Origin of the sequence: Streptomyces sp. NPDC059142 (genome assembly GCF_042755665.1) — a bacterium.
Classification (GTDB): Bacteria; Actinomycetota; Actinomycetes; order Streptomycetales; family Streptomycetaceae; genus Streptomyces.
In genome coordinates this window covers 77,584-134,555 of record NZ_JBHZDA010000004.1, presented here as the reverse complement: position 1 = coordinate 134,555, position 56,972 = coordinate 77,584, and the positions used below count along the sequence as shown (strand labels likewise).

General features: G+C 72.5%; 51 protein-coding genes (1 of these 51 running past the window's edge). 21 read left to right on the top strand and 30 right to left on the bottom strand.

What is annotated here, in order from left to right:
* Positions 1-358: the 3' end of a hypothetical protein gene (locus ACFXPK_RS03545; protein WP_385071196.1), read on the top strand. Its footprint begins 1,013 nt before the window's first position; the window shows 358 of its 1,371 coding nt (coding positions 1,014-1,371); its start codon lies off the left edge, out of view; it ends in the stop codon at positions 356-358.
* Between the two features lie 42 nt (positions 359-400).
* Here the strand turns inward: ACFXPK_RS03545 and ACFXPK_RS03540 are convergent, their stop codons facing one another.
* The 11 genes from ACFXPK_RS03540 to ACFXPK_RS03490 all read right to left on the bottom strand — a co-directional run bounded on the left by ACFXPK_RS03540 (position 401) and on the right by ACFXPK_RS03490 (position 12,442).
* Positions 401-1,798, bottom strand: coding sequence for a hypothetical protein (locus ACFXPK_RS03540; RefSeq protein WP_385071193.1), 1,398 nt, complete (start codon positions 1,796-1,798; stop codon positions 401-403).
* 279 nt (positions 1,799-2,077) lie between these two features.
* Positions 2,078-3,295: an acyl-CoA dehydrogenase family protein gene (locus ACFXPK_RS03535; protein ID WP_385071190.1), complete on the bottom strand. Its 1,218-nt coding sequence runs from the start codon at positions 3,293-3,295 to the stop codon at positions 2,078-2,080.
* Positions 3,296-3,350: 55 nt separating this feature from the next.
* Entirely contained in the window at positions 3,351-3,599 is a 249-nt protein-coding gene (locus ACFXPK_RS03530; protein WP_385001508.1) for a phosphopantetheine-binding protein, read from the bottom strand.
* The gene (locus tag ACFXPK_RS03525) at positions 3,599-4,669 is read right to left on the bottom strand and encodes a beta-ketoacyl-ACP synthase 3 (protein ID WP_385071187.1); all 1,071 of its coding nucleotides are present in this window, start codon (positions 4,667-4,669) and stop codon (positions 3,599-3,601) included. Before ACFXPK_RS03525 ends, ACFXPK_RS03530 begins: the two co-directional genes overlap by 1 nt.
* A 9-nt stretch (positions 4,670-4,678) precedes the next feature.
* Positions 4,679-5,785 (bottom strand): beta-ketoacyl-ACP synthase III, encoded by a 1,107-nt coding sequence (locus ACFXPK_RS03520; protein WP_385001514.1) that lies wholly within the window; start codon positions 5,783-5,785, stop codon positions 4,679-4,681.
* On the bottom strand, positions 5,785-5,934 hold the full coding sequence (locus ACFXPK_RS03515; protein WP_385071184.1) for a hypothetical protein: 150 nt from the start codon (positions 5,932-5,934) through the stop codon (positions 5,785-5,787). Before ACFXPK_RS03515 ends, ACFXPK_RS03520 begins: the two co-directional genes overlap by 1 nt.
* A gap of 53 nt (positions 5,935-5,987) precedes the next feature.
* The gene (locus ACFXPK_RS03510; protein ID WP_385071181.1) at positions 5,988-7,823 is read right to left on the bottom strand and encodes a carbamoyltransferase; all 1,836 of its coding nucleotides are present in this window, start codon (positions 7,821-7,823) and stop codon (positions 5,988-5,990) included.
* Complete coding sequence (locus ACFXPK_RS03505) at positions 7,820-9,997, bottom strand: iron-containing redox enzyme family protein (RefSeq protein ID WP_385071178.1); 2,178 nt, start codon at positions 9,995-9,997, stop codon at positions 7,820-7,822. The genes ACFXPK_RS03510 and ACFXPK_RS03505 overlap by 4 nt, the downstream gene beginning before the upstream one ends.
* Positions 9,998-10,261: 264 nt before the next feature.
* On the bottom strand, positions 10,262-11,305 hold the full coding sequence (locus tag ACFXPK_RS03500; RefSeq protein WP_385071175.1) for an Inducer of phenazine A: 1,044 nt from the start codon (positions 11,303-11,305) through the stop codon (positions 10,262-10,264).
* Entirely contained in the window at positions 11,302-11,577 is a 276-nt protein-coding gene (locus ACFXPK_RS03495; protein ID WP_385071172.1) for an acyl carrier protein, read from the bottom strand. The genes ACFXPK_RS03500 and ACFXPK_RS03495 overlap by 4 nt, the downstream gene beginning before the upstream one ends.
* Positions 11,567-12,442, bottom strand: coding sequence for a class I SAM-dependent methyltransferase (locus ACFXPK_RS03490; protein WP_385001532.1), 876 nt, complete (start codon positions 12,440-12,442; stop codon positions 11,567-11,569). The genes ACFXPK_RS03495 and ACFXPK_RS03490 overlap by 11 nt, the downstream gene beginning before the upstream one ends.
* 780 nt (positions 12,443-13,222) lie before the next feature.
* Between ACFXPK_RS03490 and ACFXPK_RS03485 the strand changes: the two genes are divergently transcribed.
* On the top strand, positions 13,223-13,600 hold the full coding sequence (locus tag ACFXPK_RS03485) for a DUF3592 domain-containing protein (RefSeq protein WP_385071168.1): 378 nt from the start codon (positions 13,223-13,225) through the stop codon (positions 13,598-13,600).
* A gap of 276 nt (positions 13,601-13,876) precedes the next feature.
* Here the strand turns inward: ACFXPK_RS03485 and ACFXPK_RS03480 are convergent, their stop codons facing one another.
* The 6 genes from ACFXPK_RS03480 to ACFXPK_RS03455 all read right to left on the bottom strand — a co-directional run bounded on the left by ACFXPK_RS03480 (position 13,877) and on the right by ACFXPK_RS03455 (position 18,499).
* Entirely contained in the window at positions 13,877-14,380 is a 504-nt protein-coding gene (locus tag ACFXPK_RS03480; RefSeq protein ID WP_385071165.1) for a GNAT family N-acetyltransferase, read from the bottom strand.
* A gap of 45 nt (positions 14,381-14,425) precedes the next feature.
* Positions 14,426-15,517, bottom strand: a complete 1,092-nt coding sequence (locus ACFXPK_RS03475) for a hypothetical protein (RefSeq protein WP_385071162.1) — start codon at positions 15,515-15,517, stop codon at positions 14,426-14,428.
* Positions 15,518-15,660: 143 nt separating this feature from the next.
* The gene (locus ACFXPK_RS03470; RefSeq protein ID WP_385071160.1) at positions 15,661-16,191 is read right to left on the bottom strand and encodes a GNAT family N-acetyltransferase; all 531 of its coding nucleotides are present in this window, start codon (positions 16,189-16,191) and stop codon (positions 15,661-15,663) included.
* A gap of 18 nt (positions 16,192-16,209) precedes the next feature.
* Positions 16,210-17,130 carry a trypsin-like serine peptidase gene (locus ACFXPK_RS03465; protein WP_385071157.1) on the bottom strand — a complete coding sequence of 307 codons (921 nt, stop codon included), beginning with the start codon at positions 17,128-17,130 and terminating at the stop codon, positions 16,210-16,212.
* Between the two features lie 209 nt (positions 17,131-17,339).
* Positions 17,340-17,876: a hypothetical protein gene (locus ACFXPK_RS03460; RefSeq protein WP_385071154.1), complete on the bottom strand. Its 537-nt coding sequence runs from the start codon at positions 17,874-17,876 to the stop codon at positions 17,340-17,342.
* A 131-nt stretch (positions 17,877-18,007) separates the two neighbouring features.
* Entirely contained in the window at positions 18,008-18,499 is a 492-nt protein-coding gene (locus tag ACFXPK_RS03455; protein ID WP_385071151.1) for a MarR family winged helix-turn-helix transcriptional regulator, read from the bottom strand.
* A gap of 121 nt (positions 18,500-18,620) precedes the next feature.
* Here ACFXPK_RS03455 and ACFXPK_RS03450 point away from each other — a divergent pair, with 121 nt between their 5' ends.
* From ACFXPK_RS03450 to ACFXPK_RS03410, 9 genes are all read left to right on the top strand, one after another.
* A complete protein-coding gene (locus tag ACFXPK_RS03450) occupies positions 18,621-20,132 on the top strand; it encodes an MFS transporter (protein ID WP_385071148.1) in 1,512 nt (503 codons plus the stop codon).
* Positions 20,133-20,176: 44 nt separating this feature from the next.
* On the top strand, positions 20,177-21,424 hold the full coding sequence (locus ACFXPK_RS03445; protein ID WP_385005670.1) for a cytochrome P450: 1,248 nt from the start codon (positions 20,177-20,179) through the stop codon (positions 21,422-21,424).
* Positions 21,425-21,467: 43 nt separating this feature from the next.
* Positions 21,468-21,668 carry a ferredoxin gene (locus tag ACFXPK_RS03440; RefSeq protein ID WP_385071146.1) on the top strand — a complete coding sequence of 67 codons (201 nt, stop codon included), beginning with the start codon at positions 21,468-21,470 and terminating at the stop codon, positions 21,666-21,668.
* 107 nt (positions 21,669-21,775) lie between these two features.
* A complete protein-coding gene (locus tag ACFXPK_RS03435) occupies positions 21,776-22,111 on the top strand; it encodes a PadR family transcriptional regulator (protein WP_385071143.1) in 336 nt (111 codons plus the stop codon).
* Positions 22,108-22,995, top strand: a complete 888-nt coding sequence (locus tag ACFXPK_RS03430; protein WP_385071140.1) for a hypothetical protein — start codon at positions 22,108-22,110, stop codon at positions 22,993-22,995. The genes ACFXPK_RS03435 and ACFXPK_RS03430 overlap by 4 nt, the downstream gene beginning before the upstream one ends.
* 192 nt (positions 22,996-23,187) lie before the next feature.
* The gene (locus ACFXPK_RS03425; protein ID WP_385071138.1) at positions 23,188-24,177 is read left to right on the top strand and encodes a DUF4184 family protein; all 990 of its coding nucleotides are present in this window, start codon (positions 23,188-23,190) and stop codon (positions 24,175-24,177) included.
* Entirely contained in the window at positions 24,174-24,632 is a 459-nt protein-coding gene (locus tag ACFXPK_RS03420; protein WP_385005660.1) for an SRPBCC family protein, read from the top strand. Before ACFXPK_RS03425 ends, ACFXPK_RS03420 begins: the two co-directional genes overlap by 4 nt.
* A gap of 90 nt (positions 24,633-24,722) precedes the next feature.
* Positions 24,723-24,893: a hydrophobic protein gene (locus ACFXPK_RS03415; RefSeq protein ID WP_385005658.1), complete on the top strand. Its 171-nt coding sequence runs from the start codon at positions 24,723-24,725 to the stop codon at positions 24,891-24,893.
* A gap of 263 nt (positions 24,894-25,156) precedes the next feature.
* The gene (locus tag ACFXPK_RS03410; RefSeq protein ID WP_385005656.1) at positions 25,157-25,384 is read left to right on the top strand and encodes a DUF5133 domain-containing protein; all 228 of its coding nucleotides are present in this window, start codon (positions 25,157-25,159) and stop codon (positions 25,382-25,384) included.
* Between the two features lie 191 nt (positions 25,385-25,575).
* Here ACFXPK_RS03410 and alc read toward each other — a convergent pair whose 3' ends face one another.
* From alc to ACFXPK_RS03385, 5 genes are all read right to left on the bottom strand, one after another.
* Positions 25,576-26,775: an allantoicase gene (gene alc, locus ACFXPK_RS03405; RefSeq protein WP_385071135.1), complete on the bottom strand. Its 1,200-nt coding sequence runs from the start codon at positions 26,773-26,775 to the stop codon at positions 25,576-25,578.
* A gap of 54 nt (positions 26,776-26,829) precedes the next feature.
* Positions 26,830-28,626: a glyoxylate carboligase gene (gcl, locus tag ACFXPK_RS03400; RefSeq protein WP_385071132.1), complete on the bottom strand. Its 1,797-nt coding sequence runs from the start codon at positions 28,624-28,626 to the stop codon at positions 26,830-26,832.
* Positions 28,627-28,649: 23 nt separating this feature from the next.
* Positions 28,650-29,546 carry a 2-hydroxy-3-oxopropionate reductase gene (locus tag ACFXPK_RS03395; RefSeq protein WP_385071130.1) on the bottom strand — a complete coding sequence of 299 codons (897 nt, stop codon included), beginning with the start codon at positions 29,544-29,546 and terminating at the stop codon, positions 28,650-28,652.
* Between the two features lie 65 nt (positions 29,547-29,611).
* Positions 29,612-30,001, bottom strand: a complete 390-nt coding sequence (locus ACFXPK_RS03390) for a gamma-glutamylcyclotransferase (RefSeq protein ID WP_385071126.1) — start codon at positions 29,999-30,001, stop codon at positions 29,612-29,614.
* A gap of 150 nt (positions 30,002-30,151) precedes the next feature.
* Positions 30,152-31,540, bottom strand: coding sequence for an NAD-dependent malic enzyme (locus tag ACFXPK_RS03385; RefSeq protein WP_385071123.1), 1,389 nt, complete (start codon positions 31,538-31,540; stop codon positions 30,152-30,154).
* 468 nt (positions 31,541-32,008) lie between these two features.
* On the opposite strand from ACFXPK_RS03385, the gene ACFXPK_RS03380 reads away from it, so the two are divergent.
* From ACFXPK_RS03380 to ACFXPK_RS03370, 3 genes are all read left to right on the top strand, one after another.
* Entirely contained in the window at positions 32,009-32,209 is a 201-nt protein-coding gene (locus tag ACFXPK_RS03380) for a DUF3311 domain-containing protein (RefSeq protein WP_329825586.1), read from the top strand.
* Positions 32,206-33,696 carry a sodium:solute symporter gene (locus tag ACFXPK_RS03375; RefSeq protein ID WP_385071120.1) on the top strand — a complete coding sequence of 497 codons (1,491 nt, stop codon included), beginning with the start codon at positions 32,206-32,208 and terminating at the stop codon, positions 33,694-33,696. The genes ACFXPK_RS03380 and ACFXPK_RS03375 overlap by 4 nt, the downstream gene beginning before the upstream one ends.
* Positions 33,697-33,856: 160 nt before the next feature.
* Positions 33,857-34,246, top strand: a complete 390-nt coding sequence (locus ACFXPK_RS03370) for a hypothetical protein (RefSeq protein ID WP_385007198.1) — start codon at positions 33,857-33,859, stop codon at positions 34,244-34,246.
* A gap of 183 nt (positions 34,247-34,429) precedes the next feature.
* Here ACFXPK_RS03370 and ACFXPK_RS03365 read toward each other — a convergent pair whose 3' ends face one another.
* Positions 34,430-35,164, bottom strand: a complete 735-nt coding sequence (locus ACFXPK_RS03365) for a 1,4-alpha-glucan branching protein (RefSeq protein WP_385071116.1) — start codon at positions 35,162-35,164, stop codon at positions 34,430-34,432.
* A 373-nt stretch (positions 35,165-35,537) separates the two neighbouring features.
* On the opposite strand from ACFXPK_RS03365, the gene ACFXPK_RS03360 reads away from it, so the two are divergent.
* The 3 genes from ACFXPK_RS03360 to ACFXPK_RS03350 all read left to right on the top strand — a co-directional run bounded on the left by ACFXPK_RS03360 (position 35,538) and on the right by ACFXPK_RS03350 (position 40,430).
* Entirely contained in the window at positions 35,538-37,082 is a 1,545-nt protein-coding gene (locus tag ACFXPK_RS03360) for a DUF4331 domain-containing protein (protein ID WP_384999271.1), read from the top strand.
* A 160-nt stretch (positions 37,083-37,242) separates the two neighbouring features.
* Entirely contained in the window at positions 37,243-38,673 is a 1,431-nt protein-coding gene (locus tag ACFXPK_RS03355) for a tetratricopeptide repeat protein (RefSeq protein ID WP_385071114.1), read from the top strand.
* Positions 38,670-40,430, top strand: a complete 1,761-nt coding sequence (locus ACFXPK_RS03350; RefSeq protein WP_385071111.1) for a nickel transporter — start codon at positions 38,670-38,672, stop codon at positions 40,428-40,430. Before ACFXPK_RS03355 ends, ACFXPK_RS03350 begins: the two co-directional genes overlap by 4 nt.
* Before the next feature lie 36 nt (positions 40,431-40,466).
* Here ACFXPK_RS03350 and rbsD read toward each other — a convergent pair whose 3' ends face one another.
* The 6 genes from rbsD to ACFXPK_RS03320 all read right to left on the bottom strand — a co-directional run bounded on the left by rbsD (position 40,467) and on the right by ACFXPK_RS03320 (position 48,912).
* The gene (gene rbsD / locus ACFXPK_RS03345; RefSeq protein ID WP_385071108.1) at positions 40,467-40,853 is read right to left on the bottom strand and encodes a D-ribose pyranase; all 387 of its coding nucleotides are present in this window, start codon (positions 40,851-40,853) and stop codon (positions 40,467-40,469) included.
* The gene (locus tag ACFXPK_RS03340; RefSeq protein ID WP_385071105.1) at positions 40,850-41,872 is read right to left on the bottom strand and encodes a ribokinase; all 1,023 of its coding nucleotides are present in this window, start codon (positions 41,870-41,872) and stop codon (positions 40,850-40,852) included. The genes rbsD and ACFXPK_RS03340 overlap by 4 nt, the downstream gene beginning before the upstream one ends.
* A gap of 71 nt (positions 41,873-41,943) precedes the next feature.
* On the bottom strand, positions 41,944-43,917 hold the full coding sequence (locus ACFXPK_RS03335) for a substrate-binding domain-containing protein (protein WP_385071102.1): 1,974 nt from the start codon (positions 43,915-43,917) through the stop codon (positions 41,944-41,946).
* Entirely contained in the window at positions 43,907-45,553 is a 1,647-nt protein-coding gene (locus tag ACFXPK_RS03330) for a sugar ABC transporter ATP-binding protein (RefSeq protein WP_385071099.1), read from the bottom strand. The genes ACFXPK_RS03335 and ACFXPK_RS03330 overlap by 11 nt, the downstream gene beginning before the upstream one ends.
* Positions 45,550-46,686, bottom strand: coding sequence for a LacI family DNA-binding transcriptional regulator (locus ACFXPK_RS03325; protein ID WP_385071096.1), 1,137 nt, complete (start codon positions 46,684-46,686; stop codon positions 45,550-45,552). Before ACFXPK_RS03325 ends, ACFXPK_RS03330 begins: the two co-directional genes overlap by 4 nt.
* A 168-nt stretch (positions 46,687-46,854) precedes the next feature.
* The gene (locus ACFXPK_RS03320) at positions 46,855-48,912 is read right to left on the bottom strand and encodes a beta-N-acetylglucosaminidase domain-containing protein (protein WP_385071094.1); all 2,058 of its coding nucleotides are present in this window, start codon (positions 48,910-48,912) and stop codon (positions 46,855-46,857) included.
* 142 nt (positions 48,913-49,054) lie between these two features.
* Here ACFXPK_RS03320 and ACFXPK_RS03315 point away from each other — a divergent pair, with 142 nt between their 5' ends.
* Entirely contained in the window at positions 49,055-53,818 is a 4,764-nt protein-coding gene (locus ACFXPK_RS03315; RefSeq protein WP_385071092.1) for a HEAT repeat domain-containing protein, read from the top strand.
* A 41-nt stretch (positions 53,819-53,859) separates the two neighbouring features.
* Here ACFXPK_RS03315 and ACFXPK_RS03310 read toward each other — a convergent pair whose 3' ends face one another.
* Entirely contained in the window at positions 53,860-55,266 is a 1,407-nt protein-coding gene (locus ACFXPK_RS03310) for a CoA transferase (protein WP_385071090.1), read from the bottom strand.
* Positions 55,267-55,362: 96 nt separating this feature from the next.
* Here ACFXPK_RS03310 and ACFXPK_RS03305 point away from each other — a divergent pair, with 96 nt between their 5' ends.
* From ACFXPK_RS03305 to ACFXPK_RS03295, 3 genes are all read left to right on the top strand, one after another.
* Positions 55,363-56,538 carry an NAD(P)/FAD-dependent oxidoreductase gene (locus tag ACFXPK_RS03305; protein WP_384999303.1) on the top strand — a complete coding sequence of 392 codons (1,176 nt, stop codon included), beginning with the start codon at positions 55,363-55,365 and terminating at the stop codon, positions 56,536-56,538.
* Positions 56,535-56,834, top strand: coding sequence for a (2Fe-2S)-binding protein (locus tag ACFXPK_RS03300; RefSeq protein WP_385071087.1), 300 nt, complete (start codon positions 56,535-56,537; stop codon positions 56,832-56,834). Before ACFXPK_RS03305 ends, ACFXPK_RS03300 begins: the two co-directional genes overlap by 4 nt.
* The coding region (locus tag ACFXPK_RS03295) for a hypothetical protein (protein WP_385071208.1) at positions 56,815-56,972 on the top strand (158 nt) is incomplete at its 3' end. The genes ACFXPK_RS03300 and ACFXPK_RS03295, both read left to right, overlap by 20 nt.

Below are 56,972 nucleotides of genomic sequence, written 5' to 3'. Positions count from 1 at the left end.
GAACAACGGCCCGGCCTGGCTCGGCAACCTCGGCTCCGGCGACCCGGTCGCCGTGGCCCGGCTGATCGTGCCCGAGGGCGCCACGGTCACCGGCGTGCCGGACGGCTGCTCCGCGCGCACCCTCGACGGTGGCTACCACCCGAGGCAGACGGGCGCCCCGCGCTACGACTGCGACCTCCCGTACTGGGTGCTGGAGGACACCCGGCGCACGTTCGCGTTCTCCGTGCGCGTCGACACCGTGGTGCCCGGCGCGACCGGGGCCGTGAGCATCCACCCCGCCTACGGTGAGTTCGGCCAGTACCCCTTCACCTTCGACCCGGACCTCACGAACAACACGGCGGTCCTCGCCGTCAACTGACCCGCCGGGACGTGGAGCGAGCCCTCTGCCCGTGAGAGGCCGTCAGCGCGCGGGTCCGGTCCGGCGGCCCTTCGAGGGGGCCGGGCCCGCACGGGTGACGGAGCGTGCGCGGCGGAGGACCGCCGCGGCGTTGCTCTGGTTGCGGTACCGGTACAAGGACCTGCTCAGATACATCAGGGCATCGTCCGCCGGGACCAGGTGCAGGCTCGGGTAATGGTCGAGGAAGACGTTCCAGTGGACGCACGACTCCTCCAGCCGGTGCAGGGGCAGCAGCGTCGCGGCGAGCCGGGCGTGGGTCAGGGCGCCGGCTCGGCGCCGGTCGTCGCCGCGGGCCGCGGCGGAGGAGGCGAGGGACCGCGCGGCCTGTTCCGGTTCCCCGAGGGCCAGCAGGGCCTGACCGCGCTGATAGTCGAGCCCGGCCCGGGGATACGAGTCGAAGGGGCCGGCCTGCCGCGTCGCACGGCCGTGCTGGCTCTCCGCGGCCGCGAGGTCGCCGACCGCGCTGCGGCGCTGCCGTGTGTGGGCGTGGGTGACCGCCCGCTGGCTCAGCAGGAAGGAGAGCGTGGCCGGGTCGGCGGACGGTCCTGCGGCGTCCACCGCGGTGTCGGCGAGCTGCGACGCCTTCTCGTGGAACCCCAGATGGAGGGCCTGGAGACTCATGGCGCGCAGGGTGATCGCGTACGTACGGCGGTCCCCGGCCTCCGAGGCGAGGTCGAGCGCCGTGGTGAAGTAGCCCTGGGCCAGGCCCGGGTATCCGGCGTCCATGGTCATACGGGCCAGGACATGGGTGAGTTGGGCGGCCGATACGAACAACTCCCGCCGCAGCGAGGGTTCGGCGGGGGCGGCCAGCAGCCGGCCGGTGTCGTCGGCGAGGTAGGAGGCCAGCGCGGAGCGGGCGTGCGCGCCGCCGTGCCGCTCCATGAGGTCCGTGAACACCTGGCACATCTCCCGCAGGGCCTGGACCTCTTCGGCGGAGACCCGGCCGCTCGCGGACCGGGGGCGCCGGGGAGCCGGCCTTCCGGGATTCCAGGCGGGCGAGTCTATGGCGCTCAGGCTGTAGGCGGAGACGGTGAGTTGGGAACGGCGGGCCGGGTCGGTGTCGGTACGGGCCAGGATGGTCAGCCGGTCGGCGGCGTCCTCCGTCGCGGCGGTGGACGGGAGCGACACCTCGTCCGTGGTGTGCCCGGGGCTGGTGAGGCCGGTCTCCCCGGCGGTGACCAGACGCTCGACACGGCGGCTGAAGGCCGACGCGACCAGATCGGGGACGGGCGGCCGGGGGCGGGAGCCGGTCAGCCAGTGCGCGATCGAGGTGCGGTCGTACCGGAGGGTCATGCCCTGGGCCTTTCCCAGCGCGTTGACGGATCTGGCCAGATCCGCGGCGCTCCACTCGGCTTCGGTGAGCAACTGGGCGAGTTCGCGGTTGGGTTGGCGACGTACCACGGCCGGGTCTCCTCGACATGAGGTGCACGTCGCCGTGGCCGGCGTGGCTCCGGTGCGTGCGCGCAGCGATCGCTGAAGCAGGTTCGAGGATGTGCCGGCGGGCACCGGAAGAATCCGTCCCGCTTGTTCCCCTTGCCATCATCCCGTCGCTGACATCCGCCGGAAAGCCCGTGATACAGGGATTTTCCTTCGATTTGGGGCTCGGAACCGCCGTCGTCACGCGGCACCGGCCCGGCCCGGTGCCGTATCAGGACACGAAGACCCTGGCCGCCGGGCCGGTCAGCCCGTGACCCAGCGGTCGTAGAGCCGGTGGTCGGGGCGGAAACCGGCGGCCACCAGTTCCCACATCATCTCGTCGCTGCCGCCGCCGAGTCGGTTCACCTTGAGGTCCCGCCACAGACGCTCCATCGGGTTCTGGTCCTCGACGTAGCCGCGTCCCCCGAAGATGTGCGCGCACTCGCTCGTCACCCGCTCCCCGAGGCGGGCCACGGTCACCTTCAGGGCGGCCATCTCGGACAGCGACGCCGCGCCCCCGGCGGAGATCTCCGCCACCGTGGCGTACAGCCCCCTGCGTGCGACGAGGATCCGGGCGCGGAGGTCCGCGACGCGCAGCCGGAGCGCCTGGTGGCGGTAGAGGGGGGAGCCGAACTGCTTCCTGCGCTTCAGATGCGTGATGGCCAGGACCGACGCGAGGTCCAGCGCCCCCAGCACCTGGGCCGCCAGGGCGAGCCGCTCGTACATGAGCCCCTGGCCCACGGCGGCCAGCCCGGACCCCGGCGGCACCAGCACGGCGTCGTCGGTGACGCGGGCGTCGACACGGAGCCGTACGGTCTCCAGACTCCGCATCCCGGTGGTCGTCCAGCGCTTCACGGGGGTCAGACCGCTGCGGGGCACGATCACGATCGCCGGACCCTGATCGCCGCGGCACAGCACGAGCGCGAAGTCGGCCGCCGCGCCGGGCGAGACGAACCACTTGTCGCCGCGGACCCGCCAGTGATCCCCCTCCCTGGTCAGTTCCGTCTCCACGGCGGACAGATCGGAGCCGACGCGCTGTTCGGACGTCGCGACGCAGCACACGCTCTCGCCCGCCAGCGCCAGACCGAGCACCGCCTCGGCGTACGGGCCGGTGCCGAAGCCGCGCAGAAGGGATGTCGCGGCCTCCAGATGGAGGCCCACCCCGATACCGATCCCGCCGAGCCCGGCCCGTCCCAACTCCTCCGACAGGACGACCGACCGGCCGAGATCGCCGTGTATGCCGCCGGACCACCGTTCGTGGAAGAGTCCGGCGGATCCGAAGGCGGCGACCGCCTCGCGGGGGAAGCGCCTTTCCCGTTCGGCGGCCGGAAGCAGCGGGGACACCCGGTCGTCGATGAGCGTCCGTACGCGTTCCCTGAAATCCGTGACGGGGCGGCTCGCCGTCCCGAAGGCCAACTGAATGCCGAGATCGGTCTGTTCCTCGGCCGCGAGGGGCATGGGGGTGTTCGAAACGATGGTCATGATCGTCTTCCTGTCGGGGTACGCGCTGACGGAACCGACTGTCGCCACGGGGCCTTCACGGGGTCAGCGGCGGCGCCCCACCTGCCATGACCAGGAGTTGGGACAGGGTCGTGCCGGGCGGTGTCTCGGCGTCGTCGAGGCTGATGCCCCAGTCGTCCTGGAGGGTCATCGTCAGCTCGACCACGGCCAGCGAGTCCAGGTCCAGATCGGACAGGCTCGCCTCCGGGCGTATCCCGGCGGGGTCGACATGGAACTTGTGCACGAGCCGGTCGGTCAGATGTTCGTAACGGGTGTCGGTCGTCATCAGGGTGCCTCGTCCGTGTCGTGGTGGGTGTGCGGGGCGTACGAGCGGGGGCGGGCCTCGGGGAAGCGCAGGGTGTGAGCACCCCAGGCGAGACCTCCGCCGAAGCCGGTGATCAGGGTGCGCGCCCCGGGGGCGACGCGCCGGCGCGCCGCGGTGTCGGCGAGCGCCAGCGGAATGGAGGCGGCGGCGGTGTTGCCCAGGTCCCGCAGATTTCCGTGCCGCCTGGAGGACGGGATGCCGAGGCGGTCGCCGACGGCGTCGATGATGCGCTGGTTGGCCTGATGGCTGATGAAGGACTCCACGTCGTCCGGGCCCCAGCCCGTGCCGCGCAGCACGTCGCGCGCCGAGTCGGTCATACGGCGGACCGCGTGGGCGTACACCGCCCGCCCGTTCATCCGGAAGTAGTCGTCGTGCGGCCCGGTGCCGGCGGCGCCGCGGGGCCGCCGCGAGCCGCCCGCCGGGACCTGGATGAGGCCGGCGTGGCCGCCGTCGCTGCCGAGGTCCTGCGCGAGCAGCGCACCGGGCTCCTCGGACGTCCCGGCCCGTACGAGGACGGCACCGGCCCCGTCGCCGAACAGGATCGCGGTGTCGCGGTCGTGCGGGTCGATCAGGGTGGTGCTGTACGTCTCCGAGCCGATGACCAGCGGGCGGACATAGAGACCGGCTGTCACCAGAGCCTGCGCGCAGGCCGTCGCGTACACGAATCCGGCGCACGCGGCGGACAGGTCCAGGGCCGGTACCCCGGACAGTCCGAGGCGGTGGGCGACCTCGGGGGCGGTCGCCGGACAGCGGTGGTCGGGTGTGGTCGTGGCGAGCAGGACGATGTCCGGGCGGACCGGGGCCCCCGCCAGCTCCGCCGCCGAGTCCAGCGCCGCGCGCCCCGCGGCCTCGGCCAGATCGCCGGTACTGGTACGGGAGTCGGCGAGGCGCCGGGCGGCGATCCCCGTACGCTCAAGGATCCACCGCTCGTCCGAGTCGAGGTCGTTCTCCGCGATGAGACGGCTGTTGGAGACGGAACGGGCGGGAAGGCTGGTGCCCAGACCGCACAGCACGGCGGCAGGCGTCGGCATGACAACTCCTCACGAAAGGGGGAAGGGTTCGGGCACGCCCGGCAGCTCCGGCCACACGAACGTGGTGGCCGCCCAGGTCAGCCCGGCGCCGAACGCGGTGGCCAGGACCCGGTCACCGGGCTTGAGCCGGCCGTCGGCCGAGTCCTGGGACAGCAGGATCGGGATGGACGCGGCGGACGTGTTCCCCACATGACCGATGTTGTTCGCCATCCGGCCGGGGGGAACGCCGAGTTTGCGGCCGACCGCGGCCAGGATGTGCGCGTTGGCCTGATGGGCCACGACCCGGTCCACGTCCGCGAGGTCCCAGCCGCTCGCCTCGGCGGCGCCGCGTGACACGGCGGCCATACGCGCCACAGCCCGGCGGAACACATCGGGCCCCGACATCGAGAGATACCGGTCCTCGTCGTCCGCGCCCGCGCCGTCGGCCGACAGCGGCTGCCGGGACCCGCCCGCGGCCACTTCGATCAGGTCGGCGCAGGAGCCGTCACTGCCGAGGACCACCGGTCCTACGGCGCCCGGCTCGTCCGGGTCACCGGCCCGCACCACCGCGGCCCCGGCGCCGTCGGCGAAGATGGCCGAGGTGGCCGGGTCCCGGGGATCGACCAGGGACGTCATCGTCTCCGCCCCGACCACCAGGACCCGCCGCGCGGTGCGCGCCGCGATCAGACCGCCGGCGACCGCGAGCCCGTACAGGAAACCGCTGCACGCCGCGCCCACGTCGAACGCCGCGATCTGCGGCTGTCCCAGCCGGGCGGCGACCTCGGGAGCCGTCGGCGGGCAGATCCGGTCCGGGGTCACCGTGGCGACCAGCACCGCGTCGACCCGGTCGGTTCCGGCGGACCGCATCGCGCGTCGGCCCGCCTCCACCGCCATGTCCGAGGTCGCCGTGTCCGGCGCGGCCACATGGCGGCGGACCACACCGGTACGGCTCCTCAGCCACTCCGGGGAGGCGCCCACCCGCCGGCCCAGCGCCTCGTTGGCGAGCACCGTCGGGGGCAGCCAGTGCCCGATGCCGCAGATCACCGGCGCGGGCACCCGGGCCCCGCCGCCGCGGTCGCCGTCACGGCCCGCGCCGGTCCTCGCGGGCGCCGGGCGCCGCGTCGCATCCTCCTTCATCACTCCCTCCCCGGCGGCCGGTGGAAGTGCCAGTAGTGGTCCGCCGAAGGGTCCCAGCCACGGCGCAGCGGATCGCGGAACAGCCGGAACAGCCGGCTCAGCGGTGAGAACACCAGGAAGTACAGCAGCCACAGCGACATCGTGCGCATGGGCGTCGACCTCTCCGTCGAAGGGAACAGTGCGTGCGGGGGAGCGGTCCCGATCAGTCCAGGGGGATCTCCTCACGCCAGTCCGCGGTCTCCCGCCAGGCCGGCTGCCCGTCCTTGCGCAGCAGGTGTCCGCCGAGCGCGAGCAGATCGATGCCGGTGCGCATGAAGCACGCGTACGCCTCCCGCGGTGTGTGCACGATCGGTTCGCCGCGCACGTTGAAGGAGGTGTTGATCAGGACCGGGCAGCCCGTCTGCCGGCGGAAGGCCGTGAGCAGGTCGTGGAAGAGCGGCTGGGAGTCCTCGTCGACGGTCTGCACGCGTGCGGACGAGTCGACATGGGTGACCGCGGGAAGGGTCGACCGGGGCACCCGGAGCAGATCGAGCCCGCTCACCTCGGCGGCGCCGGGCGCCGCCACCCGCTGCTCCGGCGCGATCCCGGCCACCAGGAGCATGTACGGGCTGTCCTGGCGCAGGTCGAAGTAGTCCCCCGCGTCGGAGGCGAGCACGGCGGGAGCGAACGGGCGGAAGGACTCCCTGAATTTGATCTTGAGGTTCATGGTGGACTGCATGTCCGGGTCCCGCGGATCACCGAGGATCGAGCGCGAGCCCAGCGCGCGCGGGCCGAACTCCATCCGGCCCTGGAACCAGCCCACCACCTTCCCGTCCGCCAGGGCGGCGGCCACCTCCTTCACGAGCGCGTCCCGGCCGGGGCGGCTGTAGGGGATGGCGTGGCGGTCGAGATACGCGCCGATCTCCTCGTCGTCGAAGGCAGGACCGAGCAGCGCGCCCGACATGGCGTCGGCTCCGCTCCCCGGGTGGGCGCGCGGCGCGCCGCGCCGGGCGGCGGCGGACAGGGCCGCGCCCAGTGCGCCGCCGGCGTCCCCCGCGGCCGGCTGGACCCACATGCTGTCGAAGGTCCCCGCGCGGGAGATCTTCCCGTTGGCCACGCAGTTGAGGGCGACGCCACCGGCGAGGCAGAGGTTCCGCTCGCCGGTGAGGTCCCGGCTGGTCCTGGCCAGCCTGAGCAGCACCTGCTCCACGACCTCCTGGACGGACGCGGCGAGGTCGAACTCGCGCCGGGTGAGCGGCTGCTCCGGCAGCCTGCGCTCCCCGCCGAACAGCTTCTCGAAGCCGCGGCCGGTCATCGTCCGCCCGTGCAGATAGGCGAAGTTGCGCAGGTTCAGCCGGAACGACCCGTCCGGTTTGATGTCGATGAGTTCGTTCCGGATGACATCGGCGTAGCGCGGTGTCCCGTACGGGGCGAGGCCCATCAGCTTGTACTCGCCCGAGTCCACCTTGAAACCGCAGAAGTAGGTGAACGCCGAGTACAGCAGGCCCAGCGAGTGCGGGAACCGGATCTCCGCCCGCTTGCTCAGGTCGGTGCCCCGTCCGTGCCAGATGGTCGTGGTGGCCCAGTCGCCGACCCCGTCCACGGAGAGCACGGCCGCGGACGCGTAGGGGCTGGGCAGGAACGCGGACGCCGCGTGCGACGCGTGGTGCTCCTGGCACTCGACATCCGGTACGGGGCCCGTGTCGAGCGCGGCCAGCCGCTCGCGCACCGTGCGGGCGGCGCGCAGCCGCCATGTGGACCACTCGGGCAGCCGGTCCCGGAAGACCGGGTACCCGTACGGTGCCGTACCCACGAAGGTCGCCATGACCCGCCGGAACTTCTGCACCGGATCCTCGTAGTACGCGACCGCCGAGACGTCGCCGAGACCGGCGCCCGCCTCGCGCAGGCAGAAGCGGACCGCGTGGGCGGGGAAGGACGGATCGTGCCTGCGGCGGGTGAAGCGCTCCTCCTGCGCCGCGGCCACCGGCACGCCGTCGGCCACCAGGGCGGCGGCGCTGTCGTGGTAGAACGCCGAGATGCCCAGGATCAGGTCGGTCATGACGCACCCGCCTCGCCGAGGCGCCGCAGGCCCGGCCCGCGCGCCCGCAGAGCGGCCCACCGGGCCCCCCACCCGTCCGGCGGGTCCAGTGACCGGTACCCGGTGCGGACCCGCTGCCAGGCGGCGGTTCGCGCCTCGGTCCCATGTGTCTTCAGGACCGAGGCCATGAAGGCGTCGACCGCGTCGGCGGCCCACGCGGAGTGGCCGGTGGCGACATTGTCGATGGTGTTGTGGATGTCGACGAAGCGGGTGCTGAAGCCGTACTTCCGCAGCGCCGTGTGCGCCCTCCGGTATCCCCCTCCCACACCGGACAGCTCCATGGCCAGATTGAGGCCGAGAACCTCGGGCAGGAACGACTGCGGATACCGTCCGATGCAGAGCCAGTACACCGGCAGGGCGAAGGAACGCTCCTCGAACCCCGGCCACCGGGCGAACTCCTCCGAGGCCGTCGGCGGCAGCTCGACGCCCATTCCGGCGAGCACCTGACGGTAGATCAGGGGATGGTTCAGGCCCGGAACACCGTTGCCCAGCTCGTCCCAGTACGTTTCGAACAGGAAGTACCCGTGCTCCGACGACGCCAGCTCGTAGTCGGTGAACCCCTGGAGCCAGGCACCGTCGATCAGGGTCAGCGGCGCGAGCTGCACGGTCGAGTCGATCAGCTCCTCCCGGGTCGGCAGCGGGGTGTCGCGGCTCGACTCCCAGTCGCTGTTGTGCCGGTCGTGCTGGGTCAGCAGCCAGGGACGCAGCCCCTCCGCCGGCCACACCGGGGGCAGCGCCCGCGGGTCCCGGTCGATGCCGTGGCGCGCGCGGGCGAGCCAGGCACGCAGATAGTCGGTGGAGTACCGCCGCAGCGCGGGGGTCTGCGGTCGGTGCTGCAACAGGCGGTAGGCGGACCGGAGATCCGTCGGGGCCCGCCCCGCTGCGGTGAGCGGCTCCCCCCGGGGCCGCAGCGTCGGCGGCATCGGACAGGACGGGGCGGGGGCCGCCGACGGCCCGGCCGAGGACGGGTCGCCCTCGGCCGGGAGGGAGTCGATCCAGCGGCGTATCACCGTCAGGTCCTCCGGTGAGAAGACCCGGAACATCGGCCCCCGCTGGAGCACCAGCCCGTTGACGAGGCGGCTCGCCCCCGAACGGCCGGGCCGTACCAGATCGCTCGCGGCCAGCGCGTTCAGGAACTCCGCCGGGTCACGGCGGCACTCCCGCAGCCAGCCGGACAGGGAGCGCCCGGCGAGGCGGTAGCGGTGGTGGTACGCGGAGCCCTCCCGGGCCCGCGCCCTTAGCAGTTCGGCCATCGCGTACGCGGGGTCCCGGGCGCACCTGAGGTCCGCGTACAGGTCGTCGCTCCAGCGCCGCAGCGCGCCCCAGGCCCAGGAGAACCCCTCGGCCATCCGCTCGGACCGCCGCCCGCCGGAGTCCAGACAGGCGCGGACCGTGTCCCAGCGGTGGCCGGCTCCGGCGGTCTCCTCCGCGGCGGCCGCAGGCTGCGGCGCGTGGGCGGTGCCGGGGGAGGGCGGCCCCACCGTCACGAGGGGCGGCAGGGTACCCACCGCGCGCAGACAGAGATCGGCGCCGAGGATCTCCGGCAGGAAGCCGTCGGGAAGACGGCTCATGGCCAGCAGCATCGCGGGGAGGTAGAAGTCCCGGTCGGCGATCCTGCGGTCGAGGGCGAGGCGCGACGCGGGCACCGCGTACTCGGCGAGCCCCGCCTCCCGCAGCACCGACACATAGGCGCTGCCACGGGACGCGCGAGGGCGTCCCACTCCGACGTCGGAGGCGTACAGCTCCAGGAGGGCCAGCGCGGAAGGATCGTCGGCGCTGCCCGGCGAGGTCGTCCACTGCAACCACGCCCCGTCCTGCGCGGCGAGCGGGGCGCAGGCCAGCGCGGCCCGCCCGGACAGGACGGCGGCCGTCCCCTCCTCCCCGCCCCGCAGCGCGCGGAACCGCCGCCGCTCCCCGTCCGCCCAGGCCGTGACGCGGGACCGCAGCGCGTCCAGGTCCTCCGCCGCGCCTGCCCGGCCCCCGAGCCTGCCGATCTCCGTCCGTATCCCCTGCGACCAGGAGGCGTCGGGGAAGACCCCTTCAGGGTCGGCGGCCCGGTGGTAGAGCGACCGGTACGCGGAGTCGTCCGCCGGCGCCGACGTGTCCTGGGGTGTCTCCGCCACATGAGCGGACATCCGTCTCCTCCTTCGGTGAAGTGCCCGGTCGCCTGTCGGCCGGGGCCCGGCGTCCGTGCGCACGGCTCGGAACATCGGTCGGAACTTCGGTCGGAACTTCGGTCAGAACATCGGGTAGATCGAGCCGTCCTGCTGTTTCTTCGTCTTCCGCCGGCGCAGACCGGCGATGACCCTGCGGATCAACCGCACAGGAAACACACCTCCTTTCGGCAAGGGGATCGAGAAGGGGGAAGGGGGGCGGGGAAGCGGGGGAGGACTCCGGTCTCAGGAGAGGGAGAACTGCTCCGACAGGATCCGGGCGAAGAGGTCGCTGCCCTCGTCCGTGAAGTGCCCGCGGTCGACGAAGAGCCAGTCCTTGGGGCCGGCGGCCTCCGCGATGAGCGGGGCGATCTCCAGGAACCGCACGTCCTGCTTCCGGCACACCTCACGCAGCGCCCGCGCGTACTGCCGCCCGGCGTCCAGGGTGGCGATCTCGCCGAACATCTCGTCCAGGGGGACACCGAAGCCGGAGAGCCTGTCGAGTTCGGCGAAGAGGGTGGCCTCCTCCTCGGCCGGTTCCTGCCTGACCCAGGGCGCCAGGGGCGTCAGCACGTACGAGACGCGGGCACCGGTGGCGGTGGCCAGTTGACGCCATCCGTCCACGTGCCGTTCCGTGAGGGCGGTCGCGTGGGAGATCAGCTCCGAGAGCTTCGGTACCTCGGCCGGCTCCGTGGGCTGCTGCACCGGCCCCTGGGTACGGGCGGCGCGGCCCCACAGCTTCCGGCCCGGCCTGCGGTGGCCGGCCCGTAACTGCTCCATGTGCTCGAAGTACTCGTTGCAGTAGAAGAACGCCCCGTGCTCCCCGTGCTGCCAGGCGGGGAGCCTGCTGAGCAGGAGGTTGTTGACGCCGGAGAGGATGACGATCTCCTCGACCCTGGGCAGCAGATGACGGTACAACAGCATCAGGATCAGCTCCTGAACCGAGTTGTAGCTCCGGCCGCTGAAGTTGAGCCACGGGGTGGACGGCGCGTACCGCGACCACAGGTAGGACGGAATCGTCGTCGCGTCGCTCGTCGCACCGATTCCGAGCGCCACGGAACTGCCCACGAAAAGGCGGACCGGCCCCTGCGCCACCTCTCCGTCGAGCGCCGCGCGGCCGGAGGGGCCATGGGTGAAACGGAACCCGAACCGGTCGGTGTTCAGCACGTCCGAGCGGTAGTCCGCGTGATTGAAGTACATCAGATACGGCAGGTAGCGGGTGTGCCCGCGGTTGTCGAAGTCGTCGTACTGCTTCATCTGTGGTGTCAGCTCGTAGCGTTGGAGTTTCACCGCGGCCCCGATTCCGCCAGGGCGCGCACATACGTGTCGACCAGGTCGTCGACCGTCCTCTGGGCCGCTTCTTCCCCGGGGCCCTCCTTGAAGGGGTCGACCCCCAGCTCGTCCTCCAATTCGATCGCCACGCGCGCGAAGACGAGGGAACTCACTCCCAGCCCCGTGAGGGTGGAATCGCCGGAGAGCCGGGGAGCCGTCTCCCCTTCCTCTTCGAGGACTTCCGTGATCGCTTTGACGGCCACTGCCTCGACCTCGGACCTACTGAGCACGGTTCTCCCCCTTGTCCGAACGGGCCGCAGGGCGCTGCTGGGCGCTCGGCGCCCCTTCCTTGGTGGCGATCGCCCGCACGGCGCCGACGTTGACCTCGGTGACCTGGTTCTCCGCGATCCATTCCTCGCACCGCTGCTTGACCCGGGCCTGGGCGGTGGGGCTCAGCTCCGTCTCCAGCCTGTGCAGCCCGCTGCCGTGCACCACCGGCCACCAGGCCGCCGGCGTGGCCAGGGGCATCGGGGTGTCCCGGGTGGTGACCACGGCGTCCGGCACGCCCGCCTCGTCCAGCAGGGAGCGCATGACGTCGGGGTCCTCGGTACGGATCCACGGCAGATACGTGCCCATCCCGGGCTGTTCGGTCCGGCACGCATCGAAGAAGACGGGCAGGACCGGTTCGAAGAGCCGACGGCCGATGGTGGTGATCGCCAGCTTTCCGCCGGGCCGCACGTACGACCAGAACGCGGCGAGCGTCCGGACCATGTCCTTGGCGAAGTAGATGCCCAGCGAGCAGTTCACGACGTCGAAGGAACGATCGCCCGTCGGCAGCGTGTCGATGTCGCCGTGCCGCACGGCCACCTGGCTCAGACCGCGCTCGCGCGCCCGGCGCCGGGTGATGTCGAGCATCTCGTCCAGGATGTCCACGCTCTCCACGTAGCCGGTCGGACCGACGCGTTCGGCCGTCCGGATCGTCATGGGCCCCGGCCCGCAGCAGAAGTCCAGGACGCGGTCGCCCGGTCGCAGATCGAGCTGCGACACCGTGTCGTCCGAAATGAAGCCCCAGAACTCCTCCGCCGCCACCGAATAGTCGGACGATGCCGAACTGTAGGTGGCGAGGGTGTCGTAGCTCTCCAGATCCTTGCTCATGAAACCTCCTGGTCCGTGTCGGGAAAACTTCTCCTGGAAAAGGAAGGTGACCGCGTGTCGGCGGTACGGAAGAACTCCTCGGGGCTCTTCCGCACGCCGCGCCGTCTTACGTACCGGCGTATGTACGGGCCCGGCCGTGAGGGCGGCGGAGGCCGCTCACCTGAACGCGGCGTCAATTCCCCGATGGAGACGGGGAATGCCCGTGACCGTGTGGGTCACCGTTCTCCTTCATACAAACCGGCCGGAGCGCGCAGGGGAACAGGGAGCCCATGATCGGAGCGTTCACGCGTTGAACGCCCGTGCACGCACGGAAGCTCCGGCGCACGCCACCCGCCGCCCCGGCCTGTCCGCCCGCCGACAGGCCCTGCCTGTACGAGGCGCCGATTTCCGGCCGTGGCCCCCTGATCGAGGGGCGGGATCACCGTCGCTCAAGCCGGCGCGCGCCGGCCGGGCCCGGTCCCGCGCGATCAGGGAGGCTGCAATGGCGCATATCCGGGCAATCGGCGAGCGGAGCGAGCCGTGCGCGTCGCGGCCCGGCGAACTTCGCCGGGCACGCTCGGTTCGACGAGCGCGGCTACGACCAGGACCGGCCGGGACAACGGTGGAGACGGCCGGCTCGGTCTGGCACGCTCGCTCTCCGGGGAGCGGCGCGCGCCGAGGGCAGGACGGGGGATCTCGCGGGGTGCCGCCGCCGTGAGAGGGCATCAGATCCGTCTTCCAGGCCCGACATTCTCGGTGCTTCCCGGAACTCGGATCTCGGAAGGATTGGACAGCTACGTCATGTTTGCCGCGCTCATCACCGGGGTTTTCTGCATACTTTTCGCTTGTTTTTCCGGCGATCTGTTTCTCTTGGCGGTTCGAGGAGTAAAGACGGAAGGTGTGTGCGCCGAGCTGGGTTGGAGCAAATCCTCCCCCGGGGTGAAGATCTCGGCAAGTTATATCGATTTCAACGGTGTGCAGCACACGTGTAAAACCGGCTTCAGGAGTGGATCGCCGCAGGTGGGGGAGAAGGTGACGGTTATTTACGACAGGCGTAGCCCGGGGCGCTCCACGGTGGCCCCGTTCGACTATCTCCAGCTTGTGGGATCTGTGCTGTTCGCGCTGGTTCTGGGCGTTCTCTGCTGGGTGTTCTCCCTTGAGTGGCTCGGGAGTTCGTGAGCCTCGGCGCACGATTTCGCGGCCGTCCCTCGGGACTCCGGGTATCGCTCGGTAAGCGGCTGCACTCGTGATCGCCAGGACCTTCCCTGGTACTTCAGCTGTAGATCGTGATCTTGCTGATCGGGGCCGGTGCGGGATCCAGGTGGCGGGTGGAGGAGACCTTCCGGATCGAGAAGGGGCCGGCCGGACTCGATGAACACCAGGTCCGCCGCTCTCCGTCCTGGAACCGCCGGGCCCCGCTCAGGTGAGGATGAAGCCGGAAGCCGTGCTCTCGCGTCACGGCAACGAGCGTGTGAGCCAGACGACTTCACCGTTGTCCTCCATGGAAACGTGATCCCGCTCGAACCCGAGCTTCTCAAGGACACGGAGCGACGGTGTGTTCCATGCGCCGACGGTCGACCAGAGCCGTTTCCGCCCGGTCGCGACAGCGGCCTTGAGCACCGCGCCGGCCGCCTCGGTGGCGTAGCCACGCCCATGCGCGCGCTGGAACAGCTCATACGCGATTTCGGGCTCCTCCACGGTGGAGCGGCCGATGATCAGCCCGCAGTAGCCGATGAAGTCGCCTTCGTCGCGACGCTGGATGGGCAACAGGGCGATCCCCGTGGTCGACGTCGCGGTGAGCAGCTCCGCGATGGACGTCCGGATGTGCTCAACCGTGGGGGTTCCCTTGCCGCGTTCGGAAAGGAGGGCGCAGAAGTCGGCGGCGTCCGACTCGACCCACGGCCGCAGTACCAGTCGCTCGGTCTCAAGGTGGAACGGCATCGTGTCGTACGCAGTCATGCCACCACCCTGCCCCACGGGGCATCGCGATCCAGAGCTGGAGTACTAGAAGAGGTCGACGAACTGTTTGTGCCGCCTGAAGTTCTCGTGGATCGCGCGGAGCCAGGGGGTGCGTACGGCGGGTAGCCGGACCAGTGTGTGCTCGAACGTGCCCGGGTCGGTTCGGAACATGCGGCAGGGGCGCGGCGCGGGTGGGTCGTCGCGCAGGACGCCGTCGGGCATGCCGCCCGACGCGGGTTCGGGCAGGCGCGGTTCGGGGAGGACGAGCCGCAGCCACACCCCGAACGGCAGTGGCACCGGGTACGCCGAGCCGGCCCGGGACCAGACCTCTCCCGTCTGCGGATGGGTGGGTACGAGCGCGATGTCCGCGTCGGGGGCGGGCAGTCCCGGCCCGGCCAGGACGGCGCGCCGTGCCGGTGGGCCGGCGGGCAGCAGGGTGTCGAGAGCGCGCTGGAACACCTCCTCGGCCGGCCCGGCGGGGACGGTCACCGGCCCGCCCTCCGAAGCCGCCAGCAGATGGGCGAGTGCCCGGCCTGCCGCGGCCTCCCATCGCGGGCTCCACGACCAGTAGTGCGCGGACCCGAGCGGCGTCCCCCATGTGGCGATCGGCTCGCAGGGAGGTGTGCCCTTTCCCTCCGCCATCAACTCCGCCCAGGAGATGGGCTCTTCGGGACCGCCGACAGGCATACGGCGTACCGCGTCCGGGGCGAGCCATACCGCCTGCCAGAGCGAGCAGTCGTCGACCCGGCTCGCCACGGGCAGGCCGCACTCCGCGCACGCCATGTTCGGACCGTCGGCCTCGTCGAGGCCGCAGCAGTAACCACCGCCTCTCTCCGGTACCAGCCGTGTGCCGCGAGCGTCGCCGGGTGCGATGACGATGGCGCCGGGCGCGCCGTCGGACAGGGCATGAACCGGCGCGTGGACGCCGCGGGCCGTCGCCTCGCCCGGATCGATCTCCTCCCACCTCCGCCACGGCGGCCCCCACGGCTCCGGGTCCACGGCGAACGTCCCCGGTTCCATGAGCACCGGGAGCTGGATGCCGTTCCCGTACTTCTGGTGGGCATGGACCGGCAGGGCGACCTGGGAGAGCAGTGTGGTCAGCTCGGCCCCGCAGCCCGCACACACGAAAACGAACAAAGGCCCTCCGCCCGGAAACAGAGGAATCATCGCAAGCTCGCCGCCGGTCGGCCAATGAATTGCCGGGCTCCGTCCGTCAGCCGCGCTGGGCGTTTCATCGGGCGCCGACGCAGCTCACGGTGCCTGGAGGCTCGGCGAGTTCGTCACCGCCCAGCGGGCGCCGGCTTCCCGTCCGTGGGCCAGTCCGTCTTCGCCAGGCTCATCTGCAGTGCCGACCAGGACTGTCCCTCCACACGTTCCACCTCGGGCAGCACCCGGTCCACACGGAACCCCAGGCGTTCGTAGAGCCGTACCGCACTGTCGTTGTGCGCGAAGACTCCCAGGTCGATACGGTCCACGCCCAGGCGGGTGAAGGCCAGGGACAGCACCTGTGTCAGCAACGCCGCTCCGTGTCCGTGGCCCCGGGCGGCCGGGGCCACGAGTACGCGGCCGAGTCGGGCGGAAGCGCCGTCGGCATGCCGACGCAGTGAGGCGTGCCCCACCAGCCGGCCGTCCTGGTCGGCCGCCATCCAGGTCCGACGGTCCGGATCGGCCGCGTAGGCGGCGAGTTGGCGGTCGTCCAGGGGCCAGGTGAACCCCGGGCCGGCCCAGGTCAGAAGTTCGACCGGCCCGGGGATCCACGACGCGAGCGCGGCGCCGTCCGCAGGGGTGAACGCACGCAGTTCCACCACCATGTCTTCCTCCTCCGTCCGTCAGCCGCGCTGGGCCCGGTCGTACACCTTCTTGGCCGTGGCGCCCAGGATCTCCCCGTACATCTTGGTCGGTGTCAGGGAGTCCAGGGAGGCGTTGACGGAAACCAGCACGCCCTTGCCGGTGGTGCCCTTGAAATCGGCCAGCCAGGGGCCGCCGCTGGCGCCGCCGGTCAGGTCGCAGGGGATGGCCTGCGCGCCCTGCTCCTTCTTCGGCTTGCCGACGCAGCGCAGGAGCTCCTCGCCGAGCTGTGGGCGGGTGGCGGAGTAGCCGAAGACGGAGACGGTGCCACCGACCGGGCGGTTGAAGGCGATGTTCTGGCTGCCCACCACGTCGGTGAGCTTGCGGCCGCTCCTGTCGGCATCGACGACCAGCGCGGACACATCGTCGACAGAGTCGTTCTCCCAGCTGCGCGGAGTCACGGCGGTACGGACGGCGAACGTGCCGTGCGGCTTTCCGCCCTTGTCGTAACCGGGGACGAACACCATCAGGATGTTGGTGTTGCCGGGGGAGGAGCCCCGGCGGACACAGTGTGCCGCCGTCATCACGGCGGAGCGGTTGGCGCTTTTCACGGCCGTGGCGGTGCACCAGGTGTCGGCGCCACTCGCGTTGACGAAGAAGAGCCGCCCCACGGTCTTCAGAGCGGTGCCCTTCCACGGCTTGGCCTTCGGCCCGGTCGGGCCGAGGTCCACGGACTTACCGACGGCCTTCATACGGGCGGTCGTCCAGTACGCCAGGGCTTCCTTGCGCTCCTTCGCGGTGTACGGCAGGACGGAGACCGGATCGGCCGACGCGGCCCGGGGCCGACCGGTCGCGGCGGTCGCCGGAAGCGGGGCGGCGAGAGCGAGAGCCGTACCGACCACGGCGAACCCCACGGCCCGGCCACGGAGACGCCGGATCGGGGGAGTGGCTGTTTCGGACATGGCAGATGTCTCCTCGGCTGGTGCGCGCGGCGGTCGGTAGGCGTCAATTCGCTCAACAAGAGCGGAGAGCCCGCCTGTTCGGTTGCCTCGTCGACGATCTGTGACACACATGTGCGGATCCGCGAGTCCGGCACTCCCGAACCGTCCCCTACGGCCTCGCCGGCACCCGAGGCGGAGCGGAAGGGCCGGCCAAGGCCGACCCGGCGGCCTCAGCGGTCGTCGTCGCACAGACCGGTCCGGCAGCACACGGGCAACCAGTCGGCCGCGATCTCCCGCACACGGTGCAGGCGGCCTCGGTCGGGCTCCACCACCGAGAGGATTTCGAAGGCGGTGCCGACAGCCCCGAGGGACCGGTTCGACATCACCTCTCCGTAGAGCAACCAGAGCCCCTGCACAGCAAGGGTCCGGCACACCTCCGGAAGATCGAGCCCTCTGCGCGCGGACCCATGATCCGTGCCCTCGCCCGCCACCATGCGGTGAAGGAGCTCAAGGAACCGGTCGCGACTTCTTGGTGTGACGTCGTCGGCAAGTGCCGCCAGAGCAACGGACGTCACCGCAGGAGCCGGCTCCCACAAGGTCGCCGGAGACCAGACATGCTCCTCAAGGCTGACAGCGCCCGGCTCCCGCAGGGGTCCGCGCCCCGCGAGCCGCAGCAGGTCCAGTGCGACATGCTCCGCGGAATCGCCGCACCCGCACAACATCCCTTTCCAGTCATGCCCTGCGATCTCCGTCTCGACCAGTCCCATGGCGCCGGCGCTCCCAGCAGTGTGCGCGGGGTCCACGGCACGTCGAGCGCTGTCGAACGCGTGACCATCGCGGAATGTGGTGGATCGGATCGGGGACCTGCCGGTTCAACCGGAGGGGAGCCCGTTCACGCTCAAGGCGCGGAGCGCTCGGTCTCCCGGGCGGGCAGGCGGGGCCAGGGTCTGCCGGTGAGGCGTTCGATGTCCGTGTTGAACTGCTGGAGGTCGTCGAGGAAGCGGCTGAGGCGTTCCGGGGGCCAGTCCGTGACCACTTCGGCCAGTCCCGTGACGACGCGGTCCCGGTCGGCGGCGACGCGGTCCCTGCCGTGGTCGGTGATGCGGAACTTACGGGCCACCCCTCCGGCGGGGTCCAGCATGCGTTCGACGAGGCCGTCCTTGAGCAGGGCGGCGGTCTGCCGGGTGAAGGTGGAGGCGGCCAGGCCGAAGGCGTCGACGAAGTCGGCGACGGACATGGGGCCTTGTACTTCGAGCCGGTTCAGCAGCACGTAGGCGCTGCGGTCGAGGGCGTCACCGCCGTGCAGACGGCGGGGCGCCGTCATCTCGCGGTGCCGCGTGAGGATCAGCAACTCCCGTTCGAGACGCTCCCCGGCCTGTTCGGCATCCATGTCAACCGCCTTCGCGTTCCGTAGGGGACGCGTCCACAATACGCCACGAAGTGCACCATGCATCACGCGTGCATGCTGCACTCGTTGTGCATCATGCATTGCATGTGTAGCGTGCATTTTTATGAATGCTTCCGCACCCGCGGCGCGCTCCGGCGCGGTCGTCGCCGCCCTGGCCGCGGCGGGCATCGTGGCGTCCCTGATGGGGACGCTCATGATCCCGCTGATCGGTGAACTCCCGGGGCTGCTGCACACGTCCGCCTCCAGCGCCTCGTGGGTGATCACGGCGCCCCTGCTCACGGGGGCCGTCGCCACCCCGGTCTTCGGGCGGCTCGGCGACCTGTACGGCAAGCGCCGCCTGCTGCTGGTCTGCGTGGCCCTGCTCGTCGCGGGGTCCCTGATCTGTGCCCTGACCAGCTCCCTGATCCCCATGGTGGTGGGGCGGGCCGTGCAGGGCATCGGGATGGGCATCGTCCCGCTCGGGATCAGCACCATGCGCGATGTCGTCGCGCCCGAGCGGGTGGGCACGGCGGTGGCGCTCATGAGCGCGTCCCTGGGGATCGGCGGCGCGCTCGGACTGCCGCTGTCGGCGGCTGTCGCCCAGAACCTCGACTGGCACGCGCTGTTCTGGGGATCGGCCGTCGTCAGCGCCCTGGCCGGCCTCGCCGTCGTACGCCGGGTGCCGTACGTACCACCTGCCGCGCGCGGCCGGTTCGACGTGCCGGGCGCACTCGGGCTCGCCACCGGGCTCGTCTGCCTGCTGCTCGCCGTGTCCAAGGGCGCCACCTGGGGCTGGACCAGTGCGACGACGCTGGGTCTGTTCGTGGCGGCCGTCGTCGTCCTCCTGGGCTGGGGGCGGTTCGAACTGCGGACCGCCGACCCGCTGGTCGACCTGCGGGCCACGGCCCGTCGCCGGGTCCTGCTGACCAACCTCGCCTCGGTCATGATCGGCTTCGCGATGTTCGCGCAGTCCCTCGTCGCGCCCCAGCTTCTCCAACTGCCCACGTCACTCGGTTACGGCCTGGGCCAGTCCATGCTCGCGGCCGGACTGTGGATGGTGCCCACCGGGCTCGTCATGATGGCCTTCTCCCCGCTCGGCGCCAAGCTGTCCGCCCGCTCGGGACCACGGACCTCGCTGCTGACCGGAGCCCTGCTCGTCGCCCTCGGTTACGTCCTCGCGCCGCCCCTGATGGGCTCGGTCCCCGGAGTCGTGCTCTTCGGCTGCGTCGTCAGTGTCGGTGTGGCCTTCGCGTACGGTGCGATGCCCGCGCTCATCATGGCGAGCGTCCCCCGCTCCGAGACCGCGGCGGCCAACGGTTTCAACGCCCTGATGCGTTCCGTCGGGCTCTCGGTGTCCAGCGCCGTCACCGGGGTCGTCCTGGCCCGGATGAGCCAGGACGTCGGAGGCCACGCCGTACCCACGCAGGACGGCTTCCATGCCGCCGTGCTCATCGGCGGCGGTGTCGCCCTGGCCGCCGCCCTCCTGACGCTCGCCATCCCCCGGGACGCCCCGACCCCCGCCGGCCCGCGGCCCGCGCGGGCCGGCGCGAGCGGCCCCGTACACCCGCCCGGTCACACCGGCCGTGCGAGCGGAAAGGAGGAGCCACCCGCAGGACCGAGCCGGACGACGGCCTAGACCGTCCCGGCGAGTGAACACCACCGTTGACGAAGGAGCCCCCCATGAGCCAGAGCGAGAGCCAGGGCGTGACCGTGAGCCCGAGCGAACCGGTCGTGCGCTACCCCCTGCCCGTCGAAGGACCGCTGGAGGCGCCCGCCGACTGGGACCGGCTGCGCCGGCAATGCCCGGTCGCCGGCGTCGAGTTGCCCAGCGGCGACAGCGCCACACTCCTCACCCGGCACCAGGACGTCAAGGCCCTGCTGACCGACCCCCGCTTCGTCCGGCCCACCGCCGCCGACAACGCGGCCCGGCTCACCTCCGACGGCGGAGGCGGCGCCGCGGTCACCAACGGCAGCTCCCTCTCCCTGCCCACCAAGGGAGAGCCGCACCAGCGGTGGCGGCGCCGGGTCAGCAAGTGGTTCACCGCCAAGCGCATGACCGCGCTGCGGCCCGGGATGACCGCCACGGCCGACCGGCTCATCGACGACATGGTCGAGCACGGCCACCCCGCGGACCTCAAGGCGCATGTGGGTTTCCTCCTGCCCGTGTACGTCATCTGCGACATGCTCGGTGTGCCCGCCGCCGACCGGGACCGCTTCTCCCACTGGTCCGACGCGATGCTCAGCATCACCCGCTTCTCCCAGGCGGAGATCGAGACCGCGCACACCGAGTTCGTCCGGTACATGTCCGAGCACATCACCGCCAAGCGGGAGAGCCCCGCCGACGATCTGCTCAGCATGATGATCAAGGAGAGCGAGGAGGGGGAAGAAGGACTCTCCGACGCCGAACTCGTGGCCACCGGCATGGGCCTGCTGGTCGCCGGACACGAGACCACCGCCAACATGATCGGCAAGATGGTGGCCATGCTGCTGGCCGACCGGGGCCGCTGGGAACAGCTCCTGGCCGACCCCGCGCTCGTACGCACCGCCGTCGAGGAAGCGCTCCGCTTCGACACCAACCTCGGTTTCGGCCTGCGGCGTTACCTCAGCGAGGACTACGAGATCGGCGGTGAGACGGTCCCCCGGGGCACCACCGTCATCTGCAGCATGCCGGCGGCCAACCGGGACGCGGACGTCTTCGACGACGCCGAGGAGATGAACCTCGCCCGCACCCCCAACCCCCACCTGATCTTCGGCGCGGGACCGCACTCCTGTCTCGGGCAGGCACTGGCCCGTACCGAACTCCAGGTCGTCCTGGAGGCGTTGCTGCGCAAGCTGCCCACTCTCGAACTGGCCGTGCCCGCCGACGACCTGGAGCGGGTGGAAGGACTCCTGGTGGGCGGGTTGCGCCAGGTGCCCGTCCGCTGGTGACCCGCGGGCCCATGACCATCGGTGCGGAAAGAAGGGATCCCTCGTGAAGATCACCGTCGATGAGGACAAGTGCTGCGGCGCCGGACAGTGTGTGCTGGTCGCCCCGGAGGTGTTCGACCAGCGGGACGACGACGGCGTCGTCATCCTCCTCACCCCCGAACCCGACCCGGCGGAACACGCCGCGGTCCGCGAGGCGGCCGCCGTCTGCCCGGCCGCCGCGATCGCCGTCGGTGAGGGCGTGTGAGCGGCGGGGCATGAGCGCCGGGAGGTGAGCGCCGGAACGTGAGTGCCGGGGGGTGAGCGCCGGGACGTGAGCGCCGCACCCTCCGTCGGACGGAATACTCTGGCGGTATGAGCGAACGAGGAATGCAGGAGCTGGCGCTGCTGCTGCTGACGGCGCTGGCGAATGCCCCTCGGCACGGGTACGCCGCGGCCCAGGAGGTCAAGGCCATCACCGACGGACGGGTCACCCCCCGCACCGGGGCCCTCTACGGGGCGCTGGACCGGCTGCTGGCGGAGGGCCTGATCCAGGTGGAGCGCGAGGAGGTGGTGGACGGCCGGGCCCGTCGTGTCTTCGCCCTCGCCCCCGCCGGACGCGAGCGGCTGGAGGCGGAGGCGGAGCGGCTGGCCGCCACCGCCAAGGAGGTCAGGCGACGGCTGGCGGACGGCGCGGCGGCGCCGGCGTGAGCAAGGCCCTCGTCCGGCTGTACCCGGCCGCGTACCGGGCCGCTCACGGGGAGGAAATCCTCGATGTGCACCGGGAGATGACGGCGGACCTGTCGCGGCCGGCCCGGCTGCGCGCCGACGCCGACCTGGCCGCGCACGCCCTGCGGGTACGGCTGGGTCTCGACCCGGCGTCGCCCGCGGGGCGCTTCTTCGCCCTGGCCGCGCCGTTCGCCCTGGCGGCAGCGGCGGTCGACGGCGGTCTGTACCTGGCGCGCTGGTACGCCGGGCTCGTCCTCTCACCGGCCCCGGTACGGATCCAGCTCACCACCATGGACGGTGCGTGGATCCTGTACGTACTGCTCTCGCTGCTGGTGTGCGCCGGGGCGATCGTCGCCCTGACCGGCCGGTGGGCCCGCGGCGCGGGAGCGGCCGTGTGCGGGCTGCTGGGGACGGCGCTGTGCGGGATCTTAGCCACGCCCGCGCACCGGGAAGGGCCGGTCGCCCCGGTGGCGGCGCTGCTGACCGTCGCCGTCGTCCTCGCCTGTCCGCCGGGCCGACGCGGTGACCGGCGGCTGTCGACGGCGGCCGGAGCCATGGCAGCCGTGGGGTGGTTCCCCGTCGTCGTGGTGGACGCGGGGGCCTACACGGGAGCCCTCGGTGTGACCACGGAGTACGGCGCCTGGCCGGTGCTGGTCCTCGCCTTCACGGGAGCCGTCCTGGCGTGGCGGGCCCGTTCGTCGGGCCTGTGGGAACTCGGGGCGATGGCCGTGGCCTCGCCTCCGCTGATCGCCCACGCCTACACGGACGCCTGGGGCGACCTCCGGCCCGTCCTCGGCATCTTCCTGCTGCTGCCCCTCGCGGCCGTCCTGACGGCGTCCTTCCGGAGAGTGCGCCGCAGGCACTGACCCCGCCTCTGCCTCCTCCCCCCCCCTCGCCCTCTTCTCTCTCTTTGTGTGGCTGCCGGTGTGGTTGCCGACGCGTTTGCCATAGTCCGTTGAGATGAATACTCTCTCCGGTGTTCTATCCGTCGTACGGTCCATGCGCCCTGCCCTCGCGTTCCGTCGCCCGGTCCCGTCCGAGCAGAGAAGACCACCGAGTTGCCGTTCACCCTGTCCCACCCCGCGGCGGTGCTGCCGCTGATGCGCCGCCCCTTCGTACCGGCGGCCCTGGTCGCGGGCGCCATGGCCCCCGACGTCCCGTACTTCCTGGCCGTACTCGGCGTGTCCGAGACCAGCGCACAGGACTGGTACGGGCCCCTCCTCAACGCGACAGGGACCCACACCCCCGGCCTGGGCGCGCTGACCGCCCTGGTCTGGGCGCTCGGTCTGGTCGCCGCCGGCCGGCTGCTGCGCGCGCCGCTCGCCGCGCTGCTCCCGGCCGGCCTGCGCCTGCCGGAGCCCGGGCGGACGAACGGCGCGCGGGCCGGGGCCCGGTACGTCCTGTGGCTGCTGGTCTCCGCCCTGATCGGCATCGCCTCCCACGTGGCCTGGGACGCCTTCACCCATGGCGACGGCTTCCTGGTCACCCATGTGCCGTTGCTGCGCGCCCCGGTCGTGGGCGGTCTGACCGCAGCCCGGCTGTTGCAGTACGCGAGCACCGCCTTCGGCCTGGCGGCCTTCGGGTGGTACCTCTGGCAGCGCAGGGGCCGTCTGCGTGTCCACGGCGATGGAGCGGGCACCGTCGCCCGCCCGCGTCCCTTCGTGCGGTGGGGCGTGGTGACCCTGTTGGTCGCGGCGCCCCTGCTGGGCGGAGCCGTCCACGCCCGTGAGGACTTCCACGCCCACCGCCAGGTGACCGAGGTGGACTACGGCCGGCCGGTCACCGTGGATCTGGGCGACGGCGCGAGCGGGACCACCTATCCCTCCAGGACGGTCCCGGCTCCGTGGGGGACCCTCGCCGAAGGTGTGCTCACCGGAGCCGCCAAGCGGGCGGGCGCCTCCTTCGCGGCCGTCCTGCTCCTCTACTCCGTCCTGTGGCAGATCGGCGCCGTCCCGCGCCGCCCGGCGACGGGGGCCGCCGGTGTTTCATTCCCCGAGGAGCGGAAAGCCGACGCGGGCACCCTTCTCGCGAAAGGAGACACCCGATGAGCACGATCACCGAATCCGTGGACGTCGAGGTCCCGGTCCGTACCGCGTACAACCAGTGGACACAATTCGAGGAATTCCCGAGTTTCATGGAGGGTGTGGAGCAGGTCACCCAGCTCGACGGCCGCCACAACCACTGGGTCATGAGTGTCGCGGGTGCCCGCAGGGAGTTCGACACGGAAATCATCGATCAACTCCCGGACGAGCGCGTCGCCTGGCGTACCGTCTCCGGAGAGGTGAAGCAGGAGGGTGTCGTCACCTTCGAGGAGTTGGACGACGCCCGTACCCGGATCCATCTCGCGATGATCGTCGAGCCCGCCGGTCTCGCGGAGAAGGCCGCCGACGCGGTCGGCATCATCGACCGCCGGGCAAAGGGTGACCTGCGCCGCTTCAAGCACTTCATCGAGGGGCGCGGCGGCGAGAGCGGTGCCTGGCGCGGTCATGTCCCTCCGGTCTGACCGGGATCCCACGGCCCCGACCCGGCAGGGGCGTACGGCGGCCGTGTAGGGCCGGGAACGCGGGGCACCCGAATATCAGGAGGTACTGATATGGTCCCGCTTCTTCTGGTGTTGCTTCTCGCCGCGGTTCTTTTCGGGGCGGGGTTCGCGGTGAATGTTCTCTGGTGGATCGCCCTGGTCGTCCTGGTCCTGTGGCTGCTCGGATTTGTCGCACGCGGCGCCGGACCGGCCGGAGGCAGGTCGCGCTGGTACCGGTGGTAGCCGTATGCGCGGCTGTGGAAAAGGCGCAGCAGCGGAAAGGCGCAACCGTGGAAAAGACACAACCGTAGAGAAGGCGCAACCGTAGAGAAGGCGCAACGGTGGAGAAGGGAAGGGCGGCGGGAACTCCCCGCCGCCCTTTCGTCGTTCGGGCACCTGACGGTCTCGGGGGCCCGTGGCATCGCATCGGGAATGAGGACGGGGAAGCGGGGTACCCGGCCCTCGGCCGTACATGCCTCCGGCCCACGACGAAGGGATTCCGTCTCATGCTCATGGCCCACCCCGCGGTGTTGAGCGACCTCATCGAGCAGTACGAGGCGCTGAGCGTGCTGCACGCAGAACAGGGCGGCGCGGAGGCGCGACTGCGCATGGAGAACGTCGCGTACACGCTGTGCGTGGCGACGGGAACCCGGGACGTGGACGCCGCGCTGATCGCGGCCCGGTTCCGGCTGCCGGGAGCGCGCGTGGAGGACGATTCCGTCCTCACCTCCTGACCGCGGGACGGCCGACCACGCCGAGAAGCCCCCGACACACGGGGGAACGCCCCGACGTACGCCGAGACGCACGCCGAACGCGCCGACGCACGCCGTGACGCACACAGGAACGCCCCGGCGCACGCCGGGGCGTTCCTGCGCTGTCGGGCGTCGGCCGCCCCGGACCCGCCCCGTACCGGGGCCTCCCGTGGTCAGTCCCCGACCGCCAGCAGCTCCCGTACGCGGGCGGCGAGTTCCGGCGGTGCGGACTCCAGCGCCTTCGCCAGCCCCGCGGGGTCGGTGAAGGGGCGTGCGCCGGCGAAGTCCCGCGCCCACTCCGGCGCCGCGCCGCAGTCGGTGACGAGGGCGTCGACCGCCTGCGCGGTGGGGAGCAGATCGAACCAGCGCAGCCCCAGCGCCGACAGCCCGTCCCCGGTGGGCTCGCCGATGAGCCGCAGTCGCGCGAGCCCGCCGTCCGGGTAGACGTCCAGCCGGACATGGGTCACGGGCCCTGCCGCGCGCAGCCGGAAGCGGTGCCGGGTGTCGCGCTGGAGCCGGGTGCGCGGCAGCAGGTCCGACCACGCCTCGGGGTCGGCCGGATCCCCGGTGGTGGCGTCGATGCCCTGGAGCCGGGCGGAGCCGGGGGCGTTGCCGATGAAGTACGAGGTGTCCACGGCCGCTTGGGTGATACGGCCCCGCGCGGCCAGCTCGATCACCAGCCAGTCGTTGCCCGCGCCGCGGCGCCGGCGCGTCTCCCAGCCGTCCCCCATGACCCGGGGCAGCCCGGGGGCCAGGACGTTGTGGGGCGGGGAGTAGAAGCGGTCGCTGGCGTCGGCCACGACACCGCCGTTCTCCGTCGCGGCGAGGTCCCACGCGGTCCCGGTGAGGAAGCGCGGGTCCGGGACCACGGTGCCGTGGATCCGCAGCCGTGCCACCCCGCCGTCGGGATGGATGTTCAGCCGTACATGGGTGAAGCGGCCCTCGGTCTCCACGTCGAAGCGGTGCTCGCTGTCACCGCGCAGCGCGCTCCGGGGAACGATCGGCACCCACTGCGCGCCGTCGAGTTCGGCGGCGGTGGGATACCCCTCCATCGCGCAGGCGTCCAGGGAGCAGTACTCGGGGAAGTTCCCCGTGAAGTGGGCCGTGTCCACGACGACACCGCGGATCACACCGGGGGCGCCGAGGCGGACGACCGCCCAGTCGTGGTCGCCCTCCTCGAACTCCGGGCGGCGGCGCCGGGTCTCCCAGCCGTCCATGATCTGGCCCTTGTGGCCGAAGGTGTGGGGCTGGAAGACCGGCGGCGCGGGACGCAGCAGGTTCTCCTTCTCCGCGAAGAACTCGTCGTTGGCCGCCACGACACCGGCGCCGAGCGAGCGGGATGCGAGGTCGGGCAGGAGGGTGAAGTCGGTCATGCGTCTCCTCGGTTCTGTTCCGGAAACGTTCCTCGGGCACCGGCCCGAGGCCGCTCAGCCGCTGGTGGTGGGGGTGGTGAGGGGGGTGAGGAGGGCGGTGGGCGCGTGCTCCGCGTCGGTGGCCAGTTCCTCGAACTCGGTGACGTTGTCGAGTTCGGTGCCCATGGCGACATTGGTGACCCGTTCGAGGATGATCTCCACGACCACCGGCACCCGGTGTTCGGCCATGAGCTTCTTGGCCTTCTCCAGCGCCGGCTGGATGCCGTCCGGTTCGAAGACCCGCAGGGCCTTGCACCCCAGTCCTTCGGCGACCTTGACGTGGTCGACCCCGTAACCGCCCACCTCGGGCGCGTTGATGTTGTCGAACGACAACTGGACGCAGAAGTCCATGTCGAAGCCGCGCTGGGCCTGCCGGATCAGGCCCAGATAGGCGTTGTTGACGACGACATGGAGGTACGGGATCTTGAACTGCGCGCCGACGGCCAGCTCTTCGATGAGGAACTGGAAGTCGTAGTCGCCGGAGAGCGCGACGACGGTGGCGTCCGGCTCGGCCGTCGCGACCCCCAGCGCGGCGGGCAGGGTCCAGCCCAGCGGGCCGGCCTGACCGGCGTTGATCCAGTGCCGAGGGCGGTAGACGTGCAGCATCTGCGCCGCCTGGATCTGCGAGAGGCCGATCGTGCTGACGTAGCGGGTGTCGCGGCCGAACGCCTTGTTCATCTCCTCGTAGACCCGCTGCGGCTTGACCGGCACCTGGTCGAAGTGGGTCCTGCGCAGCATCGTCCGCTTGCGTTCCCGGCAGTCGTCCGCCCAGGCGGAGCGGTCCTTGAGGGTCCCGGCCTCCTTGAGTTCCCGCGCGGCCCGCACGAACAGTTCGAGGGCGGCCCCGGCGTCGGAGACGATGCCGCGGTCCGGGGCGAACACCCGGCCGATCTGGGTGGGTTCGATGTCCACGTGGACGAAGGTGCGCCCCCGGGTGTACGTGTCGAGGCCGCCGGTGTGCCGGTTGGCCCAGCGGTTGCCCACGCCGAGCACGAAGTCCGACGCGAGCATCGTGGCGTTGCCGTACCGCTGGGACGTCTGGAGACCGACCATGCCGGCCATGAGGGGGTGGTCGTCCGGGATGGAGCCCCAGCCCATCAGGGTGGGCACGACCGGGACGCCGGTCAGCTCGGCGAACTCGACCAGCAGGTCGCTCGCGTCGGCGTTGATGACACCGCCGCCGGCGACCAGCAGCGGCCGCTCCGCCGCCTGGAGCAGTTCGATCGCCTTGTCGATCTGCTCCCGTGTCGCGGCCGGCCGGTAGACCGGGAGCGGTGTGTACGTGTCCGGGTCGAATTCGATCTCCGTCATCTGGACGTCGATCGGCAGATCGATCAGGACCGGCCCGGGGCGGCCCGAGCGCATCAGGTGGAACGCCTGCTGGAGGGCGCCGGGCACCTGCGCGGCTTCGAGCACGGTCATCGCCATCTTGGTCAGCGGTCCCGCGACCGAGGCGATGTCGACCGCCTGGAAGTCCTCCTTGTGCAGCTTGGCCACCGGCGCCTGGCCGGTGATGCACAGGATCGGGATCGAGTCCGCCGCGGCCGAGTAGAGACCGGTGATCATGTCGGTGCCCGCGGGGCCGCTGGTGCCCACGCAGACGCCGATGTTGCCGGGCCTGGCGCGGGTGTAGCCCTCGGCCATGTGCGAGGCGCCCTCGACATGCCGGGCGAGGATGTGGGTCAGGGAGCCGTCGCCGCGCATCGCGGCGTAGAAGGGGTTGATCGCGGCGCCGGGCAGGCCGAAGACGTGGGTGATGCCCTCACGCTTCAGGATCTCCACCGCGGCCTGGGCCGCCGTCATACGGGCCATGAGGTTCTCCTCCGGGTCGTGGATCAGTGCTGGGTGCGGCCGGCGAGGCGCTGGACGCCCCACAGCAGCGCGGAGTGGTCCAGTCCGCCGTCGCCGCAGGCGCGCGCGGACGCGACGAGCTGGGCGACGAGGGCGCCGACGGGCAGCGGGGCGCCCACCGCGCGGGCGGCGTCGGTGACGATGCCCATGTCCTTGTGGTGCAGGTCGATACGGAAGCCGGGCTTGAAGTCGCCGCTCACCATCGCCGCGCGCTTGCGGTCGAGGACGGTGGAGCCGGCCAGCCCGCCGCCCAGGACGTCGAGTGCGGCGCCGAGATCCACTCCGGCGTTCTCCAGGAAGACCACGGCTTCGGCCAGGGCCTGGAGATGGACCGCGACGATGAGCTGGTTGGCGGCCTTGACGGTCTGGCCGGCGCCGTGCGGGCCGACGTGCACGACGGTGGTGCCCAGCGCGTCGAAGACCGGCCGGGCGTCGGCGAAGTCGTCGGCCTCGCCGCCGACCATGATGGACAGGACGGCCTCGATCGCGCCGGCCTCCCCGCCGGAGACCGGCGCGTCGAGCGTACGGACGCCCTTCTCGCGCGCGGCGGCGGCCACCTTCAGGGCGGTACCCGGGGTGATGCTGCTCATGTCGATCAGCAGGGTGCCGGGGGCCGCGTGGCGCAGGACGCCGTCCTCGCCGAGGACGACCTCTTCGACCTGGGCGTCGGCCGGGACCATGGTGATCACGACCTCGGCGTCGCGTACCGCCTCGGCGACGGTGCCGGCGCCCCGTCCGCCGGCGGCGATCAGCCGGTCGACGGGGGCGCTGCTGCGGTTGTGACCGGTGACGGTGTGACCGGCCTTCACGAGGTTGGCGGCCATCGGGCCGCCCATGATGCCCAGTCCGATGAAAGCGATCTTCCGGGGGGTGGCACTCATCGTGCGTCTTCCTTCCGTCGTGGTGTCGTGGCGCGGTGGGGGGCCGCATCACGGGAGGGTCCGGCTCAGGCGTCGCGGCCGAGCGTCTTCAGATAGGCGCGCCAGCCGCCGAACTCGGTGATCTCCGTGTGGATTCCCTTCTCCAGCTCCCCGCGGCGCAGGACCATCGAGAAGCAGGAGGAGCCGTCCTGGAGCTTGATGACGCTGAACTCCAGCTCCGCCGGTTCGCAGGGCAGCAGTTCGTCGCGCAGCACCTCGTCGGGGACGTCGTAGACCTCGCCCTCCACGGAGGTGTCGACGCCGGGGTCGGGGAGCAGCCCGGGGCAGGTGTCACGGATCGAGAAGAAGCGGTAACCGGGGGCGGTACGTGTCCTCGCCACCAGTGGGGCGCCGCGCAGGTGGTGGTGGAAGGGACCGCCTTCCATCGCCTGGCCGTTGAGGAACATGCGTGCCATGGGATCTCCTCCGGGAGTGTCAGCGGGTGCGGGTGCGGGTGCGGGTGCGGGTGCGGGTGGGTGTCGGCTGTGGCTGTGTGCGGGGCTGTGGGGCTGTGGGGCTGCGGGTGCCGTTACGGGAACGGACCGGCGCCGCGCGGTACAGGGCCGTCAGGCGCCGGTGCCCGAGCTGGCCCGTACGGCGTCGGCCACGGCGGGGGCGACCGTCGGATCGAAGACGCTGGGGATGATGAAGCCGGCGTTCAGCTCCTCGGGCGCGACCCGGTCGGCGATCGCCCGTGCGGCCGCGACGAGCATGGCGTCGGTGATCTCGTGGGCGCCCGCGTCGAGCAGTCCGCGGAAGAAACCGGGGAACGCCAGGACGTTGTTGATCTGGTTGGGGAAGTCGCTGCGGCCCGTCGCGACGACGGCGGCGTGGCGCGCGGCGGCGGCCGGGTCGATCTCCGGATCGGGGTTGGCGAGCGCGAAGACGATCGCGCCCTCGGCCATGCCGGCGACATCGTCCTCGGTGAGGACGCCCGGCCCCGACACGCCGATGAAGACGTCCGCGCCCCGCAGGGCCTCGCCCAAGGTGCCGGACCGGTCCCCGGCGTCGGTGACGTCCGCGATCCTGCGGCGGGCCTCGTCGAGACCGGGGCGTCCCCGGTGCACGATGCCGGCGCGGTCGCAGGCCACGAGGGAGCCGGCGCCCTCGGCGGCCAGCAGCCGGATGATGGCGGACCCGGCGGCGCCCACCCCGCAGACCACGATCCGCGCGTCGGCGAGTTTCCTGCCGACGACGCGCAGCGCGTTGGCGAGCGCCGCGAGGACGACGATCGCGGTGCCGTGCTGGTCGTCGTGGAAGACCGGGATGTCGAGCTTCTCGCGCAGCCGCCGCTCGATCTCGAAACAGCGCGGTGCCGAGATGTCCTCCAGGTTGACGCCCCCGTACATCGGGGCGAGGAGTTCGACGGTCCGTACGATCTCGTCGGTGTCCTGGGTGTCGAGACACACCGGCCAGGCGTCCACCCCGGCGAAGCGCTTGAACAGCGCGGCCTTGCCCTCCATGACGGGCAGCGCGGCCGCGGCGCCGAGGTTGCCCAGGCCGAGCACGGCGGATCCGTCGGTCACCACCGCCACCGTGTTGCGTTTGACGGTCAGACGGCGTGCCTCCGCGGGGTCGGCGGCGATGGCCCGGCAGACCCGCGCCACCCCCGGTGTGTAGGCGCGGGAGAGGTCGTCGCGATCGCGCAGCTCGACCCGTGGGGTGACTTCGAGCTTGCCGCCCAGATGCATGAGGAACGTACGGTCGCCGCTCTCCTGGACGGTCACGCCGTCCAGCGCCGCGACCGCGTCGGTGATGACCTCGGTGTGCTTCTCGTCCACGGCGTCGCAGGTGAGGTCCACCAGCATGCGGTGGGTGTCTCTCCCGACGACGTCCAGGGCGGTCAGCGCGCCCCCGGCGCCGCTCACCGCGGACGTCAGCCGCCCGGTCGAGTCGGGCGCCGCGGGAGCCTCCGCGCGCAGCGTGATGGCGTATCCGGGGCTTGGTGTGGACATGAGTGGACCTCGCACAGTCGGGGATCCGGCAGGGTGGTGAACTAGTTCTGCGATGCGGATAGTATTTTCCTCATTGTGGAATCACAACCCCCCTCGCACGGTCGTACTCGCCGGGGCGGGGGTGCGGGGCCCTCGTTGCGGGGGTGTCGCGGACCGCCCCGCTCGCAGGTCTTCCCTGGTGACCGGCGGGACGGCCGGTGGGGGGCCGGGCGGCGGGCGACGGATGGGCGGTGGGATGATCCGCGTATTTCAACAAAAAGTTTGATTTACCGGATGTGTGAGAACCGTTGACAAGGTCATCCGGCGGGCCTATACATCTCCCAAGTTGGAAACTTATTTCCGCACGGTGAAATCGAAATAGCCGCGGAGAGCCGCCCATCCCTTGATCGGCGGGCCGAGCCGCCAACGGCGACCGCCCCGGGATGCGCTGCCCCGGAGGAGCCCCGCCCGCCCCAGGAGGTTCTTGACGTGAAACCCACCCATCTGCTTGGTGTGATCCCGTTCATCGGGATCCTCGGCGGGATCTTTTTCGCGAACCGGGTGACGCCCTATGTCCTCGGCATGCCGTTCATTCTTTTCTGGCTGGTCATGTGGGTCGTCCTGATCTCCGCGACCATGGCCGTCATCTACCGGCTGGACCCGGCCAACCGGAAGGACCACACGTCGTGACCGCCATCGCCATCATCTTTGTCTTCCTCGCGGCCTCACTGCTGCTCGGGCTGCGCGCCCGCCGAGGCAAGGACATGAATCTCGAAGAGTGGTCGGTCGGAGGCCGCGGCTTCGGAACGGTGTTCGTCTTCCTGCTGCTGGCCGGCGAGATCTACACGACCTTCACCTTCCTGGGCGCCTCGGGCTGGGCGTACGGCAAGGGCGCACCCGCCTACTACATCCTCTGTTACGCCTCGCTCGCCTACGTCCTGTCGTACTGGCTGCTGCCGGCGATCTGGCGTTACGCGAAACAGCACCGGCTGATCTCGCAATCCGACTTCTTCGTCGCCAAGTTCGAGAGCCCGCTGCTCGGCGCGCTGGTGGCCCTGGTCGGTGTCGTCGCGATGGTGCCGTACCTCGTCCTTCAGTTGAAGGGCCTCGGGATCATCGTCTCCGTGGCGTCGTACGGACACATCTCGTCCCACTGGGCCATCATCATCGGCACCGTCGCCCTGACGGTCTACGTGACGATCTCCGGCATCCACGGCTCCGCCTGGACCGCCGTGTTCAAGGACGTCGCGATCCTGGCGGTCGTGCTGGTGCTCGGCATCTACCTGCCGGTGCACTACTTCGGCGGGATCGGGGACATGTTCCAGGCCGTCGACAAGGCCAAGCCGGATCTGCTGACACTGCCCACCAGCGGGATGAGCCCGTCGTGGTTCGCCTCGACCGTGCTGCTCTCGGCGGTGGGCTTCTACATGTGGCCGCACACCTTCAGCGCCTCCTACACCGCCCAGAACGAGCGGGTCTTCCGGCGCAACGCGATCTTCATGCCGCTCTACCAGCTCATCCTGCTCTTCGTCTTCTTCGTCGGCTTCACCGCGATCCTGGTGGTCCCCGGCCTGCACGGCGCCGACGCGGACCTCGCCCTGCTCCGTATCACCACCGCCACCTTCCCGCCGTGGGTCGTCGGGATCGTCGGCGGGGCGGGACTGCTCACCGCTCTGGTCCCCGGCTCCCTGCTGCTCATGACCTCCGCCACCTGTCTGGCCAAGAACGTCTACCGCCTCGCCCGCCCCGCCACCACCGACGCCCAGGTGGGGCGCCTGGCGCAGCTCCTGGTGCCCGCGCTCGCGCTGATCGCCCTCTACTTCACCTTCAACGGCGGCAGTTCCCTTGTCTCGCTGCTGCTCATGGGGTACGCCCTCGTGACCCAGCTCTTCCCCGCCCTGCTGGGCAGCCTGGCCAAGCGGCGGCTGGTCACCAAGCAGGGCGCGGCCGCCGGCATCGTCGTCGGGGTGACCACGGTCGCCGTCGTCACCCTCACCGGCGTCACCGTCGGCGACCTGCTGCCCGTCCTGCCGCAGGAGATCAAGGACCTCAACGTCGGCATCGTGGCGCTGCTCCTCAACACCCTGGTGATGATCGCGGTCTCCGCCGCCACCCGGACACCGGACGGCGCCGTGCCCGAGGACACCCGGCACGAGGCCACCGCCGGCACCGGCTGACGGTCCGACGGCACCCCGCCCGCCACGGCCGGCACTCCACCACGGAGGGTCCGGCCGCGGCGGTGTCGGAGCCGTCCTCCGGGCTCGGGCGGAACGCCCTTCCGAAGGGCGTCAGTTGGCAATTTCGGGGTTTGCGGACGCTCGGCTTATGATCTTGGTCATGACTTCGCAAACCGCCGAGAAGAGCCCGTCCCGTAAGCAGAAGCTCCAGGAGAAGCAGCGTCGCCAGCTAGCGGTGGTCGACACCGTCGACAAGGCCGAGGCCAAACTGCGCAAGGCCGAGGCGGAGCTGGCCGAGGCCGTGGCGGAAGCGGTCGAGGTCTTCGGCGGCGAACTGGAGGCCTCCGACGAACTCGAACTGTCGGTCCAGGCGATCCGTCACTTCCTCGACATCGCCGAGGGCGGCGCGGACGGCGAGGACTCCGAGGAGAGCGCCGAGGACGCTTCGGCCGGCAACTCGGCGAGGGGCGGGGCGAAGAGCAAGGCGGAGCCGAAGGCCGACGCCCCCGCCGCCCAGGAGGAGCGGGAGCAGGAGCCCGCCATCGCCTAGGCCCAGGGCCTGTCCGGAAACAGAGCCGGCCGACGCGCACCCGTCGGCCGGCTTTTTCCCGTTCCCGTCCCCGTTCCCGATACCGTCCCCGGTGCCGATGCCCGCTCCTGTTCCTGTTCCGATTCCCGTTTCCGTCCCCGCTCCCGTTTCCGTGTTCCTTCCGGAGCTGGGGCGGCGTCGCGCCTACGCGGCCGCGGCGCCGCTCACGACGACGTAACGGCCCCGCACCGCCGTCCCGTCCGGGAGGCTCCACCCCGCGGTGACATGCCCCAGGGGTTCCGCCGAGCCGGCGTGCCCGATCCCTTCGGCGGTGGCGTTGTCCTCGGCCAACAGCGTCCGGTTGACCCGCAACGCCAGCGCCCGGCCCGGTGTTTCGTCGCCCGAGGGTGCGTCCGCCGAGCCGGTGAGAGCCGTCCGTACGAGGAGATCGGTGCCGCCGGGCCTGTCGCTCACCGTCAGGGACGCGAACGCCCCCGTGCGGCCGGCCGTTGACGCGAAGTACCCGACCACGGACGGGTCGGGGGTGTCGCTGAGGCTCTGGGCCTGCGGCTGGGCGACGCCGTCCAGCAGGGCGAGGAGCTGTGCGACGAGCACCGGGTCATGGACCCCGTCGTAGATCCAGCGCCGCCCCAGCACCCCGTGTTCGCTGGTCCCGATGAGCGCCTCGTCGGCCCCGTCAAGCGGCGCGCCCCGGTAGCTGAGCGGCACGTGGTACGTGAGCGGGCGGTCGCCCGACACATCGGTGACCGCCATGAACTCGATCCCGACCTCACCCAGCGGGTCATCGAGCCGGAACCCACCATTCCGGCTCAGCTCCGGGGTGTGCTCCCCGCCGCGGAACCAGGGCCGTGTGGGCAGCCAGGAGCCGAGCAGCTCCAGTTTGGTGGGGGTCAGTGTGGTGCGGTGGACAACTGCCATGCGTCTGGACACCTTTCGCGTGTGCCATGTGCCGAGCCGCGGGCCCCTGGCCCGGTCGCCGTCCATCCTGTCACCCGCGCCTCGACGACCGCTCCCCGAGCGTCCGCGTCACCGCCGCGCACCGCTCTGACGTGCGAGAACACCCCCTGTCTTCTCTTCTTCGTTGCACGGCTCCCGATGGATTGGTCCCGGCGAAATTTATTTTGAAGAGCTCCGATCCGGCTACGACCCAGCCCTGCCACGGCTTCTTCCTCCCGGCGGGCTCCCGGCGCCCCCAACTGCCGTGAACGAGACCGAACAAGACCGGGATCGCGCACGTAATGCACGTACAGCAAGCCGGAACGGCCCTGATGACGGACGAAGGACGGACTCGATGACAGCAATCACCAGAAGCGGGCGTACCTGGCGAGGACGCGGGAGCGTCGCGCTGCTCGCCTGTGGTGCGCTGGCCGCCGGCGGGGTCACCGCCACCGGTGTGGCCGCGCTGGTGCCACAGACCGCACACGCCTCCAGCCACCGCGAGGCGCCCCTGATCTCCGGGCAGCCCCAGTTCGACAACACGGACCTCTACGCGTTCGTCAGCCCGGACCACCCCGACACCACGACCATCGTCGCCAACGTCCTTCCCTTCCAGGAACCGGCGGGCGGACCCAACTTCTTCACGTTCGCCACCGACGCCCGCTACGAGATCCACATCGACAGCGACGGGGACGCCCAGGACGACCTTCTCTACCGGTTCACGTTCAAGGACCACCGCAAGAACGAGAACACCTTCCTCTACAACACCGGTGTCGTGGAGAGCCTGGACTCCCCGGAGCTCAACTTCACGCAGACCTACGACATCGACCTGCTGCGGCTGGAGCACAAGAAGGTCGTCTCCCACCACAAGGTCGCCGAGAACCTGCCGGTCGCCCCGTCCAACGTCGGCAAGGCGTCGATGCCCGACTACCAGAAGCTCCGCGACCAGGCGGTGACGAAGGTCGCCGGCGGGATCAAGGCGTTCGCCGGTCAGGCCGACGACCCGTTCTTCGCCGATCTGCGCGTCTTCGACCTGCTGTACGGCGGCGACCTGTCGGAGGTCGGCAACGACACCCTCAAGGGCTACAACGTCAACTCCATCGCCCTCCAGGTCCCGAACTCCTACCTCCGCGAGTCGGAGGAGCAGCCGATCGTCGGCATCTACTCGACCACCGAACGCCGCAACGCCGCGGGGGAGTGGACCCGGGTGTCGCGCCTCGGCATGCCGCTGGTCAACGAGGTCGTCAACCCGGTCAAGGACAAGGACAAGTTCAACGCCTCCTCCCCGGAGAACGACGGCGACTTCCTGAAGAACGTCACCGAGCCGGAGCTGCCGAAGCTCATCGAGGCGATCTACGACATCAAGGCCCCGGCGGAGCCGCGCGACGACCTCGTCTCGGTCTTCCTCACCGGTGTGAAGGACCTCAACCAGCCCCCGAAGGTCACCCCGTCGGAGATGCTGCGCCTCAACACCTCGATCAAGCCGGTCGCGAAGCCGAAGCGGCTGGGCGTGCTGGACGGTGACACCGCGGGCTTCCCGAACGGACGCCGGCTGACGGACGACGTACTGGACATCGCGCTCCAGGTCGTCGAGGGCGAACTCGTCGGCGCGAAGAACGACCTGGGTGACGCGGTCGACGCCAACGACAAGGAGTTCGGCAAGAGCTTCCCGTACGTCGGGCTGCCCAAGGCCGGCTCCGACGTCGACGCCGCCGAAGACGTGGCCACCAAGGGCGCGGCGACCGGGCTGACCGGCGGCATGTCCTCGCTCACCGCCTCCTGGTCCACCACCACGGTGATGCTCGTCTCCGCCGGAGCGGGCGCCGTCGTCGCCCTGCTGATCGGCCTCGGCGCGACCTGGATACGGGCCCGCCGCTCCCGCCCGTCCTGGGTCGGCTGACACCGGCTCCGGTACGGGGAGCGGTCCCCGTACCGGACCCCCTGACCGGGCCCGGCGGTGTCATCCGTCCCCCACGGGCGCCGCCGGGTCCACCCCCCTCACCCGAGATCCAACCCACCACCCCACCTCCCACCGGGAGAGTCCGAGGAAGGCGAGAGCGATGCTCGTACGGAAGCCGCAGTTCGCGCGACGGCGTGCGCACGAGGGCGGGGGCGAGGGGGAGCGGACGGCCGCGGACACGGGACGCAGGCGCCATGTCCTCACCGTCACGGCCGCCGCCCTCGTGCTCACCGCGACCTCGGTGGCCTTCGGCGCGGTCGGCGAGGAGGACCCGAGCGTACGGAGCGCGCCCGCGCTCACGGCGAGCGCCCCCGTCGAGCGGCTCACCTCGGGGGACCTCGCCCAGGGCATCGAATCCCTCCAGAAACACCTCAAGGAGCAGCCCAGGGACGCCACCGGCTGGGCGACCCTCGGCGCGGCCTATGTCGAGCAGGCCAGGACCAGCGGCGACCCCACGCGCTACCCGCAGGCGGAGAAGGCGTTCGGGCGCTCCCTCGCGCTGCGCCCCGCCGACGAGAACGACGCGGCACTCGCCGGGCGTTCGGCACTGGCCGCCGCCCGGCACGACTTCCCCGCCGCGCTGGACCAGGCCGACCGGGCGCTGCGCGTCAACCCGTACAGCGAGCGCGCGCTCTCCACCCGGGTCGACGCACTGGTCGAACTCGGCCGCTACGACGAGGCGTCGAAGGCCGTCGAACTCGCCGACGGCCGCCGCCCCGGCCTCCCCGTCTTCACCCGGTACGCGTACGTACGGGAGCTGCGCGGCGACGTCGAGGGCGCCCGCGAGGTGCTGCTGCGGGCGCTGAACTCCGCCTCCAGCACCGCCGATGTCGCGTACGTCGCCACCACGCTCGGCCAACTCGACTGGAGCCGGGGGAAGTACGCCGACGCCCTCGGCCACTACGCGACCGCGCTGCGCGCCGACCCCCGGTATGTGCCCGCGCTGGAGGGGCGCGGACGGACCCATGCCGCGCAGGGCAGGACCGAGGAGGCCCTGAACGATCTCGAAGAGGTCGTACGCCGCTACCCCCTGCCCGGTCAGCTCGCCGCGCTCGGCGAGCTGTACGAGGCGTCCGGACAGCGCGAACAGGCCGAGGAGCAGTACGAACTCATCGGTGTCTGGACCACGTTGGCCCGCGCCAACGGGGTCGCCACCGATCTGGAGTCCGCCCTCGTGGAGGCCGACCACGGCGACGCCGGACAGGCCCTCGAAGCGGCGCGCGCCGAGTGGTCCCGCCGCGAGAGCGTCCACACCGCGGACGCGCTCGCCTGGGCGCTCCACGCGAACGGCAAGGACCGCGAGGCGCTCACGTACGCGAAGAAAGCGACCGCCGCGTCGCCCGGCTACCGCAACGCCTCGTTCCTCCACCACCGCGGCATGATCGAGCGGGCCCTCGGCGACGACAAGGCCGCGCGCCGCTCCCTGACCGCCGCGCTCGAACTGAACCCGGGCTTCTCGCCCACCGGCGCGCGCGAGGCCACCGCCACGCTGTCCGCGCTCACCGGATCCGGACCCCGGGAGGACTCATGACGGTACGGCGCACGACCCGGCGGCCGGTACGGCGTACCACCGCCACCGCGCTCGCCACCCTCGCGGCGGGGGCGGCGCTCGCACTGCTGCCCGCCCAGGCCGCGCAGGCGCACCCGCTCGGGAACTTCACCGTCAGCCAGTACGACGGGCTGGTCGTCGCTCCGGGCACCCTGCGCGTGGACCATGTGGAGGACCTGGCGGAGATCCCGGCCGCGCAGGAACGCGGGCGCATCGACACCGACGGGAACGACGAGCTGGACGCCGCCGAACTCGCCGCGTGGGCAGCGGAGCGGTGTGCCACGGCCGCCTCCGGCGCCCGGCTGACGGTGGGGGAGGGCGGCGGCGAGGCCGCCCCCGTCACGGCGGGAGCCGCGCGGGCACGGGAGCACCCGGGACAGGCCGGACTGCGGACGCTCCGGGTGACCTGCGCGCTGACGGCGCCGCTGCCGGACGACTCGCCGCAGCGGATCACGTACCACCCGGCGGGCGTCGCGACCGGTGCCGGCTGGCGGGAGATCACCGCGCGGGGCGACCGGACGACGCTCACGGAGACGGGGGAGCTGCCGCGTGACTCCGTCTCGCGGCGCCTGACCTCGTACCCCGGCGATCTGCTCTCCTCACCCCCCGACCGGAGGTCGGCCGCGCTCACGGCCCGGGCCGGCGGCCCCGCGCTGTCCGGGGACGGAGAGGACACGGACGGCTCCCCGGTGGCCGGGGTGCTGCCGCGCGGGGCCGACCGCTGGGCGCAGGCCCTCACCGGACTGGTGGCCCGGCACGAACTGACCTTCGGCTTCGCGGCGTTCGCGCTCGGTGTGTCCCTGCTGCTGGGCGCCATGCACGCACTGGCACCGGGGCACGGCAAGACGATGATGGCCGCCGCGGCGACGGCGGGCGGGCGCAGCTCCCTGCGCGATGTGCTGGCCCTCGGGTTCTCCGTGACGATGACGCACACGCTCGGTGTCTTCGCGCTCGGCGCGCTGATCGTGGCGGGTTCCGCGGCGGCGCCCACGGTGGTGTTCTGGCTCTCCCTCGCGAGCGGGGCGCTGGTCGCGATCGCGGGCGCGCTGCTGCTGCGCAGGGCGTGGCGCCACCGGCGCGGCCCACGGGGACACACGCACGGCCACCCCCACCCCCACTCCCATGGGCACACCCACACCCACCCGCCGCGCGCGTCGGCACACCCTCACGGGCACAGCCACGACCGCACACCGGTCACGGGCGGGGTGGCCACGCTCACGGCGCAGCGCACGGAGCACGCACACGACCTCGCACCCGACCATAAGCACACACACGACCACGGACACACGCACGACCACGGGCACGGGCACGCACACGACCACGGGCACACCCACGGACACACCCACGGTCAGGACGACGACGCCCACGCGCTCGCCCACGCCCGCAGCCATCTCCCGCCCGCCCCCGGACTCCGCGGGATCATCCTTCTCGGCTTCGCGGGCGGACTGGTCCCGAGCCCGTCCGCCGTCGTCGTACTGGTCGGCGCGGCGGCCCTCGGACAGGCGTGGTTCGGCTTCCTGCTGGTGATCGCGTACGGGGCCGGGCTCGCCGTCACCCTCGCCGGGGCCGGGTTCGCGGTGGTACGGCTGCGCGAGACCACCACCCGCAGACTGGCCACCCGCCCCCGGGGCCGCTTCCTGGCCCTGGCCCACCGGGCGGCCCCGTTCGCCTCGGCCGCCGTCGTTCTCGCCCTCGGCTGCGGACTGCTGCTCCGGGGGGTCCTGACCGGCCTGGGATGAGCCGCCGGGGGGAGGCCGCTCAGGGCCGGGGCCGGATCAGAAGAAGACGCCGCACCGCAGCAGCACGTTCGCGTACGGGCGCGCCTCACCGGTCCGTACGATCAGCCGCGCGCCCGCCGACAGCGCCTTCAGCTCCTCGTGCGGGACGAAGCCGAGATCCGGGAGCCGCGCCAGCAGCCGCGCCGCTTCCGGGTTCGCCTCCCGCACCTCGTGGGCGGCGGTCGCGCCCTCCACGACCAGCTCGCCCAGCAGCCCGTCCAGCACCTGGGCGAAGGACGGCACACCGGCCACGAACGCCAGGTCCACCACGCGGGGACCGGCCGGGACCGGCATGCCCGCATCGCAGATCAGCACCCCGTCGCCATGACCCAACTCCGCTGTGGCGCCCGCGAGATGACGATTCAGGATCCCTGACCTCTTCACCGGGACACCCCCGGCGCCGAGGGTTCCGACGGATCCGGGGACCCCGGTGCGCCCGAAGGCTCCCCGCCGGGCAGCGACGCCACCTCCGCGGCCGTCGGGAACGACACCTGCGCGCCCGCCCGGGTGACCGCGACGGCGCCCACCCGCGCCGCGTACGCCGCGGCCGCCGCCAGCTCCTCGCCCGCGCCGAGCCGCCACGCCAGCGCCGCGGTGAACGCGTCCCCGGCGCCCGTGGTGTCCACGGCCCGCACCCGTACGGACGGAACGAGCGTCGTCGTACGGGCGTCCGCGACCAGCGCGCCGCGCTCGCCCAGGGTGATGACCACGGAGCGCGGCCCCAGGGCGAGCAACGCCCTTGCCCAGTCGGCCGGTTCGCTCGAATCCCCGCGCGGGTTCCCCGTCGGGTCGCCGTCCGGGGCCCCCTCCGGGTCCGCCGCCGCGCCCAGCACGACCCGCGCCTCGTGCTCGTTGACGATCAGCGGATCGCACGCCGCCAGGATCTCGGCGGGCAGCTCCACCGGAGGCGACGGGTTGAGGACGAAGCGGCTGCCCGGCGCCAGCCCCCGTACCACCTCGGTGACCGTCTCCAGCGGGATCTCCAACTGGGTGGAGACCACCCGCGAGGCGGCCAGCAGGGCCGCGGCGTCCCGTACGTCCTCCGGGGAGAGCCGGGCATTGGCGCCCGGGGACACCACGATGCTGTTGTCCCCGGACGGGTCCACCGTGATCAGCGCGACCCCGGTGGGCGCCCCGCCGGACCGTACCCCCGCCGTGTCGACCCCCGCCGAGCGCTGCGAGTCGAGGAGCAGCCGGCCGTGCGCGTCGTCACCGACCCGCGCGAGCAGCGCCGTACGGGCGCCGAGGCGGGCGGCGGCCACGGCCTGGTTGGCGCCCTTGCCGCCCGGATGGACCGACAGGTCCGAGCCGAGGACGGTCTCGCCGGGGCCGGGGCGCCGCTCGACGCCGATCACCAGGTCGGCGTTGGCCGACCCCACGACCAGCAGCTCGTAGTCGTACATCGCTGTCTCTCTCCGTCTTCTCGGGGGTGGGGGGCGTGCGGGGCCGCGGGGGTACGGGACCCACGCGGCGGTCAGGAGAAGTCGGCCACGTTCTCCGCCGTGACCACCTTCACCGGCACCTTCACCGTCGCGTCGATCTTCTTGCCCGCCGCCGCCTCGATCGCGTTGCGTACGGCCAGTTTGCCCAGCTCGCGGGGTTGCTGCGCCACCGACGCGTACAGGGTGCCCGCCTCGACCGCCTTCAGCCCGTCGGGCGTGCCGTCGAAACCGACCACCGGTACGGACGTGTCGGCCTTGGCGCCCAGCGCCTTGATCGCGCCGAGCGCCATCTCGTCGTTCTCCGCGAACACACCGTTCACACCAGCGTTGGCCTGGAGCAGGTTCGTCATCACGTCGAGGCCCTTGGTGCGGTCGAAGTCCGCGGGCTGCTTCGCGACGACCTCGATCCCCGGGTACGCCTTGATGCCCTGGGCGAAGCCCGCGCCGCGCTCCCGGCTCGCGGAGGTGCCCGCCGTGCCCTGGAGGATCACGATGCGGCCCTTACCGCCGAGCTTGTCGGCCAGGGTACGGGCCGCCTGCTCGCCGCCCGCGACATTGTCGGAGGCGACGAGCGCCGCGACCTCCGCCCTGTTGACACCGCGGTCGGCGGCTATCACCGGGATGTCCGCCTGGTTGGCGGCGCGCACCGAGGGGCCCGAGGCGTCCGAGTCGACCGGGTTGACGATCACCGAGGACATGCCCTCACTGGTGAAGTTCTGGATCTGGTTGGCCTGTTGGGAGGCGTCGTTCTGCGCGTCGGTGACGGTCAGGTCGACGCCCTTCGCCTTCGCCTCGGCCTGGGCGCCCGCCTTCAACTGCACGAAGAACGGGTTGTTCAGGGTGGAGACGGACAGCCCCAGCTTGGTCCCGCCGCCGGAGGAGCCGTTGTTCCAGAAGGAGACACCGCCGATGACGGCGGCCACCAGCACCGCCGCGACCGTGTACTTCACGGCCTGCGCCTTCTTGCCCCCGGGCCCGCCCCCACCGGCCGCGCCGCCCGCGCCGCCCGTCACGGGGGTGGATCCGGCCCGCCGGCGCACCGTGTCGAGGAGCACCGCGAGCGCGATGACCACACCGATGACGACCTGCTGCCAGAACGCCGACACCGACAGCAGGTTGAGGCCGTTGCGCAGCACCGCGAGGATCAGCGCGCCGATCAGGGTGCCGGACGCCTTGCCCACCCCGCCCGACAGGCTGGCGCCGCCGATGACGACGGCGGCGATCGCGTCGAGTTCGTACCCCTGCGCGGCCTGCGGCTGCGCCGAGGAGAGCCGGGAGGCGAGGACGATGCCCGCGACGGCGGCGAACAGCCCGGACAGGGCGTAGACGGCGACCTTCTGACGCTTGACCCGCAGCCCGGAGAGGCGCGCCGCCTCCTCGTTGCCGCCGATCGCGTACATCGAGCGGCCGAGGTAGGTGCGGCCGAGGACGACCGCGGTGATCAGCCCCATCACGATCATCACCAGGACCGGCACGGGCAGCCAGCCGCCGAGGGTGTCGCCCAGCCGCGAGACCGAGGAGGGGAAGGCGATCGGGCTGCCCTGCGAGATCACCAGGGAGAGGCCGCGGCCCACTGACAGCATCGCCAACGTGGCGATGAACGGCGGGAGTTTGCCGTACGAGACGAGCGCGCCGTTGACGAACCCGCACGCGATACCGGTGGCGACGGCGAGGATGACGGCCAGCCACACCGGCACTCCCTCGGACGTCGCCGACCAGGCCAGGACGGTCGCGGAGAGCGCGGCGACCGAGCCGACCGACAGGTCGATGCCCGCCGTGACGATGACGAAGGTGACACCGAACGCGAGGATCGCGGTCACGGCGGCCTGCACACCGACGTTCAGCAGGTTCTGCGTGGTCAGGAAGTCGCCCGACAGCAGCGACATCGCCACCACCAGGACGACCAGGGCGCTCAGGGCGCCGTTGTCGAGCAGGAGACGGCGGAGCCCCGGGGCGCCACCGCCGCCCGTTGTGTTCTTCTCGCTCTTCAGCGTGTCAGTGGCCACGGGAGCCCTCCACTCCTTCTTCGTCGTCCGTGCTGCTGGTGGTCGCGTTCGGTGCCGTGTTCGGTGTCGTGTTCGGTGTCGCGTCGGGTGTCGCGCTGGGCTTCGTGCCCGGTGCCGCGGGGCCGGTCGTGGGGCCGGCGGGGGAGGGCCCGGTGCTCACGGCGAGCGCCATCACCGCGTCCTGGGTGGCCTCTTCGGCGCTGAGTTCACCGGCGATCCGGCCCTGGGCCATCACCAGCACCCGGTCGCTCATGCCGAGCACCTCCGGCAGATCGCTGGAGATCATCAGTACGGCGTGGCCCGCGGCGGTGAGTTCGTTGACGAGCTGGTAGATCTCGACCTTCGCGCCGACGTCGATACCGCGCGTCGGCTCGTCCAGGATCAGCACCCGGACCTCGGCCAGCAGCCACTTGCCGATGACGACCTTCTGCTGGTTCCCGCCCGACAGGGTGCCCACCCGCTGTTCGAGTCCCGCCATCCGCACGCCGAGTTGTCCGGCCATCCGGGCGGCCGCGGTGTGCTGGGCCCTGCGGTCCACCAGCCCGCCACGGGTCGCGGCGCGCAGGGTGACCAGACCCAGGTTCTCCGCCACCGAGGCGTCGAGCAGCAGGCCCTGGCCCTTGCGGTCCTCGGGCACGAGGCCGATCCCGGCGGCCATCGCCGCGCCGACGTCGTACCGGGGCAGGGCGGTCCCGTCCACGTGCACGGTGCCGCTGTCGTAGTGATCGGCGCCGAAGACGGCCCGTACGACCTCGGTGCGGCCCGCGCCCACCAGACCCGCGATGCCCACGACCTCGCCGGCCCGGACCTCGAACCCCACGTCGTGGAAGACGCCCTGCCGGGTCAGCCCGCTCACCCGGAGCAGGGCGGTGCCGGGCTCGGCGCGCCTGCGCGGGTACTGCTGCTCGATGCTGCGGCCGACCATCAGGCGTACGAGTTCGTCCTCGGGGGTCGACGCGGGCACCTGGCCGACGCTGCGGCCGTCGCGCAGGACGGTGACCCGGTCGCCGAGCGCCGCGATCTCCTCCAGGTGGTGGGTGATGAAGACGATGCCCACACCCTCCTCGCGCAGGGCGCGCACGATCCGGAAGAGCTTCTCCACCTCCTCGGAGGTCAGCACGGCGGTCGGTTCGTCCATCACCAGCACCCGCGCGTCGAGGCTGAGCGCCTTGGCGATCTCGACCATCTGGAGCCGGGCGATGCCCAGTTCGCGGACCTTGGTGGAGGGAGGAGTGGTGACACCGACGCGCTCCAGCAGGGCTGCGGCGTCGGCCTCCATCCGCTTGCGGTCGACGAGGCCGAAGCGGCGCGGCTGGCGCCCCAGGAAGATGTTCTCGGCCACCGTCAGATCGGGGACGAGGTTGAACTCCTGGTAGATGGTGGCGATGCCGAGCCGCTCCGCGTCCTGCGCGCCGTGGATACGTACCTCTTCCCCGTCGACGAGGATCCGTCCGGCGTCGGGCCGGTACGCGCCGGAGAGCATCTTGATGAGCGTGCTCTTGCCCGCGCCGTTCTCGCCGAGGAGGACGTGCACCTCGCCGCGGCGCAGATCGAAGTCGACGCTGTCGAGCGCCACCACGCCGGGGAAGGTCTTGCGTATCCCTTCGACACGCAGCAACTCGTCCGGGTGACTCACGGGTCGCTCCTTTGCGATCGTGCTGATGGGGTTCGTTGCGGCGGTACGGGATCCGGCGGTTCCGGTGGGGGAGGACCCGGCGGTTCCGGCGGGGGAGGATCCGCCCGCTCCGGCGGGAGCGGACTCGGTCGCTCCGGCCGGAGGGCCGCACCGCACGAGCGGCGTACGACCAGCCGGGCGGGCAGGGTCACGGACGGCGGCTCGCGGCCCGCGATCCGGTCCGCCAGGGCCCGTACGGCGGCCCGCCCCAGCTCGTCCGTGGGCTGCGCGATCGCGGTGATCGGCGGGTCCGTGTGCACGAACCAGGGGATGTCGTCGAAGGCGGCGAGCGCAATGTCCTCGGGAACCCGCAGCCCCCGGGCGCGGAACGCGTCGAGCGCGCCGAGCGCCATCAGGTTGTCCGCGGCGAACACCGCGTCCGGCGGCTCCGGCAGGGCGAGGAAGCGCTCCGCGGCCCGGCGTCCGCTCTCCGCCTGGAAGTCGCCCTGGCCGATGTACGGGTCCGGCAGCGGCACCCCGTGCTCGGCGAGCGCCGCGCGGAACGCGTCGATCCGCTCGCTGCCGGTGGTGGTGGCCGCCGGGCCCGCGATGATCGCCGGCCTGCGGTGGCCGAGCGCCAGCAGATGGCCGACCAGGTCCCGTACGGCGGCGCGCCCGTCCGCCCTGACGACCGGTACGTCCACCCCCGGGATCCACCGGTCCACGAAGACGACGGGTGTGCCGGCGCGCAGCGCGTCGTCGATCAGCTTCGTCCCGCGGTCGGTGGGGGACAGCAGCAGTCCGTCGATCCGGCGGTCCAGCAGCGTACGGATGTGGTGGTCCTGCAACTCGGGCCGCTCGTCGGCGTTGCCGATGATCACGCTGTAGCCGAGGGCCCGCGCCTCCTCCTCGACGGCCCGCGCCAGGGAGGTGAAGTACGGGTTGAGCACATCGCTGATGACCAGGCCGAGGGTGCGCGTCTCGTCGGTGCGCAGCGAGCGGGCCACGGCGTTGGGCCGGTACCCCAGCGCGGCGACGGCGGCGAGCACCCGGGCGCGGGACTCCGGGCTGACCGACGGATGGTCGTTGAGCACACGCGACACCGTGGCGGCGGAGACACCCGCCTCGGCCGCGACGTCCTTGATGGCCGCCATCGTCGGTCCACCTCCTTGTGGAATCGATTACACGGAGGATTGGAATCGATTTCACAGGGAGAAGGCAAGAGCCTGGGGGTGTCTCGAAACCGGATCGTGATGAAACCCGGCCGGTCGCTCACGTCCCGTACGTGGCCGGGTCCCCCTGGAGGAGGGACCCGGCCCCGCTCAGCCGCGCAGGCCCGGCGCCTGGGCGATGAAGGTGTCCAGGACCCCGTCCGCCACCTTGATCGTGCCCTGCGGGCGGGTCGTCCCCGGGATCGTACGGACGGCGGCCGCCTGCCGGGCCAGCGTGGCCGCCTCGGCGAAGAACCGCTCACCGCTGCCGCCGCCGAGCTGTTCCCGCAGCCCCTCCAGCGTGGCGTCGAGGGAGGCGCCCCACAGGTCGAGGGCGGTCAGCCACGGCGCGGTCTCCCGCAGGAAACCCTGGTCCGCCACCCCGTTCCTGATCCGCTCCGGTGCGTCGGCGAGCAGCGCGGCACGGCCGGACAGCTCACGCAGCGCGGACCGCCGCTCCCGGTCGGAGCCGGTGGACCAGACGGCGCGGAAGTCGTCCAGCGCGGCGCGCAGCGCGGGCGCCTGCGGCTGCCAGTTCTCCGGCCCGAACGTCGGCGCGAGATGCTGGGTGTCGAAGAAGGCCAGCAGCGCCCGGGTGGTCGTGGGGTCGCCGCCCGCCAGGTGGCCGGCCGCCGCGCGCCAGGTGCGTGCGGCGTCGTAATCCCGGTCGTTCCACGCGAAGGACGCCCCGCCGAAGAGGGCGACCTTGCTCGCGGCGGCCTGGTTCATGGGGTTGAGGACGATTCCGCTCAACTCCTCGTGCAGTCCGGCCTCGCGCCGGTCGTACGGGGCCATCAGCAGCCGGCCCGTGGTCTGTCCGTAGTCGTTGACCGGGTAGTTGTCCCAGAGGAACACCTTGCGTCCCCAGACCGCCGAGGCCGCGCGCGCGTCGGTCACACTGATCGACGGCGGGACCACGTCGTTGCCCGTCCACTGCACGACCACCCGGGGATCGAGCTGTTCGCGCAGGACCTTCTTGTACGGGGAGTCGGCCATGTCGGAGTACTCGGTGGGCACCGTCTGGAGCGGCCCGGCACCGTCGTGCGTGTCGATGAAGCCGTGCTGCACCGCGTTGAGCAGATCGGCCTGTGCCCGGCCGGCGGCGGCGCGGCCGGGAGCGCCGTACGCCGCCTGGTCCGCGGCGCAGTTCCAGCTCGTGTAACTGATGTCGTCCAGCGCCACGTAGAAGCTGCGCGCGCCCTGCGCGTAGAGACTTTCGAGCTTGCTCTCCAGGGCGCCCACGTCGTCCGGATCGCTGTAACAGACCGACAGCCCGGGGGAGATGGCGTAGGTGAAGTCGACGTGGTGGGTGGTGGCGCGGTCGATCAGCTCGCGCAGCTCCGCGAGCCGCCCGGCGGGGTAGGCGTCGCGCCAGCTCTCCCGCAGATACACGTCGTCCTTGGGGGCGTAGATGTACGTGTTGGCCTTGACGGCGCCGTAGAAGGCGAGTTGGTCGAGCCGGTCGGCGTGCGACCAGGGTGCGCCGTAGAAGCCCTCGATGCTGCCGCGCAGGGACATCAGGGGGTGGTCGGTGATGGACACGGCGGCGAGGGTCCGGCGCGCGGGGGTCACCAACTGCCGGAAGGTCTGCGCCGCGTAGTAGACGCCGTCCGCGTCGTTGCCCGCGAGGACCGCGGTGGCGCCGGTACGGCCGTCGCCCGCGCCGGAGGCGAGCGCGTACCCCTCGGCGACGGGCGTGCCGGGGACGCTCCCGCCCGCCGCGCGCAGGGCGCGGGCCACCGCCGGGTCGGTGACCGATCCGACCACGACGGTGAGGCGCGGGTCGCGCGGAGCGGCGCCCGTACCACCGAGCGGTACCTGGTCGATCACGCGGACCCCGGCGGAGGTCAGCGCCTTTCTGATCACGGTGAGCCCGGCGGCGTCGGCCCCCTCGCCGACGGCCAGCCGTACCCGGTCCGGGACGCGCAGCGCGCGCCCGGTGGCGGTCATCCGCTGCGGGGTGGGGGTGACGACCGGCAGCGGGTCCGCGGGGGCGGACGCGGCGGAGGGCGTACCGGAGGACGCGCCGGCGGGTGCGGCGGCGAAGGAGGCGGGCGGAGCGAGTGGGCCGAGTGGAGTGAGGGAGGTGAGGGTCAGTGCCAGGGCGCCGAGAAGGGGGAGGCCGAGAAGGGAGCGTCCGGGGTGGTGCCTTCGGGACCGACGGAGCACGGCAACTCCAAGGGGAGCGGGGCCCGGTCACCGGCCGGTGACCGATTGGTCTAAACCATCACTCGGGCGAGTGCATGTCAAGATGGCGTGGCCGGGTGAATTACGCTGGTCAGCACGTGAATATCCCACTTAGGATCCGCACGTGAAGACGCCGACGGCCCCACCGTTCCCCGAGGCCCGCGCCCGCCCGCCGGCCCACATCGGACGGCTCGTCCAGGACCGGGACCCGCGTACGCGCCATCGCGGACTCGTCCTCCTCGCCGAGCGGCTGGCTCCGGACCCCGTCGCCGGAGAGCCGCACCTCGACGCGTCCGAGCGTGCCGAACTCGCCGCGCTGCTGCCCCGGTCGGTGACGGGCCCGCCGGAATCCGCCCTCGTCCTCGCGGAGTTGTACGAGCGTCTGGGACCGTACGTCCCGGAGGGGCGCCGCCCGTCGTGGCGCACGGCCGGCCTGCCGGAGCGCGTACGGATCGCCTGGCTCCGCGCCGAACTGCACCACACACCCGAAGCCCTCCGTACCGAACCTCCGGGTGAACTGCTCTACCAGGCGGTCCGGGACCTGGACCTCACCCGCGCCCACCGGCCCCGGCGGCTGCTCGCCGAACTGGCCGAGTGCGCCGACCGGGTGGTACGCGCCGAGGCGGTACGGCTCGCCCGGCAGGGGCTGCACGCCGGACTCCTCGCCCCCGCCCTCGTCCGCGCCCACCTGGCCGCCCTGGCGCGGGCGGACGACCCCGGCACCGCGACCGCCGCCCTCACCGAACTCGCCGAACCCTGGGCGGCGTTGGAGCCGCTGCCAATCGAGGAGCTGCCCGGTTTCCTCGCCACGGGGACGGGCACCACCGGCGCCGATCCCGGCACCGCCGACGCCGCGCTCCTGGTCCTCGCCCGCCATGGCCACCGCGAGCCGCTGCGGCGGATCGTCGCGGACCCCGCCCACCCGCCGGGGCTGCGGCGGCGCGCCATGGAACTCCTCGGCGCCCTCGCGCGGCGCGCCGACATCGACGCACTCACCGCGCTCGCCGCCCGCGACCCCCTGCTGCTCGGCAGCGCCACCCTGCGCTGTCTGCGCGGACTGCACCGGCGCGGACACTTCCCGGCGCCTTCGGCCGTACCCGCGCTCGTCGCTCTGGCCCTCGCGGACCACACCATCGAGCCCGGCACGTTCGCGACGGTCCTCTTCACCTGCCGGCGGGAGGTCTGCGACGCCCTCACCGACGCGCCCGTGGACGACGCCGGCTGGCCGCGCCGGCTCGCCCTGCTCGTCGAACTGGCCCGGCAGGGAACGGGGGAGCTGCCGATCGGGGACACGATCACCCGCCTCCTGCCGTCCGTCACCGCGCCCGAGCCGTTCCTCGCCGCGCTGCGCGCACTGCGTCACACGGAGGGGGAGGAGGCCGTCATCGCCTGTCTGCCGTCCGCCCCCGCCGCGGCCCTGGACGCGCTCGAAGCGCTCGGCGGGGAGCGCACCGTACGGATGCTGGCCGACGGCCTCGGCCTGACCGCCGACCCGGGGGGAGACCCGGACGGGGGCGAGGAGAATCCGGGCGAGGGTGAGGGCGATCCGGGCGAGGGCGAGGGCGGGGGCGAGAGGGGGCCGGGCGAAGGCCGGAGGGAGCCGGACGGGGGCGAGTCCACGGGTCCGCGGGAGACCGTCCCCGCGCTGCGGGCCGTACGCCACCAGGCCCTGGACCTGCTCTGGTCCCTCAACACCGACCCCGAACTGCGCAGCCGTGTCCTGTCGCGCCTCGACCCCACCCGGCTCCCCTCACGGATCGCCGCCGGCCTCGGCGGCCCCGACGAGCGGGAACTCGCCCTGCTGCGTTCCCATCTCGACCCGTCCGACCCGCTCGCCGCGCTGCTCAGACTGGCCGCGCACGGCGGATCGGGTACGGTGCCGGTCCTCGCCGATCTCCTGCTGCGCGTCGTGGCCGCAGGCGCGGCGTCCTGGGAGCCCGGGGCCGATCAACCCCGTCCGGGGAAAGGCCCGTTCGCCGCGGGGACACCGACGGCCGAACCCGCGGTGCCCCAGGACGCCGTGGACGCCCTGTGCGCCCTGGGCGGCCGGCTGTACACGCGGCGTGCGATCCGGCCGGTCTGTCTGCTCGACGCCGCCGACGCCCGGGAGGCCGGCCACGCCCTCGTCGCGACCATGGCGCTGGACCTGCTCGACCGGCCCGGGGTGACCGACGGCGAACGGACGATCCTGCTCAAGCTGCTCCTCGCCGTCCCCTCCGCACAGACCCGCCCCCGCGTGCATCACCTGCTCCGCCACCGCGATCGGCATGTCCGCAAACACGTCATCGCCCTGCTCGCCGCCGACGGCACCGGGGACGACGCCCGTGCCCTCTCGGCGAGCCTCATCGCCCTGACCACGGCCGGGGACATCCAGACCGTACGCCAGGCGCTGCTGGCCCTCGGCCACGCGCGGGCCCGCTGGGCCGCACCCGCGATCGCCGCCTGTCTCGACCGTCCGAACATGAACATCAAGAAGACCGCCGCCGAGGCGCTCGCCCGCGCGGGCACACCGGCGGCGGTCCCGGCGCTCCTGCGTCACCTCGGCCGTACCGGCAACCCGGGGCTGCGCACCGCGCTCCTCGCCGCGCTGCGCGCCGTCCTCGGCGACGCGTACCAGGCGGCCCTCCTCGCCGCGGCGGAGCGCGCCCCCGAAGAGGCCGACCGGGTAAGGCTGTTGGCGGCGGGACTCGACGGGGTGCCCACCGCGCGCTCCGTCCTCGCCCTGGCCGACCAGGCGTCACCGGTGGTACCCGCGCTGCTCGCCCTGGTGGCCGACGGCCGCGTCCGCCTCGCCTCCGGGAGCCCCGACGACCTCGCGGAGCCACTGGCGGCGCACGGTATCGGGCGCCCCGCCGGGCCGCCCCGCCGTACGGACGGTGACCCGGACGCCGACGCCCGGTCGCTGGTGGCCGGGGGCTGGCACGCACCGACGGCCCTGCGCGTCGCCGAACGGCTCGACCCCTCGGCGGGGGACACGGCACGCACGCTCCGGCCGATGCTGGCCGACTGGCTCCGCCTGGCCGATTCACGGCCCGACGCCCGGGAACGCGTCGTACGGTTCACCCTGCGGATCTGCCCCGCGCCCTGGACCGACCACGAACGGCGGACCCTCGCCCACTCGGCAGGCATCCTGCTCGCCGAACTCGCCGAACTCGCCCCGGAACCAACGGACACGGCCGACGCGGACGGTTACGGGCGCGCCCTCGTCGCCGTCCTCGAAGCCGCCGTACCGACCCTGCCGGCGGGGGAGCGAGCGGTCGTCGCCGACGCCGTACGGGCGCTGCCCCCGGCCGGCCCCGGAACCCGCGCCGCGCTCTCCCTGCTGCGCGCCTGCGACGCCGTCCTCGTCCGCGCCGACCTCGACCGGGCGCTCGCCGCCGCCCGGCTCGCCGCCGATCCCCGGACGGCCCAACTGGCCGTGCTGGGCGAGGCGTTCGCCGCCCCTCCGACGCGGGAGGGCGCATGGCGCACCGCGCTGGAGGACGCGGTGCACACCCCCGCCGCCCTGAACGCCTTCCGTCACCGCACCGACGGCACACCGCCCGGCTCCCGGGTGCGGCTCGCCGCGCTGGCCAAGGTCTACCCGGACGCCGGGGCCGGGGTCCGCGCCGTACTCCTCGACTGGATGACCGCCCTCCAGCCCCTCGGTACCCCGCCCTGGACCCGCGCCGAGGACGCCGCCGCACCACCGCCCGCGCCCCGGACCGTGCACGGCGACGATCTCGACCAGCCGCGCTCCCACGCCCTGCGCACCCGTCTGCTCGCCCTGCTGGCCGAGGCCCCTGGGGAGCGCGGGGAGCGCGGGGACGCCGCCGCGCGAACGCTGCTGACCTGGCCCGAGCCGGAGACCGCGCACCCCGTGCTCCATGCCTTCCTCCGGGGCCACGTCACCGTCCCCGTCGGCCCGCACCTCGCCGACGCGCTGACGGCCCTCGCCGGGACCGCCGCAGGACGGGCCGAACTGGACGGGGAAGGCGTACGGGACGACCGGCTGCTGCTCGTGGCCGACGCCCTCGAACACCGAGGGCTGGAACCGCTGCTCCCCGTGCTGCTCGACCGCTGGGAGCACGGACCGCCCGATGTACGCCGCACGGCCGCGCGCCTGCTGCGCCGGGTGAACGCCGACACCCTGGCGGCATGTCTGGAGGACCGGCTCGACGCGGGCGCCTGGGGGTTCCTCGACCTCCTCGTCGGCCGTACGCTGCTCCGCACCCCCGCGCTGACCCGTACCCGGCGCCGCCTGCGGGCGGAGGGGCGAGCCGGTACCGCCGGCGAACTCATCCTGGTGACCGGCCCGTTGCGGGGCCCCGGCGCCGTACGGGAGGACGCCGCCGCCCTCGCCGCGCTCCGCGCCCGCCCGGCGTCCGGGGCGACCGGGCGCCTGCCGCGGCCGTCCCGACGGGAGTTGATGGACCTGGCACGCACCGGCACCCCGGAGGGGATCCGCCGGGCGCTCACCCGGCTGGCCGAGGAACACCGCGGCCCCGCACCCGACCGTGACCCCGAACTGATCGCCGTGATAGCCGGGTTGCTGACACACCCCCGGGCCGGGGTCCGGCTGCGCGCCCACCGGATCTCCCGGACGATGCTGGACCGCACGGCCCATCTGCGCCACACCGCCGTCCTGCTGGACGACCCCCAGCCCGACATCCAGCGCATGGCGATCAGAACCCTCTGCCACGCCCCGTGGGAACCCGCGATCCCCACCGTGGTCGAACGGCTCGCACACCCCCACCCCGTCGTGCGGGCGGCGGCGGCCGAGGGCCTGGCCGTCCTCGGCGCCCGCGCGGTCCCCGCCCTGCGCCGGGCGGCGGCACACGCCCGGCCCGACCGGCGCCCCCTCTACACCGACGTCCTCGACCGGATCACCGCCACCGGGCCCCCGTGACAGGGGCCGGAGCAGGAGGCACGAGCCGCCGCCGCGGGCCGTCAGTTCCAGCGCGGCAGATCGGTGCCCCAGCGCGTCGGCGGACGCGACCAGGTGACCGGCGCGCCCTCGTAGTGCACCGGTGTGAGCGCGTGGCGCAGCGGACCGTAGGGCGAGGCGGTCTCGGTGAGCCAGGGGGCCGGATCGTACGGACCGCCCTCCACCGGTGTGTGTCCGACACCGTGCAGCAGCCAGGACGCGGTGCCCGCGAGCGAGAACCGCAGATGCCGTCCCTCGCCCGTGGGCTGACGCTCCGTCAGGGCGCGCAGCACCCCGGCCGCGATGAGATATCCCGTACCGTGGTCGAGCGCCTGGGCCGGCAGGGCGCCCGGAGTGCCGTCGGCCGCCGCCTCGCTCGCCGCGATGCCACTGGCCGCCTGCACCAGACTGTCGAATCCGCGCCGCGCGGCCCACGGCCCGGACCAGCCCCAGGCGCAGAGCTGCGCGACGATCAGGCCGGGGCGCCGGGCCAGCAGCGCGTCGGGGGACAGCCCGTGCCGGTCGAGCGCGCCCGGCCGGTAGCCCGTCACCACGACATCCGCCGTGCTCAGCAACTCCTCGAAGACCCGCCGGTCGGCCGCGGCGGAGAGATCCAGCAGGGTCGAACGCTTGCCCGGGCCCGTGTCGGTGTGGGCGTCGGGCCGCTCCGGCAGACGCGGCGAGTCCACCCGCAGCACATCGGCGCCCAGCAGCGCCAGGGTGCGGGTGGCGACGGGGCCCGAGATGACCCGGGTGAGGTCCAGCACCCGTACCCCCTCGGCCGGAAGCGCGGCGGGTGGCAGCGGCGCGGGGCTCTCCCCGGCCGGGCCCCGCTCGACCGGGACGGTCCTGATCGAGGCGAGCGGCGGCGCGACACCGCCCGGGGCCATCGGGACGGTCGGCTCCTCGGGCGTGGACGCCACCGCCACGGCCAGGCCGCCCGCCGCGTACACGGTCTCCTGGATCTCCCCGGCCGGGCGTGTCGCCAGCTCGTCCGCGAGCCGCCGCGCGGTCGCCTGCCCGTCGCCCGCGTCCCGGATGTCCAGGGCGTCCAGCAACCGGGCGCGGTGGTGCGGGTAGTTGGCGTGCGTACGGACCCAGCCGTCGGCCGCGCGCCAGAACCCGGAGAGCGGCGCGAACCCGGTGAGGGCCCGCCCGTCGATCCGCAGATACCGCTCGCTGACGAACGCCGTGGCGACCGCCCCCTCCCGCACCCGTACCGCCGGTACGGGCACGCCGCGGCGGAGCGCGAGCAGTTCCGCGGCGGCCAGCGAGCACACGCCCACGGTCGCCCGTGCCAGTTCCCGCACGGGCAGCCGGGCCGCCAGCACCTCGCCCGCACCTTCGTACGTCACCGATTCCGCGCGCCCGGCCCGGCCGCCGAGCACCGCCCACGCATGAGCGGTCGCCGCGTCGTTTCCTTGCGTCATGCGGTCATTGTCCCGCGTCGGCGGCGCCGTTCCCGTACCCCGCTCCGCGATCTCCGGGACCGTGACGCGGACAGTGCCGTATGACATGGTACGGAGATGAACCGCTCCCGTCGGTCGCCTGATGTCGTCGTGGTCGGCGCAGGCATGGTGGGTGCCGCCTGTGCGTACCACTGCGCGCTGGCCGGGCTGAGCGTCACCGTCGTCGAGCGGGGCGCGATCGGCGCCGGGACCACCGCCGCGTGCGAGGGCAACATCCTCCTCTCCGACAAGGTGCCGGGTCCCGAACTCGACCTGGCGCTGCTCTCCGCCCGGCTCTGGGGCGAACTGGCGGCGGAGGTCGGCGCCGACCGGCTGGAGTACCAGACCAAGGGCGGACTCGTCGTGGCGACCTCGGACGCGGCGGCCGAGGGCCTGCGCGCCCTCACCGCCGCCCAGCGCGCGGCGGGCATCGACGCGGTCGACACCGAATCCGCCGAGGTCGCCGCGTTGGAACCGAACATCACCCCGGAGACGGCCGGCGGCGCGTACTACCCGCAGGACAGCCAGGTCCAGCCGATGCTGGCCACCGCGCGGCTCTTCCAGCATCTGCGCGCCCGGGGCGTCACCGTCCTGCCGGGTACGGAGGTCACCGGCTTCCTCCGTGACGCCCGGGGCGCCGTCCACGGCGTCCGTACGACCGCGCGGGACGCTCCAGTGATCCACGCCCGCCATGTCGTCAACGCCGCGGGAACCTGGAGCGGACACCTGGGCGCACTGGCGGGCGCGCCGGTCCCCGTCCTGCCCCGCCGAGGGTTCATCCTGGTCACCGAACCGCTGCCCCGGGTGGTGCGGCACAAGGTGTACACCGCCGATTACGTCGCCAACGTGGCCAGCGGCGACGCGGGTCTGGAGACCTCGGTGGTGGTCGAGGGCACACGGGCCGGGACGGTCCTGATCGGCGCCAGCCGGGAGCGCGTCGGCTTCGACCGTACGGTCTCCCTGCCGGTGGTGCGCGGGCTCGCCGCCCAGGCCGTCGCCGTCTTCCCGTTCCTCGCCGAGGTGCGGCTGCTCCGTACCTACCTGGGGTTCCGCCCGTACTGCCCCGACCATCTCCCGGTGATCGGCGCCGACCCGCGCGCCCCCGGGCTGCTGCACGCCACCGGGCACGAGGGCGCCGGGATCGGGCTCGCCCCCGCGACGGGGCGGCTGATCGCCCAGGCCGTCACCGGCGCCGCACCGGACCTGGACATCACACCGTTCCGCCCGGACCGGTTCGAGGAGGCCACCGTATGAGCGACCGGCCGGCCACCGGCCGCCCCGCCTTCCGCTTCACCTTCGACGGCGCGCCGGTCGAGGCCGAGGCGGGACAGAGCGTCGCCGCCGCGCTCATCGCCGCCGGACACCGCTCCTGGCGCCGCACCAGGACGGGCGGCGAGCCGCGCGGGGTGTTCTGCGGCATCGGCGTCTGCTTCGACTGCCTGGTCACCGTCAACGGGCGGCCGGGCAGGCGCGCCTGTCTGGTGGAGGCCGCGCCCGGCGACCGGGTGACCACCCAGGAAGGGGCGGGCCATGACGACCTCGCCTGCTGAACCGTCCGCCGACCCGTCCGCCACCCCGCCTGCCGGGCGTGTCCGTTACGACCTGGCGGTCCTCGGGGCCGGTCCCGCCGGGCTCGCCGCCGCTGTCGCCGCAGCCGGGGCGGGCGCCCGGGTCGCGCTCGTCGACGC

Bases quoted from the DNA above. Each gene is read 5' to 3' on its own strand.
- ACFXPK_RS03535 (WP_385071190.1), bottom strand. From the start codon at position 3,295: ATGACCATCGTTTCGAACACCCCCATGCCCCTCGCGGCCGAGGAACAG.
- ACFXPK_RS03530 (WP_385001508.1), bottom strand. From the start codon at position 3,599: ATGACGACCGACACCCGTTACGAACATCTGACCGACCGGCTCGTGCAC.
- ACFXPK_RS03525 (WP_385071187.1), bottom strand. From the start codon at position 4,669: ATGCCGACGCCTGCCGCCGTGCTGTGCGGTCTGGGCACCAGCCTTCCC.
- ACFXPK_RS03520 (WP_385001514.1), bottom strand. From the start codon at position 5,785: ATGAAGGAGGATGCGACGCGGCGCCCGGCGCCCGCGAGGACCGGCGCG.
- ACFXPK_RS03515 (WP_385071184.1), bottom strand. From the start codon at position 5,934: ATGCGCACGATGTCGCTGTGGCTGCTGTACTTCCTGGTGTTCTCACCG.
- ACFXPK_RS03510 (WP_385071181.1), bottom strand. From the start codon at position 7,823: ATGACCGACCTGATCCTGGGCATCTCGGCGTTCTACCACGACAGCGCC.
- ACFXPK_RS03505 (WP_385071178.1), bottom strand. From the start codon at position 9,997: ATGTCCGCTCATGTGGCGGAGACACCCCAGGACACGTCGGCGCCGGCG.
- ACFXPK_RS03490 (WP_385001532.1), bottom strand. From the start codon at position 12,442: ATGAGCAAGGATCTGGAGAGCTACGACACCCTCGCCACCTACAGTTCG.
- ACFXPK_RS03485 (WP_385071168.1), top strand. From the start codon at position 13,223: ATGTTTGCCGCGCTCATCACCGGGGTTTTCTGCATACTTTTCGCTTGT.
- ACFXPK_RS03480 (WP_385071165.1), bottom strand. From the start codon at position 14,380: ATGACTGCGTACGACACGATGCCGTTCCACCTTGAGACCGAGCGACTG.
- ACFXPK_RS03470 (WP_385071160.1), bottom strand. From the start codon at position 16,191: ATGGTGGTGGAACTGCGTGCGTTCACCCCTGCGGACGGCGCCGCGCTC.
- ACFXPK_RS03465 (WP_385071157.1), bottom strand. From the start codon at position 17,130: ATGTCCGAAACAGCCACTCCCCCGATCCGGCGTCTCCGTGGCCGGGCC.
- ACFXPK_RS03460 (WP_385071154.1), bottom strand. From the start codon at position 17,876: ATGGGACTGGTCGAGACGGAGATCGCAGGGCATGACTGGAAAGGGATG.
- ACFXPK_RS03455 (WP_385071151.1), bottom strand. From the start codon at position 18,499: ATGGATGCCGAACAGGCCGGGGAGCGTCTCGAACGGGAGTTGCTGATC.
- ACFXPK_RS03450 (WP_385071148.1), top strand. From the start codon at position 18,621: ATGAATGCTTCCGCACCCGCGGCGCGCTCCGGCGCGGTCGTCGCCGCC.
- ACFXPK_RS03445 (WP_385005670.1), top strand. From the start codon at position 20,177: ATGAGCCAGAGCGAGAGCCAGGGCGTGACCGTGAGCCCGAGCGAACCG.
- ACFXPK_RS03435 (WP_385071143.1), top strand. From the start codon at position 21,776: ATGAGCGAACGAGGAATGCAGGAGCTGGCGCTGCTGCTGCTGACGGCG.
- ACFXPK_RS03420 (WP_385005660.1), top strand. From the start codon at position 24,174: ATGAGCACGATCACCGAATCCGTGGACGTCGAGGTCCCGGTCCGTACC.
- ACFXPK_RS03415 (WP_385005658.1), top strand. From the start codon at position 24,723: ATGGTCCCGCTTCTTCTGGTGTTGCTTCTCGCCGCGGTTCTTTTCGGG.
- ACFXPK_RS03410 (WP_385005656.1), top strand. From the start codon at position 25,157: ATGCTCATGGCCCACCCCGCGGTGTTGAGCGACCTCATCGAGCAGTAC.
- alc (WP_385071135.1), bottom strand. From the start codon at position 26,775: ATGACCGACTTCACCCTCCTGCCCGACCTCGCATCCCGCTCGCTCGGC.
- gcl (WP_385071132.1), bottom strand. From the start codon at position 28,626: ATGGCCCGTATGACGGCGGCCCAGGCCGCGGTGGAGATCCTGAAGCGT.
- ACFXPK_RS03395 (WP_385071130.1), bottom strand. From the start codon at position 29,546: ATGAGTGCCACCCCCCGGAAGATCGCTTTCATCGGACTGGGCATCATG.
- ACFXPK_RS03390 (WP_385071126.1), bottom strand. From the start codon at position 30,001: ATGGCACGCATGTTCCTCAACGGCCAGGCGATGGAAGGCGGTCCCTTC.
- ACFXPK_RS03385 (WP_385071123.1), bottom strand. From the start codon at position 31,540: ATGTCCACACCAAGCCCCGGATACGCCATCACGCTGCGCGCGGAGGCT.
- ACFXPK_RS03370 (WP_385007198.1), top strand. From the start codon at position 33,857: ATGACTTCGCAAACCGCCGAGAAGAGCCCGTCCCGTAAGCAGAAGCTC.
- ACFXPK_RS03365 (WP_385071116.1), bottom strand. From the start codon at position 35,164: ATGGCAGTTGTCCACCGCACCACACTGACCCCCACCAAACTGGAGCTG.
- ACFXPK_RS03360 (WP_384999271.1), top strand. From the start codon at position 35,538: ATGACAGCAATCACCAGAAGCGGGCGTACCTGGCGAGGACGCGGGAGC.
- ACFXPK_RS03355 (WP_385071114.1), top strand. From the start codon at position 37,243: ATGCTCGTACGGAAGCCGCAGTTCGCGCGACGGCGTGCGCACGAGGGC.
- ACFXPK_RS03350 (WP_385071111.1), top strand. From the start codon at position 38,670: ATGACGGTACGGCGCACGACCCGGCGGCCGGTACGGCGTACCACCGCC.
- ACFXPK_RS03340 (WP_385071105.1), bottom strand. From the start codon at position 41,872: ATGTACGACTACGAGCTGCTGGTCGTGGGGTCGGCCAACGCCGACCTG.
- ACFXPK_RS03325 (WP_385071096.1), bottom strand. From the start codon at position 46,686: ATGGCGGCCATCAAGGACGTCGCGGCCGAGGCGGGTGTCTCCGCCGCC.
- ACFXPK_RS03310 (WP_385071090.1), bottom strand. From the start codon at position 55,266: ATGACGCAAGGAAACGACGCGGCGACCGCTCATGCGTGGGCGGTGCTC.
- ACFXPK_RS03305 (WP_384999303.1), top strand. From the start codon at position 55,363: ATGAACCGCTCCCGTCGGTCGCCTGATGTCGTCGTGGTCGGCGCAGGC.
- ACFXPK_RS03300 (WP_385071087.1), top strand. From the start codon at position 56,535: ATGAGCGACCGGCCGGCCACCGGCCGCCCCGCCTTCCGCTTCACCTTC.